Source organism: Streptomyces sp. NBC_01237 (assembly GCF_035917275.1).
In the GTDB taxonomy this organism is placed as follows: domain Bacteria; phylum Actinomycetota; class Actinomycetes; order Streptomycetales; family Streptomycetaceae; genus Streptomyces.
Genome location: NZ_CP108509.1, coordinates 341523 through 396190 on the forward strand (window position 1 = coordinate 341523; position 54668 = coordinate 396190).

Annotated in this window: 58 protein-coding genes, 1 tRNA gene and 1 pseudogene (2 of these 60 cut by a window edge); 33 read left to right on the top strand and 27 right to left on the bottom strand. The window is 70.0% G+C overall.

Annotation, left to right across the window (positions count from 1 at the left end; genetic code table 11):
• The 3 genes from OG251_RS37905 to OG251_RS37915 all read left to right on the top strand — a co-directional run.
• Positions 1-575: the 3' portion of a helix-turn-helix domain-containing protein gene (locus tag OG251_RS37905; protein WP_326681810.1), read on the top strand. It extends 499 nt beyond the left edge of the window; the window shows 575 of its 1074 coding nt (coding positions 500-1074); its start codon lies off the left edge, out of view; the stop codon is at positions 573-575.
• Positions 576-591: 16 nt separating this feature from the next.
• A complete protein-coding gene (locus OG251_RS37910; protein WP_326681811.1) occupies positions 592-1083 on the top strand; it encodes a hypothetical protein in 492 nt (163 codons plus the stop codon).
• Between the two features lie 155 nt (positions 1084-1238).
• Positions 1239-2060, top strand: a complete 822-nt coding sequence (locus tag OG251_RS37915; protein ID WP_326681812.1) for an SAM-dependent methyltransferase — start codon at positions 1239-1241, stop codon at positions 2058-2060.
• A 15-nt stretch (positions 2061-2075) separates the two neighbouring features.
• Here OG251_RS37915 and OG251_RS37920 read toward each other — a convergent pair whose 3' ends face one another.
• Together OG251_RS37920 and OG251_RS37925 are read right to left on the bottom strand one after the other, a co-directional pair.
• Positions 2076-3008, bottom strand: coding sequence for a helix-turn-helix domain-containing protein (locus OG251_RS37920; protein ID WP_326681813.1), 933 nt, complete (start codon positions 3006-3008; stop codon positions 2076-2078).
• A 92-nt stretch (positions 3009-3100) separates the two neighbouring features.
• Positions 3101-3331: a DUF397 domain-containing protein gene (locus tag OG251_RS37925; RefSeq protein ID WP_326682759.1), complete on the bottom strand. Its 231-nt coding sequence runs from the start codon at positions 3329-3331 to the stop codon at positions 3101-3103.
• 181 nt (positions 3332-3512) lie between these two features.
• Between OG251_RS37925 and OG251_RS37930 the strand changes: the two genes are divergently transcribed.
• The 4 genes from OG251_RS37930 to OG251_RS37945 all read left to right on the top strand — a co-directional run bounded on the left by OG251_RS37930 (position 3513) and on the right by OG251_RS37945 (position 6324).
• A complete protein-coding gene (locus OG251_RS37930) occupies positions 3513-4019 on the top strand; it encodes an ATP-binding protein (protein ID WP_326681814.1) in 507 nt (168 codons plus the stop codon).
• Between the two features lie 239 nt (positions 4020-4258).
• Positions 4259-4588 (top strand): hypothetical protein, encoded by a 330-nt coding sequence (locus OG251_RS37935; RefSeq protein WP_326681815.1) that lies wholly within the window; start codon positions 4259-4261, stop codon positions 4586-4588.
• A 291-nt stretch (positions 4589-4879) separates the two neighbouring features.
• Positions 4880-5782 (top strand): NADP-dependent oxidoreductase, encoded by a 903-nt coding sequence (locus OG251_RS37940; protein WP_326682760.1) that lies wholly within the window; start codon positions 4880-4882, stop codon positions 5780-5782.
• Between the two features lie 410 nt (positions 5783-6192).
• Positions 6193-6324, top strand: coding sequence for a hypothetical protein (locus OG251_RS37945; protein ID WP_326681816.1), 132 nt, complete (start codon positions 6193-6195; stop codon positions 6322-6324).
• On the opposite strand, the gene OG251_RS37950 is transcribed toward OG251_RS37945, so the two are convergent.
• The gene (locus OG251_RS37950; protein WP_326681817.1) at positions 6315-7148 is read right to left on the bottom strand and encodes a M55 family metallopeptidase; all 834 of its coding nucleotides are present in this window, start codon (positions 7146-7148) and stop codon (positions 6315-6317) included. The two genes, OG251_RS37945 and OG251_RS37950, sit on opposite strands and share 10 nt — an antisense overlap.
• 232 nt (positions 7149-7380) lie before the next feature.
• On the opposite strand from OG251_RS37950, the gene OG251_RS37955 reads away from it, so the two are divergent.
• Together OG251_RS37955 and OG251_RS37960 are read left to right on the top strand one after the other, a co-directional pair.
• Complete coding sequence (locus OG251_RS37955; RefSeq protein ID WP_326681818.1) at positions 7381-7707, top strand: hypothetical protein; 327 nt, start codon at positions 7381-7383, stop codon at positions 7705-7707.
• Positions 7708-8010: 303 nt separating this feature from the next.
• Positions 8011-9441 (top strand): hypothetical protein, encoded by a 1431-nt coding sequence (locus OG251_RS37960; protein ID WP_326681819.1) that lies wholly within the window; start codon positions 8011-8013, stop codon positions 9439-9441.
• A 106-nt stretch (positions 9442-9547) separates the two neighbouring features.
• On the opposite strand, the gene OG251_RS37965 is transcribed toward OG251_RS37960, so the two are convergent.
• A complete protein-coding gene (locus OG251_RS37965; RefSeq protein ID WP_326681820.1) occupies positions 9548-10429 on the bottom strand; it encodes an ABC transporter permease in 882 nt (293 codons plus the stop codon).
• A complete protein-coding gene (locus tag OG251_RS37970) occupies positions 10426-11337 on the bottom strand; it encodes an ABC transporter ATP-binding protein (RefSeq protein WP_365597177.1) in 912 nt (303 codons plus the stop codon). The genes OG251_RS37965 and OG251_RS37970 overlap by 4 nt, the downstream gene beginning before the upstream one ends.
• A 131-nt stretch (positions 11338-11468) precedes the next feature.
• Between OG251_RS37970 and OG251_RS37975 the strand changes: the two genes are divergently transcribed.
• Together OG251_RS37975 and OG251_RS37980 are read left to right on the top strand one after the other, a co-directional pair.
• Positions 11469-12659, top strand: a complete 1191-nt coding sequence (locus OG251_RS37975; RefSeq protein WP_326681821.1) for a sensor histidine kinase — start codon at positions 11469-11471, stop codon at positions 12657-12659.
• Positions 12656-13327, top strand: a complete 672-nt coding sequence (locus OG251_RS37980) for a response regulator transcription factor (protein ID WP_326681822.1) — start codon at positions 12656-12658, stop codon at positions 13325-13327. Before OG251_RS37975 ends, OG251_RS37980 begins: the two co-directional genes overlap by 4 nt.
• A 447-nt stretch (positions 13328-13774) precedes the next feature.
• On the opposite strand, the gene OG251_RS37985 is transcribed toward OG251_RS37980, so the two are convergent.
• A tRNA-OTHER gene (locus OG251_RS37985) sits at positions 13775-13892 on the bottom strand.
• Between the two features lie 505 nt (positions 13893-14397).
• Here OG251_RS37985 and OG251_RS37990 point away from each other — a divergent pair.
• A complete protein-coding gene (locus OG251_RS37990) occupies positions 14398-14859 on the top strand; it encodes a pyridoxamine 5'-phosphate oxidase family protein (protein ID WP_326681823.1) in 462 nt (153 codons plus the stop codon).
• Positions 14860-15092: 233 nt separating this feature from the next.
• Here OG251_RS37990 and OG251_RS37995 read toward each other — a convergent pair whose 3' ends face one another.
• From OG251_RS37995 to OG251_RS38010, 4 genes are all read right to left on the bottom strand, one after another.
• A complete protein-coding gene (locus tag OG251_RS37995; protein WP_326681824.1) occupies positions 15093-16205 on the bottom strand; it encodes a DUF6183 family protein in 1113 nt (370 codons plus the stop codon).
• Positions 16206-16603: 398 nt separating this feature from the next.
• On the bottom strand, positions 16604-17302 hold the full coding sequence (locus OG251_RS38000; protein ID WP_326682762.1) for a DUF1326 domain-containing protein: 699 nt from the start codon (positions 17300-17302) through the stop codon (positions 16604-16606).
• Between the two features lie 355 nt (positions 17303-17657).
• A complete protein-coding gene (locus tag OG251_RS38005) occupies positions 17658-17939 on the bottom strand; it encodes a metal-sensitive transcriptional regulator (protein ID WP_073719957.1) in 282 nt (93 codons plus the stop codon).
• Between the two features lie 264 nt (positions 17940-18203).
• Positions 18204-19151, bottom strand: coding sequence for a hypothetical protein (locus tag OG251_RS38010; RefSeq protein ID WP_326681825.1), 948 nt, complete (start codon positions 19149-19151; stop codon positions 18204-18206).
• Positions 19152-19331: 180 nt separating this feature from the next.
• Here OG251_RS38010 and OG251_RS38015 point away from each other — a divergent pair, with 180 nt between their 5' ends.
• The 7 genes and pseudogenes from OG251_RS38015 to OG251_RS38045 all read left to right on the top strand — a co-directional run bounded on the left by OG251_RS38015 (position 19332) and on the right by OG251_RS38045 (position 23414).
• Positions 19332-19610, top strand: coding sequence for a heavy-metal-associated domain-containing protein (locus tag OG251_RS38015; protein ID WP_326681826.1), 279 nt, complete (start codon positions 19332-19334; stop codon positions 19608-19610).
• 84 nt (positions 19611-19694) lie between these two features.
• Positions 19695-19925, top strand: a pseudogene (locus OG251_RS38020) (heavy-metal-associated domain-containing protein); the annotation flags it as partial.
• Complete coding sequence (locus OG251_RS38025; protein ID WP_326681827.1) at positions 19898-20026, top strand: hypothetical protein; 129 nt, start codon at positions 19898-19900, stop codon at positions 20024-20026. The pseudogene OG251_RS38020 and the gene OG251_RS38025, both read left to right, overlap by 28 nt.
• 110 nt (positions 20027-20136) lie before the next feature.
• Positions 20137-20328 (top strand): hypothetical protein, encoded by a 192-nt coding sequence (locus tag OG251_RS38030; protein WP_326681828.1) that lies wholly within the window; start codon positions 20137-20139, stop codon positions 20326-20328.
• Between the two features lie 243 nt (positions 20329-20571).
• A complete protein-coding gene (locus OG251_RS38035; RefSeq protein ID WP_326682763.1) occupies positions 20572-21414 on the top strand; it encodes a hypothetical protein in 843 nt (280 codons plus the stop codon).
• Positions 21415-21527: 113 nt separating this feature from the next.
• Complete coding sequence (locus OG251_RS38040; protein WP_326681829.1) at positions 21528-22058, top strand: carboxymuconolactone decarboxylase family protein; 531 nt, start codon at positions 21528-21530, stop codon at positions 22056-22058.
• Between the two features lie 81 nt (positions 22059-22139).
• Entirely contained in the window at positions 22140-23414 is a 1275-nt protein-coding gene (locus tag OG251_RS38045) for an MFS transporter (protein ID WP_326681830.1), read from the top strand.
• A 139-nt stretch (positions 23415-23553) separates the two neighbouring features.
• Here OG251_RS38045 and OG251_RS38050 read toward each other — a convergent pair whose 3' ends face one another.
• Complete coding sequence (locus OG251_RS38050; RefSeq protein WP_326681831.1) at positions 23554-24777, bottom strand: MFS transporter; 1224 nt, start codon at positions 24775-24777, stop codon at positions 23554-23556.
• Positions 24778-25284: 507 nt separating this feature from the next.
• Between OG251_RS38050 and OG251_RS38055 the strand changes: the two genes are divergently transcribed.
• The 3 genes from OG251_RS38055 to OG251_RS38065 are packed head-to-tail and all read left to right on the top strand — an operon-like array spanning position 25285 to position 26292.
• Entirely contained in the window at positions 25285-25611 is a 327-nt protein-coding gene (locus OG251_RS38055; protein WP_326681832.1) for a PadR family transcriptional regulator, read from the top strand.
• On the top strand, positions 25608-25964 hold the full coding sequence (locus OG251_RS38060; protein WP_326681833.1) for a DUF1048 domain-containing protein: 357 nt from the start codon (positions 25608-25610) through the stop codon (positions 25962-25964). Before OG251_RS38055 ends, OG251_RS38060 begins: the two co-directional genes overlap by 4 nt.
• A gap of 1 nt (position 25965) precedes the next feature.
• Positions 25966-26292, top strand: coding sequence for a DUF1048 domain-containing protein (locus tag OG251_RS38065; protein WP_326681834.1), 327 nt, complete (start codon positions 25966-25968; stop codon positions 26290-26292).
• Between the two features lie 282 nt (positions 26293-26574).
• Here the strand turns inward: OG251_RS38065 and OG251_RS38070 are convergent, their stop codons facing one another.
• The 3 genes from OG251_RS38070 to OG251_RS38080 form a co-directional block, all read right to left on the bottom strand.
• Positions 26575-27138: a cysteine hydrolase family protein gene (locus OG251_RS38070; RefSeq protein WP_326681835.1), complete on the bottom strand. Its 564-nt coding sequence runs from the start codon at positions 27136-27138 to the stop codon at positions 26575-26577.
• Positions 27139-27468: 330 nt separating this feature from the next.
• Positions 27469-28611, bottom strand: coding sequence for a serine hydrolase domain-containing protein (locus tag OG251_RS38075; protein ID WP_326681836.1), 1143 nt, complete (start codon positions 28609-28611; stop codon positions 27469-27471).
• Between the two features lie 159 nt (positions 28612-28770).
• A complete protein-coding gene (locus tag OG251_RS38080) occupies positions 28771-29994 on the bottom strand; it encodes an alpha/beta hydrolase family protein (RefSeq protein WP_326681837.1) in 1224 nt (407 codons plus the stop codon).
• A 357-nt stretch (positions 29995-30351) separates the two neighbouring features.
• On the opposite strand from OG251_RS38080, the gene OG251_RS38085 reads away from it, so the two are divergent.
• The 4 genes from OG251_RS38085 to OG251_RS38100 all read left to right on the top strand — a co-directional run bounded on the left by OG251_RS38085 (position 30352) and on the right by OG251_RS38100 (position 34215).
• A complete protein-coding gene (locus OG251_RS38085; protein WP_326681838.1) occupies positions 30352-31296 on the top strand; it encodes an ATP-binding cassette domain-containing protein in 945 nt (314 codons plus the stop codon).
• On the top strand, positions 31293-32117 hold the full coding sequence (locus OG251_RS38090; RefSeq protein ID WP_326681839.1) for an ABC transporter permease: 825 nt from the start codon (positions 31293-31295) through the stop codon (positions 32115-32117). Before OG251_RS38085 ends, OG251_RS38090 begins: the two co-directional genes overlap by 4 nt.
• A 131-nt stretch (positions 32118-32248) precedes the next feature.
• Positions 32249-33556 carry a sensor histidine kinase gene (locus OG251_RS38095; RefSeq protein ID WP_326681840.1) on the top strand — a complete coding sequence of 436 codons (1308 nt, stop codon included), beginning with the start codon at positions 32249-32251 and terminating at the stop codon, positions 33554-33556.
• Positions 33553-34215 (top strand): response regulator transcription factor, encoded by a 663-nt coding sequence (locus OG251_RS38100; protein ID WP_326681841.1) that lies wholly within the window; start codon positions 33553-33555, stop codon positions 34213-34215. Before OG251_RS38095 ends, OG251_RS38100 begins: the two co-directional genes overlap by 4 nt.
• 183 nt (positions 34216-34398) lie before the next feature.
• Here OG251_RS38100 and OG251_RS38105 read toward each other — a convergent pair whose 3' ends face one another.
• The gene (locus tag OG251_RS38105) at positions 34399-35394 is read right to left on the bottom strand and encodes a hypothetical protein (RefSeq protein ID WP_326681842.1); all 996 of its coding nucleotides are present in this window, start codon (positions 35392-35394) and stop codon (positions 34399-34401) included.
• A gap of 226 nt (positions 35395-35620) precedes the next feature.
• Positions 35621-36316 (bottom strand): hypothetical protein, encoded by a 696-nt coding sequence (locus OG251_RS38110; RefSeq protein WP_326681843.1) that lies wholly within the window; start codon positions 36314-36316, stop codon positions 35621-35623.
• A gap of 116 nt (positions 36317-36432) precedes the next feature.
• Here OG251_RS38110 and OG251_RS38115 point away from each other — a divergent pair, with 116 nt between their 5' ends.
• The 4 genes from OG251_RS38115 to OG251_RS38130 all read left to right on the top strand — a co-directional run bounded on the left by OG251_RS38115 (position 36433) and on the right by OG251_RS38130 (position 38511).
• Positions 36433-37083 carry a TetR/AcrR family transcriptional regulator gene (locus OG251_RS38115; RefSeq protein WP_326681844.1) on the top strand — a complete coding sequence of 217 codons (651 nt, stop codon included), beginning with the start codon at positions 36433-36435 and terminating at the stop codon, positions 37081-37083.
• Between the two features lie 270 nt (positions 37084-37353).
• Complete coding sequence (locus OG251_RS38120; protein WP_326681845.1) at positions 37354-37854, top strand: MarR family winged helix-turn-helix transcriptional regulator; 501 nt, start codon at positions 37354-37356, stop codon at positions 37852-37854.
• A 20-nt stretch (positions 37855-37874) separates the two neighbouring features.
• On the top strand, positions 37875-38084 hold the full coding sequence (locus OG251_RS38125; protein ID WP_326681846.1) for a hypothetical protein: 210 nt from the start codon (positions 37875-37877) through the stop codon (positions 38082-38084).
• 115 nt (positions 38085-38199) lie between these two features.
• The gene (locus OG251_RS38130) at positions 38200-38511 is read left to right on the top strand and encodes a DUF2316 family protein (protein ID WP_326681847.1); all 312 of its coding nucleotides are present in this window, start codon (positions 38200-38202) and stop codon (positions 38509-38511) included.
• A gap of 135 nt (positions 38512-38646) precedes the next feature.
• Here OG251_RS38130 and OG251_RS38135 read toward each other — a convergent pair whose 3' ends face one another.
• A complete protein-coding gene (locus tag OG251_RS38135) occupies positions 38647-39642 on the bottom strand; it encodes a helix-turn-helix transcriptional regulator (RefSeq protein ID WP_326681848.1) in 996 nt (331 codons plus the stop codon).
• Between the two features lie 91 nt (positions 39643-39733).
• Between OG251_RS38135 and OG251_RS38140 the strand changes: the two genes are divergently transcribed.
• Complete coding sequence (locus OG251_RS38140) at positions 39734-40132, top strand: VOC family protein (RefSeq protein ID WP_326681849.1); 399 nt, start codon at positions 39734-39736, stop codon at positions 40130-40132.
• A 63-nt stretch (positions 40133-40195) separates the two neighbouring features.
• On the opposite strand, the gene OG251_RS38145 is transcribed toward OG251_RS38140, so the two are convergent.
• Positions 40196-40888, bottom strand: coding sequence for an NAD(P)H-binding protein (locus OG251_RS38145; RefSeq protein ID WP_326681850.1), 693 nt, complete (start codon positions 40886-40888; stop codon positions 40196-40198).
• Between the two features lie 174 nt (positions 40889-41062).
• Positions 41063-42574: an alpha/beta hydrolase gene (locus tag OG251_RS38150; RefSeq protein ID WP_326681851.1), complete on the bottom strand. Its 1512-nt coding sequence runs from the start codon at positions 42572-42574 to the stop codon at positions 41063-41065.
• Between the two features lie 71 nt (positions 42575-42645).
• Between OG251_RS38150 and vph the strand changes: the two genes are divergently transcribed.
• Together vph and OG251_RS38160 are read left to right on the top strand one after the other, a co-directional pair.
• Positions 42646-43527, top strand: a complete 882-nt coding sequence (gene vph, locus OG251_RS38155; RefSeq protein WP_326681852.1) for a viomycin phosphotransferase — start codon at positions 42646-42648, stop codon at positions 43525-43527.
• A 148-nt stretch (positions 43528-43675) separates the two neighbouring features.
• On the top strand, positions 43676-44749 hold the full coding sequence (locus OG251_RS38160) for a DUF3533 domain-containing protein (protein ID WP_326681853.1): 1074 nt from the start codon (positions 43676-43678) through the stop codon (positions 44747-44749).
• A gap of 39 nt (positions 44750-44788) precedes the next feature.
• Here OG251_RS38160 and OG251_RS38165 read toward each other — a convergent pair whose 3' ends face one another.
• The 8 genes from OG251_RS38165 to OG251_RS38200 all read right to left on the bottom strand — a co-directional run.
• Complete coding sequence (locus OG251_RS38165; RefSeq protein ID WP_326681854.1) at positions 44789-47527, bottom strand: SpoIIE family protein phosphatase; 2739 nt, start codon at positions 47525-47527, stop codon at positions 44789-44791.
• A 515-nt stretch (positions 47528-48042) separates the two neighbouring features.
• Positions 48043-49422, bottom strand: coding sequence for a DUF6056 family protein (locus tag OG251_RS38170; RefSeq protein ID WP_326681855.1), 1380 nt, complete (start codon positions 49420-49422; stop codon positions 48043-48045).
• Positions 49423-49729: 307 nt separating this feature from the next.
• Complete coding sequence (locus OG251_RS38175) at positions 49730-50668, bottom strand: TauD/TfdA family dioxygenase (protein ID WP_326681856.1); 939 nt, start codon at positions 50666-50668, stop codon at positions 49730-49732.
• Positions 50669-50845: 177 nt separating this feature from the next.
• Positions 50846-51709, bottom strand: coding sequence for an ABC transporter ATP-binding protein (locus tag OG251_RS38180; protein ID WP_326681857.1), 864 nt, complete (start codon positions 51707-51709; stop codon positions 50846-50848).
• Entirely contained in the window at positions 51706-52737 is a 1032-nt protein-coding gene (locus tag OG251_RS38185) for an ABC transporter ATP-binding protein (RefSeq protein WP_326681858.1), read from the bottom strand. The genes OG251_RS38180 and OG251_RS38185 overlap by 4 nt, the downstream gene beginning before the upstream one ends.
• Complete coding sequence (locus tag OG251_RS38190; RefSeq protein WP_326681859.1) at positions 52737-53600, bottom strand: ABC transporter permease; 864 nt, start codon at positions 53598-53600, stop codon at positions 52737-52739. Before OG251_RS38190 ends, OG251_RS38185 begins: the two co-directional genes overlap by 1 nt.
• Complete coding sequence (locus OG251_RS38195) at positions 53597-54565, bottom strand: ABC transporter permease (RefSeq protein ID WP_326681860.1); 969 nt, start codon at positions 54563-54565, stop codon at positions 53597-53599. The genes OG251_RS38190 and OG251_RS38195 overlap by 4 nt, the downstream gene beginning before the upstream one ends.
• Positions 54562-54668, bottom strand: the end of a protein-coding gene (locus tag OG251_RS38200) for an ABC transporter substrate-binding protein (RefSeq protein ID WP_326681861.1). 1513 nt of this gene lie beyond the right edge of the window; only the last 107 of its 1620 coding nucleotides appear in the window; its start codon lies off the right edge, out of view; its stop codon occupies positions 54562-54564. Before OG251_RS38200 ends, OG251_RS38195 begins: the two co-directional genes overlap by 4 nt.

Sequence of the window (54668 nt, forward strand, 5' to 3'; positions counted from 1 at the left end):
TGAACCCCACCGCTGAACCGGGACCGGGAGCCCCGGTGACCGCCCGCCTGCGTCTGGCCGCAGCCCTGTCACAGGCACAGCGGGAGAGCGGGTTCAGCATCCGCAGGATCGCCGACCTCACCATGCTCTCCCCTTCGTTCATCTCCCGGGTCCTGTCGGGGGAACGGCTGCCGTCCTGGGACCTGGTGTGCCACCTGTGCACGATCCTGGGCCAGGAACCGCGGGAGCTGCGTCTGCTGTGCGAGGTCGCCCACGGCATCACGAAGCAGGCCCGACAGACGGTGACCGAGTACATCGCCTCGCTGAAGGCGGCGCTCCGCGGGCTGCATCTGGCCGCGGCCCGGCCTTCTCCCGAACAGATCCACCGGCGCAGCAACGGGCGGGTGCCTGTGTGGCTCGTCGCCCAGGTCCTGGACGGGGAGGCGGTGCCGGAGTGGGAGATCCTCGGCGCCATCGTCACCGCGCTGGGCGGTCAGGCAGCGGACTTCAAACCGTTGTGGGAGGCGATTCACTACAGCGTCCTCATGGCGGACGACCCGCGTGGCACTGACCTGATCACTGATCCGACAACTTGACGGCGGTGCAGCCGACATGACGGCAACACGGTTACCTCATTCTCGACGACTCGGCAGCACGCCGGTCCGGGTCGCGGACGGCAGGACCGCTCTGGTCGCCTTCCACGCGTTCCGTGCCCTGTACCGGGAGGGATATCTCGCGTATGCCACGGCGAGACTCGGGGCGGACGGTGCCGCCGAGCAGGCGGTCGAGGACATGCTCACCGCGCTCGCGGTGCGCTGGTCCATAACCCTGGGCTGCTCGCATCCGGCCGCGGTCGCCTGGCGGTTGCTCTCGGAGAGCGTGGATCACATCGCCGGGGCCACCGGTGCGCCGTGTTCCTGCCGCCGACGCTGGGTCAGTGATGCGTTCGTGCTGCGTGGCCACCTGCGGATGGAGACCACCAGGGCGGCGGAGCTCATGGGGCTGACGCACGGAGAGTTCCTCGTGGCCCTGCACACCGCCGGGGACGACGGCCCCGGACCCTGTTCCTGCGGTGCGCCGCCGCGGCGGTGCACCGGAGCCTGAAACACGCGCCGTTCACTGCTCCTCCGTGCACCCGCACGCTGGGCGAGCACCTTCGTCAGCCCTTCGTGGTCTCGTGCCACCGCTGAAATTTCACTACGCTTTCCCCTTCCGGGCGCGCCGACCGGGGTGCGCCGCGCAGTCATCCAGGGGATGCGATGCAGGCTGAGAACCGACTTCCGTACGGGGCGGATGTGCGGACACCGAGCGTCGCTCGGATGTACGACCACCTACTGGACGGCAAGGACAACTTCGCGGCCGACCGTGACGCGTGCGACGACCTCTTACGTCAGGTACCGAGCATGAAGGTGCTCGCGCTGAACAATCGCGCGTTCCTGCGGCGGGTGGTGCGTGTCATCGCCAAGGACTACGGCATCCGCCAGTTCATCGATCACGGGTCCGGTCTCCCCACGCAGGACAATGTGCACGAGATCGCGCAGCGCGTCACGCCCGCCTCGCGGGTCGTGTACGTCGATACCGATCCGATCGTGCGGACCGTGGGCGGCGCCTTGCTGGGAACCAATGAGCGGACCGCGGTGCTGCAGGCCGATATGCGGGACACAGAGGCGATCTTCGCGAGCGAGCCGGTGACGCGGCTGATCGACTTCAGAGAGCCGGTCGCCGCCCTGTTCGTCTCGGTCCTGCACTGCATCCCCGACCGGGACCAGCCGCTGGAACTCATCCGCAGGGTGAAGAGCCGACTGGCGAGCGGCAGCATCATGGTCATCTGCCAGCTGGTCAGCGAAAGCCCGGAGATCCGTGACGGGGTCTCGGAGTTCATGGACCGCGAGACCCATGGGAACTGGGGCCGAGTGAGGACGCGGGCAGACGTCGACGCGTACTTCCGAGAGAACGAGATCGACGTTCTGCAGCCCGGACTCGTGGAAGTTTCCCGGTGGCGGCCGGCCGCCACCGCGGATGCCCCGCCGCAGAGCAGTTTCGAGTGGGAGGAGTTCGGCGGGGCAGGGGTGGTCCGTTGACCTCCCCGAGGGTGTTCAGGACCGGGTGACGGCCAGCTCGTCGAGCCGGTCCTCGAGCTGGGTGAGGGTCTGCTCGGCGGGGTAGGACATGCAGGAGAGGCTGAAGATCCGCGACTGGTAGCGCTCGGCCTCCCCCTCGCCCTCGACGCACCGGGCGCTCTCGCTCTGCTCGAGGTAGACGAAGTCGGACAACAGCGTGTCGGCGAACCGCAGATGCACGATCGGGTGTCCCACGGCCCCGGTCATCCCCATGGACAACGGGGCGATGTGCAGACCGATGCGGTGCCGCAGGTCGCTCTTGAGCAGAGTGACCAGGTGCTCGATCTGCCGGTACATCACTCCGGGGCTGCCTACCGGGCGCCGCAGCACATCCTCGTCCATGACGGCCACCAGCGCGGGCGGGTCCTGATCACGCAGGAACATCTTCAGCCTGGTGACCCGGGCCGCGGCGCGATCCTCGATCTCCCTCTGCGACGCGTCGGGGAAGCCGGCACGCATCACCAGCTGGGCGTACTCGGGTGTCTGCAACCAGCCCGGAACCAGCTGCGGTTCGTAGGACATGATCCGCTGCGCCGCCGGCTCCAGTGCGAGCAGCGGCTGCACCCAGCGGGCGATGGAGCCGCCGAACGGCTCCCAGACGTCAGGGCGCTCTCCCTGCGCCGCGATGGACAGCGCATGGGAGAACTCCCGCTGATCGGTGATCCCGCACAGCCCGAGCAGTGCGGTGGCATGACGGCCCGCGTGTTCCGTGCGCTCGCCCCTCTCCAGCCTGCTCACCGTCGGGGCCGACGTACCGATCTGCCTGGCCGCGTACTTTCCGGTGAGGTTGGCGCTGATGCGACACCGCCTGAGGTGTTCGCCAAGGGCTCTGCGATGAGCCGCCGCGCCCAGGTGAGGGCGCGGTGCGAATCCGCGTATGGAAAGGGTCTCCGCGTGCTGGCCGGTCATGGCGATACCTCCCCGGGCACCGATCACTGGGGCGCCAGTATGGCAGTGTCGGCCCCGGGGAATCACCCATTGGCCATTACTTGACGCCCCGGCTAAAGGGCGAAGTCGAAATCACCGTCCTTCACGCCGAGCAGAAACGCCTGCATCTCCGCAGGTGTGTAGACCAGGGCGGGCCCCGCAGGGAAACGGGAGTTCCTCATCGCGATTTCTCCCCCCTCCAGACGGGCTACTTCTACACAGTTCCCTCCGGCATTGCTCCGGACGCTCTTGTGCCACACCGCGCCCAGGATCGCTTCCGCACTCACGCCGTTGACCTGCTTCATCGCGCTCACTCCAGTTTCTGTATCCGCCCCGCCACCATCACTCCCCATCTCCGAAAGGGAAAATGCGTGCGACCGGGCGTGCTGAAATTTCAGCCGTACATGCAGAACGAGCATCGCGGCGCCAGGTAGCGGGACAAAATGCGGAGAGCGTGCCGCACACGCTCGCGAAGGGGAGGCATCCATGCCGCAGACGCACAACCAGCAGCGCACCGCACAGATCCGCGACCCCGGCAGGAGGAGCCGCGGCCCACAGGACCTGACCGCCCACCTCAGCCTCGGGGCACCCCCGTTCGCCGCGTACCGGATCGGGGAAACAACGTCCTGCCTCCGGAACGCCAGAGGATTCACCTCCGACGTCCTAGGCCGCTGGGGCCTCGAAGCGGTACGCGAAGACGCCGTGCAGGTCGCCTCCGAACTCGTCGCCAACGCAGTGCGCCACGGCTGCCGTACTCCCCCGCCCGGAGCGAGCGATCCCGTCGTATGGCTCGCCCTCACCCGACGCCCGCACACCCTGCTCTGCGTCGTCTACGACCCCAGCGACCAGCGCCCGCGTCTCATGCCACCCGCTCCCCTGGCCGAACATCACCGCGGGCTACCGATCGTCAACGCCCTCAGCGACGACTGGGGATGGAAGCCCACAGGCGCATCCGGCAAAGCCGTGTGGGCCCGGCTGTCCCTGCCCACCTGAGCAGGGGCGGACGAAACAATCAGGACATCTCCGGCCCACCACCGGTGCCGCCGGGCAGTTGACACCTCCGATCACTCCCCTGACCTCGCGGCAGAGTCGGCCGCACCAAGATCTCGGCGCCGACGGCGCCCACAGCCCCCTGGGCAAAAGCTGTCCCGCAAAACGTCGGCCCGGGTCACGACCGGCGTGAACGGGATACCCGCGAGACTCCGGCACCGCGACTGTGGCAGCCTGCAGACATGCCATGGGAGCTGCGAGAACATGCAGGCCGTTACTACGCCGTCCTGTTCCACTACGCCTTGCCCGACGACGCCTGGTCCGTGGAGCTCAGCGAGGCCAGGGGGGCCGAGAATCCCGACGGCGTGGTGACCCACCTGCCCGGTGCTGCTGTCCTGAGGGCACTCGTCCCGGACGAGGACCCGAATCTGGAACCGACCGTCCGGATCCACAGTCCCGGCGAGCACGTCGTCCCCTACGAGATCATGCGCTGGTTCATGGAGCAGGTGGCCGACCAGGTCGAACGCTGCCGTATCGCCTTCGAGCAGGGAATGCCCGAAGCAGTGGAATGATCACGCGGTGACCGGCGTGATCACGGCCGCCCGACTGATTGCGAACGGCACGCCGGTGCCCGCTCGTCACACCTGAGGCAGCGGGAGGAGCGCCCGCAGGAGGCGCACGCCGCCCCCCGGCCCACACCCCGAGACGACACGCCGCCTCCTGCCCACGGGGTCAGATCCTCATCGACCTGTGCGGACAACCTTCCGAGCCGCGGTGACACCGTAGGGTTTTTCGTAGCGAACAGCGCGCACCGTCGGACGCGCATCGGGCGCGACACCCCGGGGCCGAGAGCGGAGCAAATGATGAGGGCAGCTCGTTTCCACCGGTTCGGGGGCCCGGAGGTCCTTGAGATCGTGGATCTCCCCGATCCGCATCCAGGCCCCGGCCAGGTCCGGATCGCGGTGCGCGCGGCCGGCGTCAACCCGAGCGACTGGAAGAAGCGCAAGGGCCTGATGGACGAGCAGCTCCCGCAGACCATGGGCCACGAGGCGGCGGGCGTTGTCGACGAACTCGGCGAGGGCACCCAGGACGTGGCCATCGGCGATCGTGTGTTCGGCTTCTCCGTCGAGGGTGCGGCACAGGCCGAACTGGCCGTACTGTCCTACTATGCACCGATCCCGCCGTCGCTTGATTTCCCCGGCGCTGCCGCGCTGCCGGCTGCCATCGAGACGGCCACGCGCGCGCTCGACCAGCTCGGCGTCGGGAGCGGCGACACTCTGCTCGTCAACGGCGCCTCCGGAAGCGTCGGCAGCGCCGCCGTTCAGCTCGCCGTGGTGCGCGGCGCGCGTGTGATCGGCACCGCCGGCCCGGCGAACCACGAGTACCTTCACTCGCTGGGGGCCGAGCCCGTCGCCTACGGCGCGGGCCTCGTCGAGCGGGTTCGCGCGCTTGCTCCCGGCGGCGTCGACCTGGCGCTCGATGTCGCCGGAAGCGGCGTACTGCCCGAGCTCATCGAGCTCGCGGACAGCCCGGAGCGCGTCGTCACCGTCGCCGACTTCAACGGCGCGCAGGAGCACGGGGTGACGTTCAGCCGTGGGGACGCAGGCCGTGCGGTCCACGCACTCGCCGAGATCGGCGGGCTGATCGAGGCCGGACGCTTCTCGCTCCCGGTCGCGCGGACCTTCCCGCTCACCGAGATCGCGGAGGCCCACCGTGTCAGCGAGGACGGTCACGTACGCGGAAAGCTCGTGCTGCTGGTCGGCTGATGCGGCTGATGCGGCTGCGACGAGCGTGCGCGACCCGGCTCGCCAGTGGCTGGTCGCCCAGTGGTGGATGAGGTGTTGGAGGCGTCGGGGGTGGCCGCCTGGACGGCAGGCAGACACGACCCGTCGGCGATCCATGTTCGAATCAGTCGGCCTCGCCATGCATGACGGTGCGGAAGCCTTCCTGCAAGAGTTCGGCGGTGCGACTGTGAACGTCGGCCGGCCACCGTGTTCTCGTCCGTCGCGGACACGGCACCCGCCACCGTCGTGGAGCTTCGGCGCAGCGCCGGGTGAGTGCTTGGCGCCGTCTCCGACGGCGGCAAGCCGCTCACTCGGTGTTCGTGTTCCCGGTGTGCTGTGGCGCCTTCCGAATGCGCGCACACCTGCTGTCCGTTCTCGCCACTCTCGTGAGCATGGCCGTGAGCCACGGAGCAGTCCCCTCCGCACTGCGGATCACGTTCCAAGTGATCTCGGCCGGTCGGCTCGCGATCCGGCTCATCATCGTGCTCGGCGCTGCTGAAGCGAGTGCCCTGAATCAGCAGTAGGGCCCTTGATCGGTGAGCGCGGTCGCCACGCGGGTCCACACGCTGAACTGCCGGTAGAGGTCGGGCAGAGTGCCGTCGGCCTGGATCGTGCGGCTGTCGACCGAGGTGACGCCGGGGATCCCCAGCAAGGTGGCGGCGACCGAGGTCGACTGCCAGCGGACGGCAAGCGTGGCCGTACGGTGGGCCGTCGCAGCAGCGCCGGTGGCCCGGCTGGTCAGGCTGTGGGCTGTCGCCCGCTCGATGGCTTGGCGCGCCTCGTCGATCGGGCGCAGTTCGGCGGCGAAGCGATCGCGCGCGTACTTCACGGCGACAGTGGTCACTCCGGAATCCCAATCGGTCATCTCGGCGCAGGCGGCGTCGTCGCCGGACAGCATCACGACCGGAACCCCCAGTGCGGTGGCAGTGGCGTGAGCCAGTCCAATCTCACCGACAGGCCGTCCGTCCAGCCACATGTCCTCGATCTCGTGCCCCATGAAGCTATGGCTCATCACCCCGTGCGCACCGGCACGGGCGTGGAATCCGATACAGATCAACGCGTCGTAGGAATCGTCGAGGCCCTCCAGCATGCCCATGACCTTGGGCCGACCACGGATCAGGCGGACGGCAGGATGCAGGGTCTCCGGGAGCAGGTTGCGCATCGGGCCGTGTGCGTCGTTGACCGTGACCTCGGTGGCTCCAGCTGTCATGACGCCACGGACAGCCGCGTTGACATCTTCCGTCATCATCACGCGGCCGTTTTCGTAGTCCCTGCCGCCGGGCTGAACATCCTCGGCGTCCACGAGTCCCGTGACGCCCTCCATGTCGGCGCTGATGTAGATCCGCATGCTGCCCACTCCCCAAGAGATGATCATCTGAAGGACGCAGGAAGCCTAACCGCCCGTTCCTGCCCATGCTTCGAGCTGCGCCCCGCTCGGGGTCAGGAGCGTCACGGCAGAGGAGCGGCTCGTCCGACATGACCGCGCTCGGCACGGCATCCGCGACCACGCTGCGCCTGCGGTCGCGCAGGCGCAGTCTCCACCTGCCCATCGTGAGAACCGCCAGGCTATGTTCCCCTCCATGGACCCGCTCACGTTCGACTACGAGAACCTTCATCTCCGCGTGGACCGGGGGGTTTTCGAGCTGTTCAATCTTGACAGCGCCGAGAGCACGTTCCGGATTCCCCTGCACTGGCTCGGGATGCTGGTGCACTACAAGAAGCCGGACAGGCCCGGTGAGTTGTTCTTCGGGGTCGTGCGCGATCCGCATGCCGCGCTCTACGGTACGGACCGGCTCGCTTTCAGGTACCGCTACTGCCCTGCGGTCCGGGTACCGCCAGGGGACGAGCCCTTGTTCCGCGCGTACTTCACTCAGGTGGCCATACTCGCCGACCGGCGGGTTGCCTGACGTGGAATCAAAGGACTTCGCGCACGACCGCTTCGGTCTGCCGATCGATCACGGAGTCTTCGAGTCAGCGAACTACCCCACCTGTCCGACCGCCTCATGGACCCCGTCCTGTGGCAGGAAAGCCGGCGCCATGCCCTCCCCACCGGCCTATCGGCCGCTTTCTGAGGCATCCCCGCCCGGGAACCGGTTTCGTTCTTCCGGAGGGGTGGTGCTGGAGCGAGGTCGACGGAACCATGGGGCAGCGGGCGGTATCCCCAGGGCGCGAAACGTGCCGTGGGGTACGGGGCGAACTTGAGGTGGGCCATGCGTAGCTATGCCAGTGTGTTGGTCGGCAAACTGGGTTTCGCCACGCTCTGCTGCTTTCCTGTCCCCCTCGCCCTCCTCGTGGGATATGCCGCCTGGGATGCGGGTGAGGGCTGGGCCTGGATCGCGCTCGCCATCGGACTGGTCGGCTCCGCCTTGATCCCTGTCATGGCCCTCAAGGACGCGCGGCAGCAATTCCCACGGATCACGCGCAGGGACCGGGTCGAGCACGCGAACGTCTCCTACGGGGACGACACTTTCGTGATGTGGGCGCCACGGTCGGAACACGGTCCGGCACAGGCGTGGTTGGCGCGGGCGGACGTCCTGGAGGCGTCACTCGTGCGATACGACCCCGACAACGAGGCGACCTACACGACCTGTTTCGGTGACCTCACCCCCGACGAGTTCACGCCGCTGATCAGGCTGAAACTGCGGGTGCGTGACTCCGAGGAGGCCGATGGTGTCGACGGGGCCGCCGGCTTCGAGATCACGGACACGTGGCGGGTACCGACCATGTGCCTTTCGGCCGTCACGGCGGGCCGCCTGATCGTCCTCGTCGACCCTGCCGCCGCCGGCACCCCGGCGGATCCGAAGGCTCTCGGGAAGGTCACGCCGCTTTGGCCCCGCAGCGCTCTGATGGCGGGCACGAGAACCAGCCGGATGATCGACCTCGAAGGCCGGTGGACCGATGCCACCCGGCGCCCGGGTTGGCTGTTGCGACAGATGCGGATCGCGCGGGAAGCCGGAGGTGTCGAAATGGCCGGCGACACGATCGACCTCCGGCTCCTGGACACGCACACGGCAGCGCGTTACACCGCCTTGATCGCCCGTGACCGTGACTTCCCCGAGGACCGGGCGCCGGTGACCGAGCCGGGCGAGGAGCTCCGGTGGATCGTGGACAGTCTCCCGGGCGAGCCGGCAGCGTTCGGTTCCGTCAGCCGACGGTGGTCGCGCCGCGGTGGCGTTCTGGTGCGTGCCCGGTTCCTGCAGATGAGCGCCACAACCACCTTCCAGGTCCACGGCCCGGTACTCGACACGGTGCTGCGCATCCATCCCGGGGACGGGACACCCCCGTTCGACGCCGCCCGGCGGCTGACGGTGCCGATGGACTACCTCTCGGTCCTGCACCGCACCAGAGAAGTCGTCCTCTACGCCGACCCGAACGGCAGGTCCTACGTCGTCGACTGGGCCCGCACCAACCTCCTCGCCGGCACCACCGCGGCCAAGGCCCTCGCCCCCGACGGCCAGGAACTCCCTGTTGCGGGGCGCCCTGATGTGATCTGGGCCCTGATGAACCTGCTGGCGTCCCACGGCCTCTCGAACCCGACTCCTGTCCTGGACCTCCGCGAGCGCAGGATGAGCGCGGTGGCGGGGAAGATGATGGAGGCGGTGCGGGGTGGTGGGACGCAGGTGAACGCCGCCCGGCTCTAGGCGGGTGCCGGCGAGCCGCGCCCGCCGACACATCCGGCCGGGCTCGGGAAACGACACGTCGTCGATCACCCACACCTCCGGGGGACTCGCCACTGCCCGGTCTCGCTCACACGTCTCTGCGTTGCACGACGTCGATGGCGACGACCGCCGCGAACAGGAGCCAGGCGACGCATACGATCCAGGCCTCGGTGACCGACACCGGGTACATGCCCGCGTTGTAGTCCCGCTCGGGATTCCGGACCAGCGCTTGCCACGCGGTGAGAGGCATCGCGTTACCGATCTCCTTGACCCACCGGTAGGTCTCGCCCTGGAAGAGCGTCGGCAACAGCAGAAGCACACCGACGACCGAGACGACGCTGCCGGCGGCGTGCCGGATGAGGGCGCCGAGCGCCATTCCGACGAGGGCGCACAGAGGGGCGAGGAGCGCGGAGGCGGCGACGGCACGTACTGCCCCGGGGTCGCCGAGAGACATGCCGCGGTGGTCGTGGAGGATCGCCTGGGTCACACCGAAGGAGGCGCCCGCGACGACGGCGCCGAGGACGAACATGACCGCTGCCATGACGGACACCTTGGCCGCCATCAGCGAACGGCGCGCGGGGACGGCGGCGAATGTCGTACGGATCAGCCCGCTGGTGTACTCGCCGAAGACCGCGAGGGCGCCGACGCTGCCGGTGACGACCATGAGGAGCTGCCAGGCCGGTTCGACGAAGGCGGTCGACAGCGGATCGAACAGCATCTGGGGCAGCTCGGGCAGTCCGGGCGGCGGTGCGGGCGGCAGTTCGGGCTGGTGTGCCAGCCGGTCGGCATTGGACCGGGCGGAGTTCGCATTGATCCCGATGACGACCGGAGCGCCGCTTCCGAGAACCCAGAAGGTGGAGCGCAGCGACCACAGTTTGATCCACTCGGCTACGAGCAGGCCACGGAATCCGGCACGGGAATCGACGGTGGCCGCGTACACCGTCGGCTCCGACGTCGTCGGTGTGGTCATCGTGCTTCTCCTGAGCCGTATTCGACGCTGCCGGCGGTGAGTTCCATGAACGCTTCCTCCAATGAGGCGGACCGAGGGGTGAGCTCGTACAACAGGACGCGATGGTGGAGGGCGAGTTCGCCGATGCGTTTCGCTCCCGGACCGGTCACCGTGCACGAGCCGTCGTCCTCGCGGTGGACGCTTGCTCCTTCCGCGGCGAGGGCGGAGGTGAGACCGGCGACATCGGGCGTACGGACGGTCACACTCGGCCGGGCGCCACGCGCGGCGAACTCCTCCAGGCTCTCCGCGGCGATCAGCTCGCCCCGGCCGATGACGATCAACTGCTGGGCGGTGTGCTCCATCTCGCGCATCAGGTGGCTGGAGACCAGCACGGTTCGGCCCTCGGCGGCCAGCCGGCGGAAGAGACCGCGCACCCACAGCACGCCGTCCGGATCCAGTCCGTTGAGCGGCTCGTCGAAGAGCAGTACGGGCGGGTCGCCGAGCAGCGCGACCGCGATGCCCAGCCGCTGCTTCATCCCCAGCGAGAAGCCTCCGATGCGACGCCGCGCGGCATCGGCCAGCCCGACCTCCTCCAGGACCTCGTCCACCCGGCGCCGGGGCAGCCCGTTGCTGTGCGCCAGGGCCGACAGATGCGCCCGCGCGGTGCGTCCGCCGTGCACGTCATGGGCGTCGAGCAACGCCCCGGCGTGCCGCAGCCCGCGCGGGAGTCCCCGGAACGGCTGCCCGTTGACGACGACGGTGCCACTGGTGGGCGAGTTCAGGCCGAGGATCATCCGCAGGGTGGTGGACTTGCCGGCGCCGTTCGGTCCGAGGAACCCGGTGACGCGGCCGGGGCGGACGGTGAACGTCAGGCCGCCGACCGCCTTGGTGTGGCCATATCTCTTGGTCAGTTCGTTGACTTCGATCACCCGGCCACGGTGTCGCAGGCCGTGCCCGCACGGCATCGTTCCGCGGGCCACACTCAGGATTCCCGTACAGCCCTGGGGCGTACGCCTGCGGGCCGATGCTCCGGCACCGGCCCCGCGCCTATGATCGCGGCATGAGCGCCTCACCCCGCGCCCCGCTCCCGCGGCGCACGCGACCGGCCGCGACGCGGGCCCTGGCCTGGTGCGGGGCTCTCTCCTATCCGATCCTGCTGTACGTTGCCGTGCTCAACGAGCATGAACCCACCGGCACGCGGCTGCTCCTGCCGACCGCGCTCGCGGTCCTGGCCGTCCCCCTGCTGCGCAGCCGACCACTGCCGACCCTGGTGCTGATCATGGCCGGCTCTTTCGCCGCGACGGCGACAGCGGCCTCGAAACTGGCAGCCTTCCCCTTCTCGTCGCCGGGACCCGCGTGGCAGATCGGCTTTGTGCAGGCTCTGGTGACCGATCTCGCCGTCGCCCGGATCGCCGCCACCCGGAGGCGTCGGACCGGGCTCGTCGGCGCCGTCGCGGCGCTTGCCGTGCAGATCGCCACCGCCTGCCACTACCGGACCGGGGTGGACGGCTTGGTCTCGGCCGTCGTCGTCCTGGTCCTGATGCTCGCCCTCGCCTGGATGAGCGGCTATCTCGTCCAGGAGCGCCGCGAGCACGCCGACACGATGCGGGCGCAGGCCGCGGTACAGGCGGTCACCGCCGAGCGGCTACGGATCGCCCGCGAACTGCACGACATGGTCGCGCACAGCATCGGCATCATCGCCATCCAGGCCGGCACCGGCCGCAGGGTCATCGCCACCCAGCCGGAGGAGGCGCGCAACTCTCTGGCCATCATCGAAACCACCAGCAGGGACACCCTGGCCGGACTGCGGCGCATGCTCGGGGCACTCCGCAGGGCAGAGCAGGAGGGGGTGCTATCGGTCCCGGCCCCGGACCTGACGGGCATCGACGAGTTGGTCGCGACCACGAAGGACGGCGGTGTCCTGGCCGGCGTCGAGTGGCGGGGGGAGCGGCGCCCGCTGCCGGCGGACGTCGAACTGTCCGCCTTCCGCATCATCCAGGAGGGCGTCACCAACGTCGTGCGCCACGCGGGTACGGACGAGTGCCGGGTGCTCATCGACTATCAGGAGGACGGACTGTTCATCGAGATCACCGACGACGGACGTCATCCCGTGGCCGCGGGCAGTGGGTACGGCATCATCGGGATGCGCGAGCGGACCGCCCTGCTGCACGGTCAGTTCACCGCCGGTCCCCGGCCCGAAGGCGGCTTCCGCGTGGCGGCACGGCTTCCGGCACCGGCGGGGATGCGATGACGTATCCCCCGGTCCGTGTCGTGCTCGTCGACGACCAGCCGCTGGTGCGCGCCGGGTTGCGCGTACTCGTCGCGGACAGCGCCGGTCTTGAGATCGTCGGGGAGGCCGGCACGGGCGCCGGGGCGGTCCAGCTGGCCCAGGACGCCCGGCCCCACGTCGTCCTCATGGACATCCGTATGCCCGGCATGAACGGCATCGAGGCGACCCGGCTGATCACAGCAGGCCCGAGCACGGCACGGGTCCTCGTCCTCACCACCTTCGACGACGACGCATGCGTGTACGGCGCACTGCGCGCGGGCGCGAGCGGATTCCTCGTCAAGGACATGGACATGGACGACATCCTCGCCGCGATCCGTGTGGTCGCCGCCGGTGAGGCACTGATCGCGCCGAGCGTGACTCGCCGGCTGATCGAGGAGTTCGCGGCCCGCCCCGAACCCGTGTCCGCTCCCCCGCACGTGGCGCCCGAGAGCATCACCGGCCGGGAACGTGAGGTGCTCACCCTCGTCGGACGCGGGCTGTCCAACGACGAGATCGCCGCCCGGCTCTTCATCAGCCCGGCCACGGCCAAGGCTCACGTGAGACGGCTGCTCGCCAAGCTGGCCGCCCGTGACCGGGTGCAGCTGGTCATCATGGCGTACGAACTGGGCTTGGTATCGCCGTCGCGCTGAGCCTGCTCGCTCTCGTGCGGGACCGTGTCACTCACCGGCTGCCCGGCTGTACGGGCCAGGCCGGCGGCCGTACGGGCCAGAGCGGTCACGAGCTGATACTGCCGGCGGCTCGCCGCCCGCAACCGCCCGGCATCGAGCGCGCGATGGACCTCCCGCAGGTTCTCCCCCAACGCCAGGCAACTCTCCGCCTCCTGCGGCTGCTGACGGGCCAGAAGGTTCGCGGCCCACGCCGCCAGCACCGGCCGACGCAACGCGGTGATGGCCTTCGGCCCGGCCTCTTCCTCCGCCTTCCGCGCCTCAGCGACGTACGCGTCCCGCCAGCCGCGACCATCCACCCGAGATGCCGCGGGCGAGACGCCCCTCCGATACGGCGGGTGAGAGCATCGAAGAACGACCGGACGCTGCGACGTGGCAGGTCCGTGTACTCAACCACGTCCGGGTCGGCTGCGGTGCCGACGGGATTCGAACCCGCGGACAGAGGGGAGCAGGCCCGCCCCGTCTCCGTCACTCGCCGTGGGGGGACCTCGCCCACGGCGATCGCAATGGGCCGCTCTGCCACGGCACCGCAACCTGCGGGGATACGCGCAGCCCCGCTCGGACCAAGGGTAGAGACATCGTTCCCCGCGGGTGAGGAATATCGGGGAGACCGGCAACCGCTGCCGAGGGACCGCAGAAGTTTGTGCCGGAGCCGCTGGAGGTGAACGCAGCCGACCGTGCCGCGGTCGGGTTCACCGCCCTCTCCCGTAGCAGCTCTCGACCCAACTCGGTACGGGTGCGTGTTGGAGAGGCGAGCCAGAGGTGCGCGGTGTGCGATGCCCGGCTCCCCGGACCACGGTCCCGCTCTCCCGCTCTCCGACGGCACCTGTGCCCTGTCCGATCCGAACGACGACACGGCGGACCGACCTGGACACGCGTGCGGGCCTTTGACCTGTTCCGGCAAGGGGCCAGCAGAAGTGATGGCCGGTGCTCGGGCTGTCCGGCTGAAGTGCGGGCTGAGAGGTTCATCCGCCGCTGGGAGTAGGTCCCGCGCCTGATCCGGGCTTCGCGCGTGCTGGCTAGGGTCTGTACATATGCAGAACACGGAGGTGGTTCGTCGTCGGACGCCCGAACGCAGGAGCGACACGCTGGAACGGCTCGTTACGGAGCGGGATGTCTGGGTGTCGACAGCTCACCCCGATCACGGGCCGCACCAGGTGCCGCTGTGGTTCATGTGGGACGGGCGAGCGGTATGGATGTGTACCAGTGCGACTTCCGTGACTGCGCGGAACGTCGGCGCGGAGCCGCGTGTCCGACTGGCGCTGCCGGACACCTTCGATGTGGTGCTGCTCCAGGGTGAAGCGGAGCGGTTCCCCAGCCAGGAGGTGCCCGCCGACGCGGCGGAGGCGTTCGCCGACAAGTTCGGGTGGGACCCGCGAACGGAGGAGGGCCCCTTTCTGTATGTGCGCGTGGTTCCGAAGACTGTGCGCGCGTGGCGCGGCGAACCGGAGCTGCGCGGCAGAGTCATCATGCGGGACGGGACGTGGCTGGGATAGCGACCATCCGCTTCTCCGACCGGTCACCGGAACGCTGCTGAAGCGCCGTGGTGGGGTGATGTGTCCGGTTGCTCTGATCCCTCCAGGCACGATGAAGCCGGCCCTGTCGCGGGATCGACGGGTTGACTCGCCGGGCGGCGGTGGGCGGCTGTCGGCGCCCGGGCACGCCATCGACAGACGGCCTGAGAGCTGTTGAACTACCACGCTCACGACCAGGCGGTGCGGCGGTATCCCTAGTCGGTGTCCATCGCTGCCAGCACGGCAAGTCGGCGGCACTCGGGCGAGAGGGCGGCTATGCCGTAGTGGGAGCCGATGTCGTTATGGAACCAGTCCGTATCGGCCTCGAAGTGGAACCACGTGCTCTGCTGAGCCTGGCGCTCCACCTCCTCCACGCTCGCGCCCGCTGGGGCGCCGCTGAGGCCTGCGATCGAGCGCCATGCCCACAGCCGGCCGTAGGCCGCCTGCACTCCCGAGTTGCCCATGCCGCCCATCGAGGCGGTGGCGAAGAGCAGCCGCCAGATTTCGCCCACCGGGCGGATGGCGATCTCAAAGCGGTCCGTAGGGCCGAGCCCGTCGACGCACCGCATGCGCAGAGCCGGCAGCAACGCGGGTACCTGCTCGGGTGCGACGGCCCCGTCCAGCATGAAGACCCAGGCGCCGCAGTCTCCCCAGTCGCCCGCCTGCACTGCGGCAACGATGCTCTCGTGGACGTCCGTGGTGGCGACGTCCCGAAGCGCCGACCGCTCGGACGTACGGGGTGTCGGCGGGTCCATCCGGCCCTCGGCGGGCAGGCCGCCCGGCACCCCGGTGGCGGAGCCGTTCATCGAGCGGCTGGGGAAGTCGACGTCGGCCTCAAGGTCGCGGCGATCCACCGGGAGCCAGGCCAGCGGGTGCCGGCCAGGTCGCACGAGCGGCCAGGAGCGCAACGGCGGGAAGGCGTCGATGTCCACGCCACGGAGCACCAACTCGTGGAAGAGGCAAGCGCGCAGGTCGTCCAGCCGGTCCCATTCGCGGCGGTCGAAGACTGTCGCTGCCAGGTCGGCCACCTGGTGATGCTCCGCAAGGAGCGAGGCGACAAAACGCGGCAGGACGCCGTGGCCGGACGGACGTTTCTCGTCGAGGAATTGGAGCAGCTGTTCCAGGCTGTCGCGGCCGGGGGTGAGAGCGAGCACCCGTACGACGTGGGCGAGTTGGCGCTCGTACTCCCGTAGCTGCTCGGCAGCGGACGCGTACCGGTCGGCCAGCTGCGACCCCAGCTCGCGTACGTACCGGACGTCACCCTCCGCAGCACGCTGCTCGGCCTGGGACCATACAAGGCCGCCGAGATCGTCCTTGGCGTCTTCCATGATCCATCACCCTATGGCCCGCGGGGATCCACCTGCGGCACGAGGGTGAGGACAACGACCTGTTCGAGCATCTGCCCGAAGCCGTCCGTGAGCGTGCTGAGGGGAACGCCGCGGTCCGGACTGACCGTGGATGTCACGCGCCGGCCGCCCGAGGGGCGGGCGGCCGGGCCCGTACCGGTCACGAACGACAACCGGTACGGGCCCGGCGGCCACGAGCCGCGCGCAGCCTGTGGGGCTGGTCCGGCGACGCAGCCCGCCCCCGCCTCCTCCGGCGGGGGCGGGCCGACGAGGATGAGTGCCGCGCCGGGGGTTCCGGTCCCGGTCCCAGCGATCAGCCGTCGGAAGCGATCACCCGTCGGACGAGGCCCCCTGACCGCGTTCCCGCTTCTGCCTCGCGGTCAGGGGCGCCAGTCGAAGGGGAAGTGCTTGCTGGATCCACCGCGGTATTCATGGGAGAAGTCGAACCCCTCCGCATGGTCGCTCTCGACGACGCCCCAGGTGGCGATCTGGCCGGGGCCGACCTCGGCGCCAGGAGAATTGATCAGCTGGACGCGGCGGGAGGGGTCGGCAGTCGGGCCGGTGAGCGCCGTCGCGCCGACGGAGACCTTGTCGGCGACACGGGCCCGCCAGTACGAGAGATCCTCGGCGGCCTCGAAGTGGACCGGCGCGTACCGCACCTCGCGCAGTTCGCTGATGAGCGAGCCGAACTGGCCCGGCCAGCCGCCGACATGACCGGCGAAGATCTGTTCCAGCGCGTCACGCTGAGCCTGGTCGCCCTTGGCGTCGATGTAGAGCATCACCTTCATCGTGGCGTCCGGGTCACCGACCCACATGTTCCCGGCGAACTCCCCCAGTGCCACCACTCCCAGGCCGTCCAGACGCACGTCCCCGAAGTGCCCCTCGTGAACCTGCCAGACGAGTGTGAAAAGACAGTCCCCGTGGGTCGGCGTCTGGGCGAACGTGCAGGGGCAGGGCAGTGCGCAGCTGCACACGTCGAACCACTCACCCCGTAAGTGCCAGTCGGGCAGCGTGCCGTCACTCGTGCCCGCTCGGACGACGGCGGGCACGACTGGCGATGCGCCGGAAGTAGTACACATGGTGACCTCCAGATCACTCATACCCCTAGGGGGTATCTCGTGGACGAGGGAAAGGCTAAGGCTCGGCAAGCCCCCACGTCAACTACCCCCTGGGGGTACCCAGATTGCTGGCATTGCCTGGGTATTCACCGTCGGCGGCGCTTCGTCGCCATATACCGGCCGAAGGAAAGCGGCACCTCGGCCCGCCCCAGGCACCACGGCATTCCGCGGCCAGGCAGGCGAGTCACCATGGCAGCCTGCATTCCCGTTCGCAGACACCCGCCCTTGCCGGACTCGGGAGGCTCCCTCCTCTCCGGGCAATTCGGTCGGTCGCGGTCGCAGCAGGCCCGGACCGGCCGTCACCAGCCTTGCGGCGTCAGGAGCGCACGAGCCGGGCGATGGCGTCGCCCGCTTCCTTGAGTTTCATGTTGCCGTCTTCGCCGCCCTCCGCGACGGCGGCACGGACACAGGTATCCATGTGTTCGTCGAGCATCTGCAGGGCGAAGGACTGCAGGGCGCGCGTGGTGGCCGCGACCTGAGTGAGGACATCGACGCAGTAGGTGTCCTCTTCGACCATTCTCTGCAGACCTCTCACCTGCCCCTCTATGCGCCGCAGCCGTTTGAGCTCATTCTGTTTGTGAGTGCTGTAGCCGGCCATCGCTTCCTCCTGTGCCGCTGCGGACTTCCGTGCCGCTGTGGACTCCTGTGCTGCCGTGGACGTACGCAACGCACCTGCCCTCCGTCGACCCGACCGTGGCAGGGCCGGGACGACAGGAGGCCGGGTGCGGTTGCGTGCCGGCGAGTGAACCAGGGCTCGTTGCCCGGATCTCCTGACGTGGCCGCGGTGTTGGGGGCTCGGTGGCCGTACGGGCCGCGGTGACTGCCGGACACCCGGGTCGGCCGCCACCACGGGCACTGGCGGTCAGTGCTGGTGCCCGCTGGGCTCATCGACGTGCGCCGCCGTCTCCGGTGTGGCGGACTTCCCGGCCTGGACGGTGAACGCAGCCGTGCGGACAGTGCCGTTGTGCTTGAAGTCCAGGAAGAGGCGGTAGCTGCCCGAACTGGGCACCGCGGTGCTGAAGGAGATGCCGGGGCCGGGCTTCGTGGTGCCGTCACCGGGTTCACCGTTCGGGTGGACATGGAGGTAGGCGAGGTCGCCGGAGCGCAGGGCGACCAGATGGCCGTAGGCGCCGAGGTAGGGCTGCAGGTCGGTGACCGGGCGGCCGTTGCGGCTGACACCGAGGGTGACGCCGGACGTCTTGCCCGGGGTCAGGTCGCCGTTGAGAGTGACCGTGTAGCCGTCGACGGTGGAGCTGGCGGCCGGCGCGGGCAGGACGGCGGCCTCATAGGGGCCGGAGGCCGCGAGGTCGGCGCCCAGAGTGAGGTTGGCCGCTTTGCCGGTGGCCGGGGTGAAGTCGGCGAAGACGCGGTAGGAGCCGGCGGCGGGCAGGGTGACGGGGGCGCTCCAGGTTCCGTCGGAGGCTCGGGTGGGGTGCAGGTGCCGGTAGGTGACCAGGTCACGTGAGGCGAGGATGAGATGCAGCTCCTTGTCGTGCTCGCGCTGGAACGAGGTGACCTGTCGCCCCTGCTGATCACGGATGGCGAAGCGGAGTTCGCTCTTCTCTCCTGCGGCGACGCGAGGGGTCTTCAGGTCGAGGGTGTACCCGGCCTGGGAGATCTGCAGGCCTGCGGGCGTCACGTCCGCCCGGCCGCTGTCGCGATCCGGGGTTGTCGGCTTGTCGTGGGCCGCGTGGGCCGCCGGCGGCGGATCCTGCTTGATGGGGTCAGCTGTTGTACCGACGCCATAAGCGGCACCGAAGGTCGCCGCGACCGCGGCGGCAAAAGCAGTGATCTTAACGCCCGTGTTCATGAGGGGCCCTTTCTCTGCGGTGTCGCACCTTCCGCGACGAGCACTCTCGACTATATACCCCTGGGGGGTATCTGCAAGAACGTCGGAGCACTTGGAGAATATACCGGCAGGGGGTATACATGAAGGCGTCGACGGTACCCCCCATGGGTACCTGTAGGCGCGCATCCTTCAGGAGGAACCATGTCCTGCTGCACCCCCGACGGCAGCTGCTCCACCGGCACCGTCACGGTCGACGTCATCGAGGGAACCACTACCGTCTACAACGTCTCCGGAATGACGTGCGGGCACTGCAAGGCCACGCTCACCAAGGAGATCGGCGCCGTGGACGGCGTCCTGATGGTGGACATCGACGTCGAGGCCGGCCGGGTCTCCGTGACCACCTCCGGCGCGCCCGACGACGCGCTGCTGGCGAAGGTCGTCGACGACGCCGGCTACGAACTCACCGGCCGCGCGGTCTGACGGCTCCGCCCACCGGCCGGGCCCGCCCTCGGGCCCGGCTCTCCACCTTCTCCCCCTTGAACACGCCCAGCCCGAGGAGCGGTGATGGCTGCCACGGTCTCTGGCACAGCCGAGGCCGGACTCGCCGTCGGCGGCGTGACCTGCGCCTCCTGCGCGGCCCGGATCGAGAAGAATCTGAACCGGATGGAGGGGGTCACCTCCACTGCCAATTACGCCGCCGAGAAGACGAAGGTCGCATTCGACGCGGACATCACCGTGACGGACCTGATCGCCACGGTGGAGGCCACGTGGCCGCACTTCCGCCGGCCGCGGCCGGACTGCTCAACCCGATGATCGCCGGAGCCGCCATGGCGTTCTCCTCGGTCTTCGCCATCAGCGACAGCCCGCGCCTGCGCGGCTTCGAGGCAGCCGCCTGAAAACCGCCCGCGCCACACGCGGGAACGAGGGGCGGGCCCGCCGGGCCCGCCCCTCGTTCGCACAACGGCTCCCCGGAGGGCAGCCGGTCGGACACCCGAGGAGGATCCCCATGACCGCATCATCATGGACCAGCACGGTAGGCCGGACGGTCGGCCATCCCGTCGTGAGGATGGCAGCAGCCGCGGCGCTACAGGCCCTGGCGTCCCACCTCACCCAGCAGGACCGGCCCGGCCCCTCCTGCACGGACGCGTGCGCCCGCGTGCCGGCCGGTCGCTTCGAGGTGCCCGCTGCCCGTCGGTAGACGCACTCACACGCTCACGCCGTGCACCGCGGCACCGTCGCCGGTCCCGCCGTGCGGCCGCGATCCGTCTGCCACCGGGTGCGGCGCCGCACCCGGTGCGGGACCGCACGACGACACACCATCCGTCGAGACATCCCTGATGGGAATACCCCCTAGGGGTATGCTGTTGTGACGGATGTACCGCATACGGACACCGCCCGAAGGCGCATCGCACAGCGCAAACCTCACACAGATGGAGACATGATGACGAACCATTCCGGCCACGACATGACCAGCCACAGCCGCCACGGTGGAGCCCGTCCCGGCGGGCTGTCGGTCTCCGAGAACGGGTACACCCTCGACCTCGACTCGACGGTCCTTTCCACCGGGACACAGACGGTCACCTTCCGCGTGATCGGTCCCGACGGACAGCCGGTGACCGAGTTCACGCCCGAGCACGAGAAGGAACTGCACTTCATCGCCGTCCGGCGCGACACGACGGGGTTCCAGCATGTGCACCCGGTGATGGACGAGGAGGGCACCTGGAGCATCGAAGTGGCCCTGAAACCCGGAGACTGGAGGTTCTTCGCCGATGTCCACCCGGTCGGCCATGACGCGACCATGACGCTGGGGATCGACGCCTCGGTCGCCGGGCGGTACGACCCGCAACCGCTGTCGGAGGACACCCGCACCGCCCACGTGGGCGAGTACAGCGTCACCCTGGACGGCGAACTCGCGCCCGGTGAGGCGAGTGACCTGACGCTCACCGTCAGCCGGAACGGGCAGCCCGTCACCGATCTGCAGCCCTACCTGGGCGCGTACGGGCATCTGGTGGCGCTGCGGGTCGGCGACCTCGGCTACCTCCACGTCCACCCTGACGGCGAGCCCGGTGACGGCACCACCGCGCCGGGACCCGAGATCACCTTCATGGCCGCCGCGCCGTCGGGCGGCACCTACCGCCTCTACCTGGACTTCCAGCACAACGACGTCGTCCGGACGGCCGAGTTCACGGTGCGGACCACCGCCACCACCGCCCACTCGGACGCGGCATCCCAGGCCGGACCGGAGCACACGGGCCACCACCCCGGCAACCACGCACACCACTGACCGCAGGAACGTCACTGACCAACTGCCGCGACATACGGCGCAGTCAAGGGGCGCTCGACTCGTCGAGCGCCCCGCCGCCCCCGCTCCATCCTCCACGCCGGAAGGACCGTCTCATGCCCCGCCTGACCCGACTCACGCCCGATACCGCGGTCGGCGCCTCGCGCGACCTCCTCGCCGAGCTGGTCTCACGCCACGGCCAGATCGGTGACATGGTCTCCACGATGGCGCACTCGCCCGCCGTTCTGGGCGGATACCTACAGCTCAGCCGGGCCATGGGACGAGCCAAACTCGACCGCAGGATCAGCGAACGGATCTCGATCGCCGTCCAGGTCCCGCAGGGCTGCGGGCTGTGTCTCGACGCGCATGTCAGCGCTGCCCGCGCGATGGGCGTGGACGAGGAGGAGATCGAGCGTGCGCGAGCGGGCACCTCGGCCGATCCCGCGATCGCGGCGATCATCACCCTCGCCCTCCAGGTCTACCGCGAGCCGACGTCGATCACCGACGAGCAGATCATCGCGTTGCGCGCGCACGGCTACAGCGACCGCGCGATAGCCGATGTCGTCGGCGTCGTCGCACTCAACATCCTCACCGGCGCCTTCAACCTGCTCGTCGGCCTCACGCCGGAGAGCGGCACCGATGTGTAGGGACATCCCGGCCTCCCTCTGTGGGGCACGGCCTCCGGCCCGAGACCGTGCCCCGCCGCATGGACATGGAAGGAACACGCCATGCGCCTGTTCGCCATCCGCGACTACCGCCGCCTGTTCGGCGCCCAGATCATCGCCCTGCTCGGTACCGGGCTGACAACAGTGGCCCTCGGGCTGCTCGCCTACGACCTCGCCGGCCCGCGCGCCGGCATGGTCCTCGGCACCGCGCTGACCATCAAGATGGTCATGTACGTGGTCATCGCTCCGCTCGCCGCCGCGTACGTCGACCGCTTCCCCAGAAGAACCCTCCTGGCCCTCCTCGACGTGATGCGCGCCGCAGTGGTCCTGGCGCTGCCGCTCGTCACCGAGGTCTGGCACATCTACGTACTGATCGGCCTGCTCCAAGCCGCGTCCGCGGCGTTCACCCCGACGTTCCAGGCCGTCATCCCCGACATCGTCACCGATGAGTCCGACTACACGCGTGCCCTGTCCGCCTCCCAGGTCGCCTCCACCATGGAGAGCCTGCTCAGCCCCGTACTGACGGCGGTCGCGCTGGCGTTCATCAGCTTCAACTGGCTGTTCCTGGGCACCTCCGTCGGATTCCTCCTCTCCGGCCTGCTCGTCCTGTCGACGCACATCCCCGACGCCCGTCCCAGTGCCCACACCGAGGCATGGGACAAGGCGGCGGCGGGGATCAGGACATTCCTCAGGACTCCACGGCTGCGTGGCGTCCTGGCGCTCAATCTCGTGGTCGCGGCGGCAGGATCGATCGTCGTCGTCAACACCGTCAACTACGTCCGTGACGAACTCGGCGGCTCGCAGTCGGACGTCTCATGGATGCTCGCCGCCTCCGGCGGCGGGACCCTCCTGGCCGCCCTCGCGCTGCCCCGCGTACTCGACCGGATCACCGCCCGCACCGTGATGGTGACCGGCGCCGGAGTCCTCGTCGGCGGCACGATCGCCGCGGTGGCTCTCATCGCGGCCGGCCTGAGCACATGGGCCGGTACGGCGATCGTCTGGACCGTCATCGGTATCGGCATGGCGCTGATCATCACACCGACCGGCAACGTCCTGCGCGCCTCCGTCGCACCGAACGCGATCCCCGAGGCCTTCGCAGCCCAGTTCTCCCTGTCGCACCTTGCCTGGCTGATCACCTACCCCATCGCGGGATGGCTCGGTACGAACGCGGGCTTCGCACTCGCCTGGTCCGTCCTCGCGTTCCTCGCCGGGGCGGGCGCCATCGGCGCCCTCCTCCTGTGGCCGCGCCACGACAGCCGACAAGTCGTGACCGGACCCGCGACGTCCGTCCGGCCCGCGCGCCGGACGGACAGGTCCACCCTGTCCAAGGCGGCGTAGAACGCTCCGACCGTCCACGTCGCGCACGCACACGCTCCTGGTCAGGCGCATGAGAAGGCCGTGACCGCCGTCCCGCTCCGCGCGGGCGGCGGCCACGGTCTTCTCGTACGGGACCGGACGGAGCGTCAGGGACGTCGTCTCAGGGCTGCCGTGCGGCCGCCGGTTCCCTGGCCGGCTCATCGGAGCGCAGGCGGAGCCGCGCGATCGTGGCCACGACGCCGAGGACCGCGATGGCGACGCCGAGAACTGCCATGGTGCCCTGCACCGTCAGGACGGGAACGAGAAGTCCGGCGACGATGGTGGGCACTCCGAGCGCGAGGTAGGAGATGCTGTAGATCACCCCCATGATGGCCGCCCGCTCGGCAGGAACGGTGTACGGCATGAGGGTGCGCAGAGCCCCCATGAACGAGGTGCCGAAGCCCGAACCGACGATGACCACGGTCGCGAGATACGCGGGGAACGAGTGGGCCGCGAGGGCGGCCAGGCTCAGCACCGTACCGATGGCCAGCGCGGACGTCCCGTAGACGGTGATGACACGCGAGGAGCGGCGGGAGAGCAGCCTGGAGGCGAGGATGCCGGAGACGGCCAACGTGAGCATGACGGAGCCCGCCTGCGCGTGCGTGGCGGCGCCGAACTCGCTCTTGACGAGCCCTGCACCCAGCGCGAGAAACAGTCCGTTGGTCGCCGAGCCCGCGACGATGGCAGGCGCGGCCACGAGCAGCACGCCGCGAAGACGAGGCGAGGCACGGAACCGCGGACGCACCGGTCCGGCGGAGGCGGGCGTCTTCCCCGCGCTCTCCGGAACGAGCCACACGAGCACGGCGGTCAGGGCGGACAGGCCGGTCAGCGTTCCGAACACCGCCCCCGCAGGGTCCGCCGTGACATCGAGGAGGAGCGCCGCCGTCATGGCACCGGTACCGAGGCCCATCATGGGGGCGACGGTGTTCCACAACGCGGCACGCCCCGGCCGGTGCGGGGGTTCGAAGTCGACCGTGACCGCCGAGAGAGCGGGTATGAGCAGGCCTGCGGCAACACCTTGGAGTGAGCGGGCGACCAGCAGCAGGCCGAGGTTTTCCGAACGCCAGAAGAGGACCAGGCTCGCCGCGAGCAGCAGAGCGCCCACGGTGACGACCGGGCGCCGCCCCTTGGTGTCCGACAGCGGCCCCAGGAACAGCAGTGTCGCGAGCATGGTGAAGGCGTAGACCGCGAACACCGCGGTCGTCGCGACCGGGGGCAAGGCCAGTTGTTCAGCCAGCTGGGGGTAGAAGAGGGACGGTGCGCTGGCGGAGGCCATCGTCAGGATGGTCCCGCCGATGGCGAGGCCGAACCCCCGACGGGCCGCGGTGCGGGCATGTGTGCACATGGAAGGCGTTTCTCCCCAGGGATTGGACGGGCGCGGGGCCCGCCCTCTGGATGGGCGCGGGCCGGTTCCGGCCTGTACCGAACGAGCAGTGGCGACGGTGCACACCGCGGCTTCCGTCGGCTGCGGGGCATGGCCGGCCACCGGCCGACGCCGCCGAAGGACCGGAGGGATCATCGACCGCCACCGCACCGGTTCCGGCATGGCACCGCCTGGGCCGAACTCACCGATGGCGTGTCCGGTCAGGCGTTGCGGCGTCGCCTCTTCTCCAGGTCGGCCATTCGACCACCGGTTTCCGGCAGCACCCTCAGCATACCCCCCTAGGGTATCTCCAGCACCGCCATCGCAGCCCCCGAGGAGCGCCGGACGCGCGAACCGACCACCGCCCACCCGGGTCGCGCACCGCCCGAATCGCTTCCATGACCCCACCTCGCCGGACTACTACGTGATACCGTATAGCGGTACTCGGTACTACGCAGTACTGGGAGCGGATCGAAGAGGGGAGCCGCGATGGACGACCTGACGGAGATGCTGAAGGGCACGCTTGAGGGCTGCGTGCTCGAAATCATCAGCAGCGAGGAGACCTACGGGTACGCCATCACGCGCCGGCTGAATGAACTCGGCTTCGCCGACGTCATCGAGGGGACGGTCTACACCATCCTGCTGCGATTGGAGAAGAACGGGCTCGTTCAGGTGACGAAGCGACCGTCCGGGATGGGCCCGCCGCGCAAGTTCTATGCGCTCAACGACGCGGGGCGCGAAGAGCTCGGGAAGTTCTGGGCGAAGTGGGAGTACCTCTCATCACGCATCGACAAGCTCAAGGAGGGCGGGCGATGAATTTCTGGGAGACGGTTACCGGCAGCGACCTCACCAGGGAATGGAAGGCGTTCGAAGCCCGGTCCGAGGCATTGCCGGCCGACTACCGGTCGGCCTGGGAACAGATCAAGTTTCACCTCTCCCCCTATTCGGGCTTCACGGGCCGCAACCTGATGCCGATCCTCGACGGCGCCCTGGGACTGCTCGAAGAAACGGCGGCAGATGGGCAGAGCATTCACGAAGTGCTGGGCGACGACATCAAGGGTTTCTGCGCGGCGCTGGCCGGCGGAGAAGGGGCTCGGAACTACCGCGACCGGTGGCGCGCGCAGTTGAACCGGAACATCGCCAGGAAACTGGGCCGGCTAGGAGGCTGACATGGGCATCCAGGACATCATCGAGGGCAAGAAGCAGTGGCGAGCGCACATGGCGCGCATCAAGGCGCTCCCGCCGGATTATCGAATCGTCTACAAGGAGATTCAGAAGTACTACTTCAAGGTCGGCCCGATCGACCTGCCTGACGGGGCCCTGCTCCCGGAGATTGTCGATTTCTTCGAGGAGGGCGTCGCGTCCGGCAAGGGAGTACTGGAACTCATCGGCGATGACGTCGCTGCCTTCTGCGACGACCTGGTCAAGGACTCGCGCACCTACGCGGACCTCTATCAGGAGTCCCTCAGCGGGAACCCCGGCACGGCCGGGACGTAGAACCGACGGGCGGGATGCATCACTTGAGGCGGCGTGTGGCGGGAGGGCCGTCCCAGCGACAGCGGCAGGCAGCTCGGCGGGTCAGCGTGTGGAGCGTGACGGGTACTGCGGCGAGGTTGAGGTGGAAGACGACGATCTCGCCGCTCCTCTCAGCGCGGCGCAGCGCACGGGACTTGGCGCTGTCGCAGCCGCGGTCGAGGTTCGAGGTAGAGGTTGACAGTTTCCGGCATCGCGCCGATCTGCCCCTTCGCCACGTCCAGGGTGGTGGGCCGCTACGGTGCCTCACTCACTGCGCAGTTCGTCAGCCGGAGCGAAGGCCACTTCGGATGCCGGCAGCACCCGGATGCTCCGCCCTGGGAAGCCGATGTTCCGGAAGATCTCGTTGAGATGCGCGATCGACTGCCGCGGCGAGGCGAACTCGCCGCTGTCGGGCCGGACGGACGTGGTGTGCCCGTCGGTGACCAGCACAAGGTCGTACCGGTGACTCAGCGCCTGCCGCGCCGTGGTGTCCACACAGATCTCGGTCGCGAACCCGGTGACGACCACCTCGGTGACTCCCAGCGCCTTCAGGACCTTGTCGAGGTCGGTGTCCAGAAAGCTGTCCGGGCTGTTCTTGTGGACGACCGTCTCGTGGGCGTCGGGCGCGAGTTCGGGCACGACCCGCCAGCCCTCGGTCCCGGCTTCCAGCCCGGAGCCCCGGTCCTGAATCGTTATCACCGGTATGCCGGCGGCCTTGGCGCGTTCGCGCAATCCGGCGATCACGGCGACGGTCTCGGCGGCCCGGTAGGCGATGGCCACCGGGGCGTTCTGCATGTCGATGACGAGGAGCGCGGAGGCGTGTGACATGGGCTCACGGTAGCGGCCCTTCTCGGGGCAGCGATGTGATCACGAGGAATGCTCCCCGCGACGACATCCGCGCTTCGCCGCGATCTCCTGTGTCAACGCCACATTGCTGACCGTGCCGCCGTACTGCTGACGCGCTCGCCCGGATGTGGTGAAATCCAGGCTGCCGGTGGCCGGGGACAACAACAGGTTCGTCGCCGCACCGCTCGATGCCCTCCGGGCGGAGCGACCTGATCAACCGGTTCGGCGTCCCTGGTGATGACCCCGACCACACGCTCCCGACACGGGCCCGCCGCCCCACGGAGAGGCGGATCCCGGATCAAGCAGGGGCGGTCACTTCCCGCAGTACTCCCCCTCGATCACCTTGTCCATGTCGCCGGTCCAGTCGCCGTTGAAGTTCACGGAGAGGGAGTGACGGCCGTCGGCCGTTGTCGTGACCGAGGACGAGGAGCCATGGATTCCGCCGTCGTGTCCCCAGACATGGACACCGCAGGAGAGGGTGCGGTCCATCAGTCCGAGTCCGTAGGACACGTTCGGAACGCCGTCCACCTTCACCGTCGTCTTCATCTCCTTGAGCTGCTTCGGCGGCAGCAGCTCGCCCTTCAGGAGAGCCGAGGTGAAGCGGTTGAGGTCGGCGGAACTGGAGATCATCTCCCCGGCGGACGAGGCGATCGACGGATTCAGGTACGTTACGTCGTACGTCCGGCCCTCCGTCGTCTCCGCCAGCTTCGAGTACGCCCTGCTGCTCGGGGACGGGACGGTCGGGCTCGTGCCCGGCACCGATGTCGCCTTCAGGCGCAGGGGCTTGATGATGCGACGGCTGATCTCCTCCCCGAAGGTGTGCCCCGTCGCCTTCTCGATCACCATCCCGGCGATCACGTAGTTGGTGTTGGAGTAGCTCCACGACGTTCCCGGCTCGAACTCCGGCCCGTAGGCCATCGCGGTCGCCACCAGCTGGCGGGGCGTACGGGTGTCGTAGCGGTGCTGGAAGAAACCGTCGGCCAGGAAGTACGCGCGGTAGAAAGCCGGGTCCCCCAGGTATTCGTAGATGCCACTGGTGTGGTTGAGGAGCTGGCGGAGGGTGATGCGTCGGCCGTCGTGGCCGTGGCCCCGGACCAGGTCCGGCAGCCACGTGTCCACCGTGTCGTCGAGCGACAGGCGTCCCTCCGCCTCCAGTTGGAGCATGACGGTGGCGACGAACGTCTTGGTTATGCTGCCGACCCGGTAGCGGTCGTCGGCCGAACGTGGGCTGCCGGTGCGCAGATTGCCCACGCCGGCCGTCGTCGACCAGGTGTCGTGTCCGTCCCGTGCGGTCGCCGTGACGCCGGGGATACCCGCCGTCACCGCCGCCCGGACAGCGGTTCTCGTCGCGGAGTGGTCGTCCGCGTGGCTGTCCGCCGCGGCGAGCGACGGTGCCGCCAGGGTCACTGTGAGAGCGGCGGCCGTGGCGGCCACCAGTGTCGTGCGTACAAGCATGTCTTCCCCCAACTGGGCCGGTGATCAGCTCGGTCGGGAAACAGGACGCAGGTCGATGCGCGGCAGTTGCTTCCCCTGGGGCGGTTGAGCAGTTTTCGGTCTCCTTTCGGCGACGGGCTCGACGGGCTCGACGGGACACAGCTGGCCGCCGAAACCCACTTACGGGTTGTTGAAGGTGACTTCCGGTTCGGTCGGCGTCGGGCCGTCCAGCAGCGGCTGGGGGGTGTGCTTCAGCTGCATGCCGAAGAAGGCCCCGACGTACGCACGGGTGATGTCCAGCGAGCGGCTGCCGGAGAGGACCAGCGGTGACTGCGTGCCGGACAGGCCGAGTTCGTCCAGGAAGAGGGGGACGTCGGAGAAGCTGTAGTGCGTCGCCCCGGCGACGGTCAGCCAGCGCTTCCAACCATCCAGCCGGTCCCACGCCTGGTCCCAGCTCGTGTCCGTACCGCCGGGACGGTGCGTGCCGTCGTCCGTGCCGAGCATCATGAACGGTCTGCCGCCGAGTCCGTCGGCGGGTACGGCGGCGTGGAAGGCGCCGTCGATGTTGATGCCCGCCCGGATGCGGCGGTCGCGCGCCATGGCTGCCGCCGCACTCGCGCCGCCGACCGAGTGACCGGCCATGCCGATCCGGTTCCGGTCGATCAGTCCGGCGTACCGCCAGGCCGGGCGCGGCCCGGTGAGCCGGTCCAGGAGGAAGGAGACATCCGCACCCCGGCCGGCGGTGAGAGCCTCCTTGTCCTGTTCACTCCGGACCTCCGCGCACGCGACGCAGGTCAGCATCCGGTCACCGGGGAAGGCTGTGCCGACGGACTCGTAGGCGTGGTCCACTGCGGCGACCACATATCCTCGGCCGGCGAGTTCCTCGGCAAGGCCGGTGAGGGTGAAGCCCGAGACACCGAAGCCCGGAGAGAGCACCACCAGGGGATACCGGCCGTGGGCGGGCCGAGCGCCGACGCGGCCGCTGGTGGTCGTGGCGCTCAGGGTCTCGGCGGGGAAGACGCCTTCCAGCCCGTAGCTCTTCAGGAACAGCCGGGCCTCCGGCACTGTGGCGTACGGCGTCGGCGTACCGGTGCCGGGAAGGGCGGGATAGAACATACCGACCCTCAGCTCACGAGCCCTGTCCGGCACCCATGGATCGCGGCGGGCACGGTCGACGAGGTGGAGGGTGTCGCGGCCGACCGCGTACGGGCCGGTGGGACGAGGGAGTGATGTCCGGGGGGCCGTGTCGCTGCGGACGGAAGAGCCGACGGAAGAGGAAGCGGAAGGAGCGGCGGACACGTGCGTAGGGGTCGGAGCCGCGGCGGCGGGCCCCGCCACGGCGGTCGGCAGCGCGAGGGCCAGCGTGAGCAGGGCAACGGTCGGGGTTGCGGAGAATCTGGTCATGTCCCGGACGCTAGAGGCCGCGGCCGGTCCAGCGCGTCAACCGCCGGTCGCTTTCCGGCGCCCCGCCCGTACGCCCCCGTCCCGCCCTCGTGAGCCGCGTTTCCCCGGCCCGTTTCCCCAGGTCGAACCGCTGCGCCCGCCCTCCCGCCGCCCCCGGTGGCCACCGGTGCCCATCTGCGACGGGTGCGACGGAGCCGCCCGGTGCGCCGACGTCTACCCCTGCGGGTGGAGAGGTGTCCACCCCGGGATGCGCATCTTCGACGGCGGGGTTCAACCCGTGGGCTCATGTGCCGCGCCGGGCCGGAAATCTAGCGTGGTGGTCAGTTGACGCCACTGCGACCCCGACGAGGACATCCGATGATCGAAGCCCATGGGCTCACCAAACGCTATGGGGACAAGACCGCTGTCATGGATCTCACCTTTGTCGTCCGGCCCGGTGTTGTCACCGGATTCCTCGGGCCGAACGGCTCCGGGAAGTCCACCACGATGCGGATGATCCTGGGACTGGACGCACCGACGGCCGGCCGGGTCGTGGTCAACGGAAAGCACTACGCCGCGCACCGCGCACCGCTGCATGAGGTCGGGGCGATGCTGGAGGCCCGTTCGATCCATACCGGCCGCTCCGCCTTCAACCATCTGCTGGCGCTGGCCGTCACCACAGGCATCCCCCGCAGCCGGGTGGACGAGGTGATCGACATCGTCGGGCTGCGGAAGGTGGCCGGGAAGCGGGCCGGCGGCTTCTCGCTGGGCATGGGACAGCGGCTCGGTATCGCGAGCGCTCTGCTCGGTGACCCGGCCACCGTCGTCCTGGACGAGCCGGTGAACGGGCTCGATCCCGAAGGCGTGCTGTGGATCCGCGGTCTGCTCAAGGACCTGGCCGCCGAAGGACGCACGGTGCTGGTCTCCTCGCATCTGATGAGCGAGATGGCGTTGACCGCCGAGCACCTCATCGTGATCGGGCGCGGCCGGCTGATCGCCGACACCTCGGTCGGGGAGTTCACTCGGCGTGCCGCCCGCAATTCGGTGCTCGTACGCTGCGACGAGGCGGAGCGGCTGCGTGCGGCGCTGACCGGGCCGGATGTCGCCGTGACGGCGGCCGGCCGGGGCGCACTGGAAGTCACCGGCCTGAGCAGCGATCGTATCGGCCGGATCGCCGCAGACCACGAGATCGCGCTCACCGAGCTGACACCTCGCCAGGCGTCGTTGGAGGAGGCGTTCATGGAGCTGACCCGGGACGCTGTCGAGTACCAGACCCCCGACCGGCTTCCGGCCGGTTCCGGCACCGAAGGACGTGCGGCGTGAGCACCGATACGATGCACCGGTTCACCGCCCCCGCCGGGCACGGCCGGCTCACCCGGACGCGGGTGCTGCACTCGGAGTGGGTCAAACTCCGCACCCTGCGCTCGACGTTCTTCACCCTGCTCGCCGCCGCCGTGGCGATGACCGGGATGGGCCCGCTGTTCTCGGCGCTCACCGCCTCCCACTGGTCGGAGATGAGCGTGGCCGAGCGGGCGAGCGTCAACCCGACGGCACTGAGCCTGATCGGTTTCTTCCTGGCGCAGTTGGCGGTCGGCGTCATGGGTGTGCTCGTGGTCAGCGGCGAGTACTCGACCGGCATGATCCGTGCGACCTTCTCGGCGGTGCCTCGACGGCTCCCGGTCCTGTGGGCCAAGGCCACCGTGTACGCGGCGGTGACCTGGGGGCTGATGACTGCCATGTCCCTGACGGCGTTCCTGGCCGGTCAGGCCCTGATGTCCTCCACGGGAGCCGGCGCCTCGCTGAGCGACCCGGGTGTCACCCGCGCCGTCCTCGGCACCGGTCTGTACCTGACCGTTGTGGGACTGCTCAGCGTCGCTGTCGGCACACTGACCCGTAACACCGCGGGTGGCATCACTGCCGTCTTCGGTCTGCTGCTGGTCCTGCCGGAGCTCGTCAAGGCACTCCCCTCCTCCTGGTCCGACCGGATAGGTCCGTACCTGCCGAGCAACGCCGGACACGCGCTCGCCGTCCTCCAGTCGGATCCGCACACCTTGGCGCCATGGACCGGATTCACCGTGTTCTGTCTGTACGCGGCCGTGGCGCTCGGCGGAGCCGCGGTGGCACTGAAACGACGGGACGCGTAGTGGTCGGTGAGGGCGCGGCCGGATTCGGCAACCGGCCGGGCGGGACGGGCGGGGGCGTCGCCTGCCGACGGGCCGGACACCGCGGCGGGCCGGCCCGGGTACCTGCCGGGGCACCGCCCGGAAGCCGGACCATGGCGAGCGGTGCGATGACGGTGACCGAGCCCGCCACCGCACCGGTCGGGCAGCCGTGGCGCACCCTGACCTGGTGCGCCCGGCTGCTGCGAGCACGGGCCCGGCTACCACCGATGGCGGTGGACGCGATTCTGGTGACCACGCTCTTCGCCCTCACCTCCCTCGTCGTCCGCATCGACCTGCACGACCGCCCATGGCTCCTCGCATTCCAGGCGGCCTTGCTCCTGCCCCTGATCTGGCGGCGTCGGGCACCCGTGACGGTGTTCGCCGCAGTGGCCTCGGCGGCCTTCGCCCAGTGGCTCGCCGACGTCCAGCTACCGGCCGACATCGCGCTGTTGATCGCCCTCTACACCGTGGCCGCATACACCGGCGGCCGGCAGTTGCTGGTGGCCGGTGCCGTCTCCGAAGCGGGGATCCTGATGGCATCCGTGCGCTGGTCGACCGAGGGCAGATCCCTCGGCGCGGCCGTGAGCCTGACCGCCATGGCCACCGCCGCCGCGGTCATCGGCGCGAACATGCGCACCAGGCGTGCCTACTTCGCGTCCGTGGAGGACCGTGCGGTACGCCTGGAACGTGAGCGCGACCAACGGGCTCGGCTCGCGGTGGCCGAGGAACGGGCCCGTATCGCCCGCGACATGCACGACATCGTCAGCCACAACCTGTCCGTGATGATCGCTCTCGCCGACGCCGCGGTCTACGCCCAGTACCGCACGCCCGACAGGACGACCGCCGCCATGCGGCAGGTCGCCGACAGCGGGCGCCAGTCCCTCACCGAGATGCGACGAGTCCTCGGGGTCCTGCGTGCCGATGAACCGGACGCGCTTCGTCACCCGATACCCGGCATCACCCAACTGCGGTGCCTCCTCGACCAGGTGGGCACCGCCGGGCTGCCGGCCCGCCTCCGTGTGGCAGGCGATCCCTCCCACGTCCCCACCGCCGCACAGCTCACCGTCTACCGACTGGTACAGGAAGCCTTGACCAACACCCTCAAGCACGCCCCTCGCGGCACCCGCGCCGAGGTGCGGGTGTGCTGCTCCGCCGAGAGCGTCGCCCTCGATGTCACCGACGACGGCCACGGCCGCACCGCGCAGGATCCCGACGCGCCGCGCGGGCACGGAATCCCCGGTATGCGCGAGCGCACGGCCGCGTACGGGGGAACTCTGCGGGCGGGACCGCTCCCGGGCGGCGGCTGGCGGGTCTCGGCCCGCCTCGACCTGAGCACAGCAGGAACAGCAGGGACAGCAGGAACAGCGGGAACAGCGGGGGCAGCGGGGGCAGCGGGAGCAGCAGGGACCGGTGCCGCGTGACGATCCGTATCCTGCTCGCCGACGACGAACCACTGCTGCGTATGGCGTTCACCATGGTCCTGGAGGCCCAGCCGGACATGGAGCCGGTCGGCGAGGCCGGGGACGGCGCCGATGCCGTACGCCTCGCCCGGCTGCTCCGCCCCGATGTCGTGCTGATGGATGTCCGGATGCCCGGTACCGACGGCATCGAGGCGACCGGCCGGATCATCCGGGACTGCCCACAGACCCGGGTCCTCATTCTGACCACCTTCGACCTCGATGAATACGCCTTCGCCGGACTCAGGGCCGGGGCGTCGGGCTTCCTCCTGAAGAACGCCCTGCCCGAGGAGCTCCTCGCGGCCATCCGGAACGTCGCCGCGGGGGACGCGGCGGTCTCGCCGCGCATCACCCGTCGCCTGCTGGAGAACTTCGCCCACCAGCTCCCCGCGGAGCGCGAGCAGGTGGAGGACGAGCGTCTGGAACGGCTCACGGCACGCGAACGCGAAGTACTCGTCGAGGTGGCCCGCGGCCTGTCGAACACCGAGATCGCCGCCACCCTGCACCTCGCGGAAGCCACCGTGAAAACACATCTGAACCGGATCCTGACGAAACTGGAGCTGCGCGACCGGGTGCAGGCCGTCGTCTTCGGCTACGAGACCCGCCTCATCCGGCCGGCATGAGGACGTTCAGGGACGTCGCGCCGCCGGCGGCCGGCTCTTCGGAACCCCGCTCGCCAAGGCCGCCGGTCCGGCGGGACCCACGGTCCCGACCGCGTAGGCCATGGAGCGGCGTCGCTGTGGCGGGTGATGACGCGGAGCAGGGGCCGCACCTGTCGCTGGTCAGGTCGCGGCACGTGTCTGCCGTCAGGCGGTGGCGGTCCCCGGGCGGGCGGGAGCCGAGCGCTTGCCACGCCGGTCGGCGAAGAAGGCGAGGGCGACACCGATGACGACCCAGGCGGTGAGCACCAGGGCCGGGAGGCCGGCGCCTGTGCCGTCGAAGAAGGCGTTGGTACGCAGGAGGCTTCCGGAGGCGCCCGGGGGGAGGAGCTGACCGATGGCGGCCCAGCTCGTGGGGAGCCAGTGAGGGCCTGTGGCGAGGCCGGAGAGGGGGTTGCCCAGGAGCATCATGAGTGCGCCGCCGAAGGCGAAGCCGGCCATGCCGAGGAGGGCTTGGAGCCCCAGGAGAGTGGTGGACATGGCGGCCGTGCCGAGGGTGACTCCGAGGGCGGTGAGCCAGTAGTTGCCGTCGGTCGAGTGGGTGGCGAACTGAAGGACGGCGGTGACAGCGGCGCCCGCCACGACGGAGAAGAGCAGGGCTCCCGTGAGGCGGGTCCGCAGCCCTCGGTGACCGGGGAAGACGCTGCCGAGTATCAGGGCGGGGAAGATTCCGCCGAAGATCATGGGCAGGAGTGCGGAGGTCAGCCCGGTGCCTCGGGGGTCGTCCTCGGTGAAGGGCACGAGGTCGTGGACGGCTGCTTGTGTCTCGTACCGTGCGGCGAGCCCGTCCCCCAGTTCGGTGAGGGCGCCGGTGGCGGAGGGGCCGCCCGCGGTGGCGGTGTAGACATCGACGCCGTGGTCGGTCACCGCGAGCCCACCTGCGATGTCGCGGTCCTTGACGGCGGACTTGACGGCGTCGGTGGTTTCGTAGACGTGGACGTCCCACGCGTCCGCGTCGGTGTTCGCCCGGATACCTTCGGTGGTCTGCTGGGGCCCGGTGACGCCGATGGGGATGTGGTGGGGGCCGCTGTGGAGCGAGGGCAGCGCGAACGCGCACAGCATCGTGGTGATCAGGGCTGCCAGGCCGAGGACGACCAGGGTCAGCTTGCGTCCCGTACCGGGCGGCGTGGAGTGCTTGGTCATAGTGCGTCTTTCTGTGCTTCATGCCGTGCGCGGAGAGGACGGAGCCCCCGTCCGGGCCGGGGTGGTGCAGAAGGCAGGACCGCGCGGGGCGCCCCGGCCACGTACGCCGAAGCGGGTGGTCCGTACGGCCCTGACGCGGTCGCCGGCCGCGCTGCCCGTGGGCCGGGCGGCGGGCCGATCCGGCCCCGGTGGGCTGCGGCTGAGGCCCGACGCCCGGCCGTGATCCTCAGGCGCGGGCCGCCGCTGCGGCGACGATCCAGTTCCTGAACTCGACGGCGTAGTGCCGGAGGTGATGCTCCAGGACGTCGTCCGGGCATGTGGTGGGCAGGTAGACCGTCAGGTTTGCGGTGAAGCCGTCGGCGGTGTCACCGAACTGGATCAGCGCCCGCCCGACGACGGTGCCGTCGGCCAGGAACAGATTCGAGGACATCTTGCGCGGATACTCCGACTCCGGGAGAACCTCGTCCGCGTCCGCTGCCCAGGCCAGTGCGTCCGTTCCCCAGCCGCCCATGTAGAAGTCGCTGACGTGGGTGCCGATGTTCTCCACCACGCGCGCTCCGATGGCATCGGTGCCCATCACGTAGTGCTCGGGGTGCGCCGCGAGGAGTGCGCTCCCGTCGCCCGCGAATGCGCTGTCCATCCAGGCCAGGAACGCGCCGGAGGTGAGGCCCTGCGTCGCGAGCACGGTCGTGCCTGCCTTGAAGCTGCCGTCGGAGGTGCGAGCACACTCGCGCAGGAAGGCGTTGCCCTCCTCGATGTCCGCCGCCAGGAGATCGAGGAGCCCCTGGCGTCCCAGCAGAGTCCGGAAGCGGTCCACGGCGCGGCGGGCGTAGAACAGCTCGAAGTCGTCGATGCTCCCGGCGCCGGTGGGCCCTGATTCAAGCGTGACGGTCACGGGCGGGGAAGTCTGGTTGTCGGTCATGGTCGAACCTCCATTAGAATGCGAATGTGAATTCACATTCGCATCACGAGGTTACCCATGGGAGTGCACCCCTTGTCAACGGACCTGCCGAGACCGTCGCGGATACGATGCGGGACATGATCGAGGAGCCGGAGCGTCCAGCGCCCTACCGGGAACCCAGGCAGGCGCGCAGCGCCGCGACGCTGGCTCGCGTACTGCGGGCCGCCGAGGAGATCGCCTCCTCGTCCGGTCTGGAAGAGATGACGATCACCGGCGTCGCCCAACGCGCCGGCGTCTCGGTCGGCACGATCTACCGTCGCTTCGAAGACAAGGAACAGCTGATCACCGCCCTGACGGAGCGGATGCTGGAACGGCGCGAGGAGTACGTGGCCGAGCGACTGCGCGCGGCCGAACCCTCACTCTCCGGCGTCATGGACGCCTACGCGAACGCACTGTTGCAGTCCTTCGCCGACAGCAGCAAGCTCTTCCCCGAACTGATGCGGGCGCGGGGCACGCGCGCCCTTGACCGCGGGGCCCGCACCATCACCGAGATCCACCGCCTCCTGCTCGAAGCGGCAGCCCCGTACGTCGGCCAGATCCGGCGCTCCGACGCACAGACGGCGCTGGACACCGTGGCCCGTGCCGTCCTCGGCGCCTGCTTCCACAACTCCGTACGCCCCGACCCCGCTACCGGCGCGGCCGCCCAACGCCGGTACGCGGGCGAACTCGGCGACATGGCGATCGCCTACCTCATGACCCCCGACCGCGGCCGCACCGCCCACAGCTGAGGACGCCGAAGCGACCGGACACCACGACCCCGAGGGCGCACCGCCGCCCCGGGACGGGCCGCCGGGGTCGGACCGGCACCGGGGCGCACAGCGTACGGACCGGCCGGTTCGTCACCACGAGGTCGCACCCGTCACCCCGGGTCCCGACAGCCGGGTCACCGACTACGGCGAAGGCTCATCGGAGGAGCCGGCCGCAGGAGGCCAATCTCGCATCACCATTTAATGAGGGCCCTCAATATGAGGGTATGGTGGCAAGTGGAGGTGGTCCTCGTGGACGAGTTCGAGCTGTCTGAGCAGCTGCTGTCCTGCGTGACGAAGATCCGGCGGGTGCTGGACGAGCGTCTGAAGACTCACGGTGCGTCGGTGGCCCGGAAGCGGGTCCTCGGGGCGCTGGTCCCGGGCCCGATGCGTCAGGGGGCGCTGGCGACGGCGTTCGAGGTCGCTCCTCGGACCATCACCGAGCTGGTGGACGGTCTGGAGCGCGACGGACTCGTGGAGCGGCAGGCGGATCCCGACGACCGACGGGCGCGGCTGGTGTTCCTCACCGGGTCGGGCCGGCGGGTGAACGAGCTGGCCATCGCCGCTCGCGCCGAAGTGATCAAGGAGATCTTCGCGGACCTCTCGGCAGAGCAGCGTGGCGAGCTGTCGCGGACGCTCGGCGCCGTCAGTACGCGCGTCACGGCGATGACGACCACGCCCGCACCGGATCCGGCCGCGCCCGGCAACGGCGTTCCCCTGGACGTCCTGACCCTCTCCGACGACTCGCGCTGACCGCCGCCGCCACCGCGGACATGACCGGCCCGGCGCAGGACGCGGACGGCATCGCCACCATCCACGCCGCGATCGCCTGGCTCCTGGCTCCTGGCCCAGGGCGGCAGAACGGCAGCATCGTCACCCTGATCGGAGCCGGGCGCCCCCGCCGCATCGCCCAAGCGCTGTCCGCAGCCGTGGGCGATCGCCACGCCGCCCCGCGGCCCGCCCAACCCGACAGCGAACACTGAGCCCCCACACGGCGAAAGCCCCACTCGCCGGTCATGTCATCGCTCTCCCCGCGCCTCCCACGTCAGCCCGGCGGACAGCAGACGTCTCCCCCGCCGCACTCTCCGAAGGAACACCATGTCTCTCAACGACGAACAACGGGCCCGTACAAAGGATGAGTTGCTGGCCAACTTCCGTCTGGCGGGCACCACCCCCGAAGAGGTCCAGGCCCACCTGGACTTCACCTCGCAGCAGTTCGACGACACGATCAACCTGCGCGAACAGTGCACACCGCAGGATGTGTGGCTGCTGCGCGACCACCTGGAGAAGCTGGTACAGGCCCGCGGCGGGACCCCCGCCCCCTACAGCGTCCTCACCCGGAGAGCACGCCTCGCCGCCGCCCTCTGGTTCCCCCTGCGCCGCGCGCCGGGCGGGGAGCACCGTCCTTGATGGAGCAGAAGTACATGTGATGCGCTCTCCCGCCACGGCCACCCGGCGAGGGCGTACCGTTTCGGCGGCGCCGAACAGCCCACGTGCCGGGGCGGAAGGGATTCGGTGCTGACCGGTGCGGGGGCTTCCGGTCCGTCATGCGTGGGGCGGGCTTCGCCGGGCGGATTTCGTGAGCCGTTCGGCGAGAGCTTCGACGAGGCCGCGGAGCTCATCCGGGCGTTCGATGACGAAGGGCAGGTCCAGCGAGGCGAGTACAGCAGGAAGCCAGTCGAGCCGCTCCACGCGCAGCTCGACACGGGACCAGCACCCGGTCTCCGGATCCGCGCCGCTCGGGGAGGTCGGTTCCTCCACGAGCGCGACACTTGCGGGAAGCCGGGAGTGGATCTGCTCGGCCGTCCCCTGGATCCGCAGGGTCACCTCATGCCGGTACGGAGCCGAGGCGAGCCCTGTCAGAACGCGCTTCGCCGGGTCGAGACCGGCGGGTGGCTCGAACGAGCCGGGCAGCGTTCTCACCCCGGTGATGCGGTCCAGGCGGAACGTGCGGTCCTCGCCGGTCGTGAGATCCGCAGCCGTTACGTACCACCTGCCCGAGTGGGCGACGACCCCGTGCGGGTGCAGTGTGCGTTCGCTGCGCCGGCCGTCGGCGGCGGTGTACCGGATCGAGACGGGCCGGTGATGGTTCACCGCGTCGGCGATGGGGAGCAGGACCGCGGATTCCGGGGCGGCCGCTTCGCCCGGCGGAGCCGTGAAGGCCAGGGAGCCGAGCACGGCGTGCAGTCCGAGGCTCAGCCGCTCGGGCAGCGCTCGCCTGATCTTGGCCGCCGCCGTCTCACTCGCCGTGTCCGTGGCCAGGCCGGCGCGACGGCCCGCGAGCAGGCCGAGCAGGACGGCGAGCGCTTCGTCATCGCTCAGCATGAGCGGAGGCATGCGGTATCCGGGGGCGAGCCGGTAGCCGCCGTAGCGGCCGCGCACCGATTCGACGGGTACGTCGAGGTCGAGGAGGTGGCCGACGTAGCGCCGCACGGTGCGTTCGTCGACATCGAGCCGCCCGGCGAGTTCGGTCACGGTCCGGAGTCCTCCCGACTGGAGGAGTTCCAGCAGGGTGAGCACGCGGGCAAGGGGGCGGGGCATGCTCAGAAGTCTGCCGCACATACCGGGCGGGTTCCGCCCGGTATTCGTCGTAGCGTGCGATCAGAACCACCGACCGACCAGGAGAATCCCCATGAACTTCGTCTCCGTCCGCATCATCACGGACGACATCGCCCGCCTCGTCGACTTCTACGAGCGCGCCACCGGAGTACCTGCCGTCTGGTCCAACGAGGACTTCGCCGAGCTCAGGACCCCCTCGGCCACCCTCGCGATCGGCAGCACCCGTACCGTCCCTCTGTTCGCGCCCGGCTCCGCCCGCCCGGCCGACAATCACAGCGTCATCCTCGAATTCCTGGTCTCCGACGTGGACAGCGTGCACAAGAACCTGACCGCCTTCGTGGAGGACTTCGTCAACGAGCCCACCACGATGCCCTGGGGCAACCGCGCACTCCTGTTCCGCGACCCCGACGGCAACCTCGTCAACTTCTTCACCCCCGTCACACCGGCCGCCGACGAGAAGTTCGCCCGCTGAGGGCAACACGACCCCGCAGGTGTACGGATTCGCCTCCGGCGCCGCCGGACGCGCAGGGTCCTGTCATTCGAAGGGGGCGGGGCTGGGCGCCCGGAAGGAGCCTCGGCAGACAGCGGCGACGGCTGCGTGGACGGGGGTGGTGCCGGAGATGAGTTCCAGGGTCCGGCCCGCTGTCGCGGGGGTCGCGAGCAACGCGGCGAGCACGGCCGCGACGTCGGCGCGGTTCACCTCGCCCGGGCCGGTGGTCTCCGCGAGGTGGACCCTGCCGGTGCCCGCGCCGTCCCGGAACCAGCTGGGGCGCAGAATCGTGCAGTCCAGAGCGGGGCGGGACAGAAGGTTCCGGTCGACTTCGCCCTTGCCCCGCATGAACGCTTGGACCACGGGGTCCACCGGGTACTGCATGGTGGGATCGGCGCCCAGGGCGGACAGCATGATGTAGCGGCGAACGCCGACAAGCTCTGCGGCGTCCGCCATCGTCAGGGGGGCATCGCGGTCGACGGGGTGCGCCCGGCACGCGTCTCCCCGCCCGACACCGGCGGCGAAGACGACCGCGTCCGCACCGGTGAGAAGGACAGCGAGCTGCGCCGCCGTGGCGGTGGCCAGGTCCAGGAGCAGCGGTTGGGCACCTGCCGCCCGGAGGGTGTCGGACTGCTCCGGGCGGCGGATGATCCCGGAGACCCTGTGCCCCTGGGCTGCGAGCAGCCGGGTGAGAGTGAGCGCGACGCGGCCGTGGCCGCCGGCGATAACGATATGCACGTCATGCCCCGTGCCCACTCCGGCGTCGCCCGTACACGTCCGTCACTCCAAGAACCTTTTGTATGACGCACCTCCGCGAACGGGCCGCCGGGCCGTGCGGCCGCCCGTCCCGCTGCCACACGGGGACCGGGAGCCACTGGCCCATCACGTCAGCGGGATCGCTCCTGGGGCGCGCTATGCGTCGCAGACGGTGTCCCGGGCGGGCAGGGTGCCGTTCAGCAGATAGGTGTTGACGGTCCGGTTGACGCAGCTGTTCGGGTAGTACGCGTAGACCGTGTGGGCCCTGACGGGTACGGTCACGAGTTTCGACGCACGCATCGCCCGGTGCATACGGAGCCCGGACTCGTAGGTGGTCCGGGTGTCGCCCGTCGCCTGCACCTGAAGCGCGGGCACCGTGTTGTCGATCGTCGTCAGGGGCTCTCGCGGCTTCTCCTTCCAGAACGCGCAGGGAAGCGGCGCATGGGTCACCGGCCCGAAGACCGGCTGTGATTCCCGGCTTCGCTCCACAACCCGCCAGTAGTACTCGCGGTTGTGGGGCATGTCCGCGTCGGCGCAGTACACACCCAACTGGGCCGCGTAGTCCGCCGCCCGGTCCGTCCCCGCGGAGTCGAAGATCAGGTTCAGGGATCCCCGCAGCCCCGGCGGTACGGTGACCGGCTTCCCGTCGGCCGCGTCCCTCAGCACCCGCAGCATGCCCGCGAACTCCGCGTTCACGGTGTCGTCGCCGACGGAGACGAGGAGCAGCAGTGGCAGTTCGTGGTCGGTGATCCGGTGTCCGCCGACCCGGATCGGCTTCTGTGCCGCTCCCTCGATCATCGCCTCGACGCCGGTGCGCACCGCGGCGGGCGTGGTGCCGAGTCCGTACGCGCGGTGCCGCTGTGCGGCCCAGGCCGCGAAGTCGTCGAGCGCCTTCTCGTTGGCGGGCCCCGCGCGTTGCACCATGCGGAGCGGGTACTCGGCGGGATCGGGTGCGCTGTCCAGGACCAGCCGGTCGACCCTGTGGGGGAACATCTGGGCGTAGGTGGAGCCCAGAACCGTTCCGTACGATTGCCCGAACAGCGACGTCCTCCGCTCGCCCAGCACGCTGCGGACGATGTCCGCGTCCCTGGCGATATTGCGGGTCGAGAGGTGGGGCAGCACATCAGGGTGCTTGTCCCAGCATCTGCGGGCGTCCGTGCGGGACAGCCGCACGCTCCGGTCGAATCCCGCCCGGCCCGCCCCCGGGGCGTGGAGCCAGGTGCCGCGGGTCAGCCCACAGTCCACCGGGGTACTCCTTCCGAGCCCCCGTGTGTCCATGCCGATGATGTCGTACGCCGCTGCCACCCCGGGGCTCATCACCTTCCGCAGGTCCCGGGGCATGCCGAGCCCCCGGACCCCGGGGCCGCCGGGGTTGGTCTGGAGAATGCCGCGCCGCTTCGCCGGATCAGACGATTTCAGACGCGAGAGGGCGACCTCGATGGTGCGCCCCTCCGGCGTGCCGTAGTCGAGCGGAACCCTGATCCGCGCGCACTGTGTCCCGCTGGCGGCGAGCGAGGGGTCATCACACGCGGCCCAGTCGACGGACTGGTTGCGGAACCGGCCCAGACCGTCCCCTCCGCCGGACGAGGAGGCGAAAACGGGCGGCCCGGCCGCAGCGCCAGGCCCCGATGCGGACGGGCGCCTTCCGCGACCGCGACGGGAAACCACCAAAATATCCGTGCTGCCGATGGTTCAGCATGTCACCGCACACCGTTGGAAAGCTTGCGGAAGCCTGAGAAGTGGAGAGTTCACCCACCATGGGAATCATCGAGACGCACCACGATGTACTGAGCCGACTGCTGCCCGGTGACAGGGTGGACGAACTCACCGTGCACCAAGGGCAGTTCCACCATGTGGTGATCGGCTCGGACCGGGTGGTGTGCTTCGCCCGCACCGAAGCGGCCGCAGCCCGGCTGCCCGCACGTGCGGCCGCGCTGCGCGCCCTCGCAGGGCTCGGCCTCGGCTTCCGTACTCCGCGTCCGCTTGCCGAGTCCGGCTGCCGGGCCTCCGACGAACCTCCGTACCTGGTGATGAGCCGCATCCCCGGGGCGCCGTTGGAGGACGACGCATGCGACAGCCCCGCGGTGGCCGAGGCAGTGGCGACGCAGTACGCCACCCTCCTGTCCGCCCTCGCCGCCGCGGGCAGCGACGAGAGCGTGCGCGCGGCGCTGCCGTCGGCTCCCGAGAGGGAGTGGCAGGAATTCGGGGCGGGGGTGCGCGCCGAGTTGTTCCCGCTGATGTCCGGCAGCGGGCGGGAGCGCGCCGGGCGCGAGCTCAACGCGCTCGACGCGCTCCCCCACCTCACCGCCGCTGTGGTCCATGGCGACCTCGGAGGCGAGAACGTGCTGTGGGAAACCTCTGGCGGTCTGCCTCGCCTGAGCGGTGTCGTCGACTGGGACGAGGTCACCGTCGGCGACCCGGCCGAGGACCTGGCCGCGGTCGGGGCCGGCCACGGCGAGGAGCTGCTGGGCCGGGTGCTCACGCTCGGCGGCTGGGCCGACCACGAGATGGCCGGGCGGATCGCCGCGATCCGCGGCGCCTTCGCCCTCCAGCAAGCCCTCTACGCGCAGCGGGACGGCGACGAGGAGGAGCTGACGGACGGTCTCATCGGCTACCGGTAGGCCCGGGAGCCGGGAGCGCCGGCCGGATCCGCCGCGCTCCCAGTGAGCCAGGGACACCCGCTCGTACGCGGACGCCGCTGCCGTACGTGATCAGCCGTTCGGCCCCGCCCCGGCTGCGCCGGCACCGGCTTGCGCCGAAGTTGGGCGTATGGCAGCGCAGAGCTCGGACGGCGGACTCGGCGGTCACTCGGCGATCGGGCTCCGCAGCGTCAGAGGTGCTGGGAGCGGGCGAGCGGCGCTCCTGCTCCTCGGGGTACTGGTGCTGCAGACCGCCTTTGTCCTGTCGTGCATCGGCGCGTTCCGCCAACAGACCCCGCACCGCATTCCGCTGGCCGTCACGGCCCCCACGACGCGGAGCGCCGACGACGCGTTCTACCGGCTCGCGCTGCTCCCCGGTGAACCGGTGGATCCGCGCCAGGCTGCCGACGAGGCCGCCGCCCGGGAACAGATCCGGGATCGGGAAGTGGCCGGTGCGCTCGTCCTCGCCCCGCACGGCACCGCCGACCTTTTGCTGGTCGCCGGTGGAGCGGGCCCCTTGCTCGCCCAGGAACTCGCCGCGCACGTCACCGCGGCCGAGAAACCCCACGGGCGCACGGTCCGTATCCGGGACGTGGTCCCCACCGCACCGGGCGACCCCCGTTCCCTCTCCTGCTTCTCGCTCGTCGTGGGCTGGTGTGCGGGCAGCATCCTGTGTGCCTTGGTACTGGCGTTCGGGGCGGGCGGCCGCCGGGCAGGGGCACACCTCGCTCCAGCCGCCCTGGGGGTGCTGCTGTTGTACTCGGTCCTTGCGGGACTGCTCGGTGCGCTGATCGCCGGGCCTCTTCTGAACGCGGCTCCGGGGAACTTCTGGGCGTTGTGGGGGCTCGGATCCCTGCTGGTTCTGGCGGTCGGAGCACTCACGCTCGCGCTCTGCGAACTGGCCGGCATGCTCGGAACCGGTCTGGCTCTCCTGCTCGTGGTCGTCCTCGGTGTGCCGAGCGCGGGCGGGGTGTGTCCCACCGAGCTGCTGCCCCCGTTCTGGCGCACGATCGGCCCCTCGCTGCCTCCCGGCGCGGGCCTGGACGCCGCACGCTCGATCGTCTACTTCAGCGGCAACGGCGCCGGCGGTCCGTTGCGGACGCTCTCCGTCTGGGCTGCCGGCGGCGCGGCCGCGGCACTGCTGGGCGGAGTTCTCACGTCACGGGCCGGCGCTCCTGCGGGGCGCGGCCGTCGCCGCCCCTGATGTCGAGTCACCGCAACGGCGCTCCCGGTCCGCGGGCGCTCACCACTCCTCGTCCGCCCACTGGTCCAGGAGGGCTTCGCCGTCCACGCTGCTGTCGGGAACCCCGGTGACGAGGGACTGCTCGGCCCAGATGACCTTGCCGCGTGCGGTGTAACGCGTGCCCCAGCGGTGCGCGAGCCGGGCGATGATGAACAGGCCGCGCCCGCCCTCGTCCGTGGTGGCGGCACGGCGTACGTGCGGGGCGGTACTGCTGTCGTCGGCGACTTCGCAGATCAGGGTGTCGTCGTCGTGCAGCAGTCGGAGCCGGATCGGCGGACTTCCGTAGCGGATCGCATTGGTGACCAGTTCGCTGACGATGAGTTCCATCGTGTACGCGACATCCTCCAGGCCCCACCCCTTCACCACGCGAGCCGCCTCGGCACGGATCCCGGAGACAGCGGTCGGGTCGTCGGGTACGTCCCAGTCGGCGACATGGCCGGGGTCCAGGAGACGGGTGCGGGCGACGAGCAGGGCCACGTCGTCCGTGGGCCGGGCGGACAGCAGGGCGTCGAGGACCACTTGGCAGGTGGCCTCGGGACCGAGGTGACCGGAGCGATCCAGTGTGGTGCGCAGCAACTCCAGTCCGGTGTCGATGTCGCGGCCGCGCCGCTCGACCAGTCCGTCGGTGAACAGGACCAGCCTGCTCCCTTCGGGCAGCACGAGAGCGGTGGTCTCCACCGGCAGGCCCTCGCTGATTCCGAGGGGTGGGGACCCGGGAATCTCCGGATAGGTGACCGTACCGTCGGGAAGTACCAGGGCGGGGCCCGGGTGACCGGCCCTGGCCAGGGCGCAGCTCCCGGTGACCGGGTCGTAGATGGCGTAGAGACAGGTGGCGCCGGACACTTCGACGTCGCTGTCCCCCTCCGTGTCGAGACGGCTGACCAGGTCGTCGAGTCGGGCGAGGAGTTCGTCCGGGGACAGGTCGAGGGTGGAGAAGTTGTGCACGGCAGTGCGCAGCCGGCCCATGGTGGCGGCTGCGTGCAGTCCGTGGCCGACGACATCGCCGACCACCAGCGCGACCCGGGCTCCGGGCAGCGGGATGACGTCGTACCAGTCCCCACCCACTCCGGGCTGGGCCGGAAGGTAGCGATGGGCCACCTCCAGGGCTGAGGGCGTGGGCAGGACGCGAGGGAGCAGGCTCCGCTGAAGGGTGACCGCCATGGTGTGCTCGCGGGTGAAACGGCGCGCGTTGTCGATGGCCACACCCGCTCGGGCTGCCAGCTCCTCGGCGACGGACAGATCCTCGGGCTCGAAGGGGGCCTTGTCCTTGCGCCAGAAACCGACGCTGCCCAGCACCGCACCACGTGCCTGCAACGGTGCGGAGACCAGGGAGTGGATGCCGTAGTCCAGGACCGCACGGGCCTGTGCCGGGTCCTGGGCGATCCAGCCGTCGGCGGCCGGGAGCTCGGCCGTGAGGACGGCCCGGCCGTCGGCCGCACCGAGCGCCGCGGGACTGCCGGGAGGGAAGTGCAGCATCTCCCCCACCGGGCGGAGGGGGTGGTCGTCGTGGATACCGGCGATCGCCGTGCGGCGCATGTCGGTGGCGGCTCCGGTCGGTTCCTCACCGTGCAGTACCGGGTCCAGCAGCTCCACGGTGGCGAAGTCGGCGAACCGAGGCACCACCACGGCCGCCAGTTCCTCGGCGGTGTGCACCACGTCCAGGGAGGTGCCGATGTGTGTCCCGGCGTCGAAGAGCAGTTGCAGCCGTGACCGGGCCACTTCGGCCCGGCCCGCCAGCTCGCGCAGCTCGGTCGTGTCCCGCAGCGTGACCACGCTGCCCGTCGGGCCCCCTCCGCCCTCGACGGTACGGAGGTTGACGGCGAGCAACCGGTCTGCGGTGGAGTGGACCTCGTCACTGGCCGTTCTGCCCGAGACCAGGAGCTGTGTGGTGTCCGGGTCCAGACCGAGGCCGGCCACCTCGCGCTGCTCGGCGTCGCGCGGCAGGCCGAGCAGGCGTCGCGCCTCGTCGTTGGCCAGCGTGAGCACACCGCGGTCGTCGATGATGAGCACACCTTCCCGGACCGAGTGCAGGACCGCGTCATGATGCTCGTACATCCGGGTCATCTCGGCGGGCCCCAGTCCACGGGTCTGACGGCGCAGCCGTCTGCTCACGACCGCCGAGCCGGCCGCGGCCAGCAGGAGCGCCCCGCCGGCGACCGCGAGGAGGGCCGGCAACTGGCGCCCGACCATCTCGTTCACGCTCCTGACGTAGATCCCCACCGAGATCAGTCCGACGACCCGGCCCTTGTCGTCGAAGACGGCGACCGTCGTGTCGACGGCTCGGCCCAGAGCGCTGTCGAACGTCTCCTGGAACGGCTTGCCCGTGAGCGCGGGTCCGAAGCTGCCGGTGACATGGCCGCCGATGCGGTTCGGGTCGGGGTGGGACCAGCGGATGCCGTTCGGGTCGAACGCGACGACGTAGCCCACGTGGGCGTCCTTGCGCATCCTCTCCGAACTGGGCTGCAGCACCCGCGTGGGGTGGGCCGACCGCATCGCGGCGGCGGTGCCGGGGGCGTCCCGGAACGCGACGGCCACGGCGAGCGACTTGTCCCGCGCCTCGTCCGTGGCGCGCTGCCGGGATTGGACCACGAGCACCAGCAGAATCGCGGCGACGAGCACGACCGCCACGACCACCTGGAGCAGGAAGACCTGTCCTGCGACACTCCGTGGAACCAGCAGGCCGGGGAACCGGCGAGGATGCCAGGTGGGATACCGCCGCGGATACTCGTGCTCGCCCATCCGCCCAGCATCACCGAGGGCGGGTCCGCAGCGCGGCTGACCGCGCCGGTGCGCGTCAACCGCCTCACACGAGGGGGTCACGGCCCACCGACGGTTCCGGGGTGGGACGGACACGACACGCGTGCCCGGCCGATACGCCGGACGGGTGGCCGGCACCCCCGCGCGTACCGGAGCGGGGAGGGTCCCGTCGCGGGTGCCGGGTTCACGACGGAGCTTGAGGAGTGGTCACGGGGTGAGCGCGAGCGCACCGTCCGGGCGGTCGTCGCCTGGTCACGGATGACGGTCCACGCGGTGGCGTCGGGCGCCGTGGCACAGTCGGCGGAGCCGGTGTCCGCCCCGACCCGGAGCGTGACCGGCGTACCACTGATGTCGCCGAGCCGGCTGCTCATGACGGGGGTGACGGTGCCGGCTGCCCCGGCGGTGACCTTGCCGTTCCATGGTCATGGACGATGAGATCGCGCCGGAACGGGCCTGAAGGTCATCCCGGTACCTCACGACAGCGCGGCCCGATGTGCTCATTCCCAGGAGCGCCCGGCAGCTTGGGTGACGCGGGTGAGGCCGTAGTAGTCGGCGACGCAGGAGGCGGGCCAGGCCATGCGACGGCTGAACGGTTCGGTCATTTTGCTGATGGGAAGCCGCTGGTACGGAAGAACCTGGGCACCGGCCGCGGACCGGCCGCGCAGCCAGTTGTCCTGGGCATCCCATTGCTGTGCCCGTGCCTCCATGTCGGTGTCGAGGCTGCCGAGCGACATGGCGAGCGAAAGACAGACGAGGCCGCACATCGCTGCCCCGGTGGCCAGGGGAAGTGCGATCCGCCGCCCGTGGCGCAGCCACCCTCGACCGAGAAGAACCCCCACGAGGACGAGAAGCAGGAGATACAGCAGGAGGTAGTCGTTCCACAGGCGTGTGGACGTCGCGACGCTCTGTCCGAACGCGGGGTACGTGATGACCGTACAGACGTAGCCGGAGACCAGCAGGGCGCAGATGCCTGCCCCGGCCCATGGCGCCAGCGCCTTCGCGGGGGCGGTCCGGCCTCGGGGGCGCCGGTCCAGCAGTGCCAGGAGGATGCCGACGGCGACGGCGCCCAGGTACTGCCACGTCGTCACACAGGCGACGGCGATATCGGTGAAGCCTCGCAGGGACGCGAGGAGCGATTCGGGGTCGAGCATGGAGGCGGCGCCGTGCTTCTCACGGCGATGCCGTGCACCCGGCGATGTGAAGAGGATCAGCCCGGAGATCAGGACGGCCGCGATCCCGGCCGCGCACCAGCACCGGACGAAGCGGCGTCGCGCCGGTGGCAGGACCCGGCCGCTGATCAGCAGCAGAGCGCTCAGGACGGCCACGGCGACGACGGAGGTCTCCTCCGACAGCATGCCCAGGAGCAGCCCCACGAGAAAGACCGTCAGCAGGGCGAAGGTCCTCCCCCGCCGCGACGCGGCACGCAGCAGGGGGATGGCCGCGGCACAGGCGAGCACGGGGGGCACGGTGTGCGAAACGGATGCCGCGGGCCAGTAGAACGTCTTGTAGGTGTTGGGGGAACCGAGCAGGAACAGCACTGTCACCATGGACGCCACCAGGAACGGGACTCCGCGCGGGGCGCTCAGTTGCGCTCTCGGCAGGACCGTGGCGATGAACGCCCAGAGGAGGCAGAGGACCAGCACACCGCTGACCGGACCGAACCACTGGTGGCCTGCCACGCCGAACCGCGCGTAGGACCAGACCAGCACCGCGTTCACGACCCGCCCGTTGTCCAGGGAGTAGAACGTGTCCACGATCGCGGACAGCCCGCCCTCCCGGACCACGGGCAGGAAGCACCAGTCGTCACCGCTGGGACGGACCCGGCGTCCGGCCCAGGCCGCTGCCGCGAGCAGGAGGATCGGCAGGAGCGAGAGCACTCCGACCGGAAGCGGTAGCGACCACCGCCTCGGACCAGGGTCCTGAGCACCTTCCGTACGTCGCTCCTGATCGGACCTCTCCTGCACGCACTCCACGGCTGATGCCCTTTCCGCATCGGGATCACAGGAAGTGCCGGCCGCCAGGACGAGCGGTCGAACCGGGCCGGCCACAGGAACACGGCTTCCCGACGCAGGAATATTGCTAGCAGCCCACCCGCTCCCGCGGCGGCATCCCTGGGGCCGGTTCGGGGAAGTGCCCGACTGCTTCGCCCGTTCGGTGCCACCACGGGTGCTGTTGGAGAGCGGTTCAGTCCGCCCAGGCGCGGGCCAGGCAACGGTGCCGGAGCGGATCGGAATGGTCGGTGAAGGAGGTCCGGCCGTGCAGAACGGTGTAGTTGTCCAGCACGAGAAGGTCTCCCCTGCGCAGAGGCAGGCGCAGGAACAGGCTTTCGTCGCCGAGCACTTCGTCGAAGGCGTCGAGGGCTTCCACCTGCGCTGCGGTCAGTGGCTCGCCGGCCGCGTGATGGCCGCGTTCGATCTGGTACCTGTTGTACCGCACGGTGAGCCGGCCGTCGGTTCGGGTGAAGACGGGCCCGGAGCGTGCCAGGTTCCGTTCCGCGCCGAAATGGAAATCCCGGTGGAGCGTCGGCAGCACCGCGGGACGGTCGGCCGAGAGCCGGTCGTGCACGGTGTGACCGCTGACCAGCAGAGATTCGCCTCCCGTCGAGGCCGGCCTGACACAGAGAAGTGCGAGCAGGCGTGGGGGTCCGGATGGCCCCGCACGGTCGGTGTGCGGAGCCAGTGCCGCTTCTTCCACCGGATCCTGAGGCAGGCCGTCGCGGTCGGCACCCGCGGACACCGTGGACGTACGGACAGTGGTGAGGAGATGGTCCATCGGCGCGGCGGACTCCGGTGAGCGGGGTGTGCCCGCCAGGGAGAGGGCCGATCGGCACAGCTCCGCGCAGGCCCGATCGCTGAGTCCGTCCAGCGGAAGGCCACGCAGAACCGCCAGTCCCGGCCCGTCGTACAGGGCCGACAGAAGTCGGCCCTTCAGGTCTCCGGACGGGTGGGAGCCCGGTGAGGAATTCGTGTCTTCCGGTGCCCGCACGGCTCTGTCTGTCATCTCCGTGACGGTGAGGCTGCTCGGGTGCCAGGACGGTGGCAGGTGGATCAGCCAGGCGTCCTCCTCCAGTGTGTCCCGGTCCCACAGGTGAATTCGTTCGGCAGCGACGGACTCTTCTTCCATGAACACCCCCTGCGTCCTGCGCACAGGCGTTCCCCCTGACGCAGGCCGGAACAAACTGACGGCTTCGTGTGATCAGTAACAGCCTCCCCCCGTCCGGCGAGCATCAAGCGGAATGGGACGGGCCCGCCGCCGACTTGTGGGGGCACCTTCCGCGCTGTCGTGTTCTCACCGCCCCCCTCACTCCGGACCGTGCGACTTCAGGGGATCGAGCTCCCGGCGTCGGCGGCTGATCGAATCGGGGTCCCAGCCCGGCCGGGGAACGGATGCCAGCAACAGCCGGGTATAGGGATGTCCGGGTGTCGCGAGCAGGTCCGCGACGGGCCGGTGTTCCATGGTCCTCCCCCGGTACAGGACGAGCGCCTCGTCGCATACGTACCGGACGACGGCCAGGTCATGGCTGACGAAGACCAGACCGATGCCGGTGTCACGGCGGATGTCCGACAGCAGGTTGAGCACCTGTGCCTGTACCGACACGTCCAGGGCCGACACCGCTTCGTCGAGCACGAGCACCGTGGGTTCGACGGCCAACGCCCTGGCGATCGCGGCACGTTGGCGCTGCCCGCCGGAGAGCCTGCGGGGCAGCGCGGCAGCCTCGCGGTCGCCGAGGCCGACCCGGGCCAGCAGTTCCCCGGTCCGGGCCGCGCGGGCCGCGCGGTCCTGGAGCCCGTGCAGGCGCAGCACTCCGTCGATGGTCGCGCCGATGCTGATCCGTGCGTCCAGCGAGAGATAGGGGTCCTGGAAGACGATCTGGACCGCCTTGGCCCGTGCCAGCCGGGCGTCCTTCCCGCGTACGGTGGCGGCCAGCGGCTCGCCCTGGACCAGGATCCGTCCCGCGTCCGGGCGTTCGAGACCGATCAGCATCCGGGCCGTGGTGGTCTTGCCGGAACCCGACTCCCCGACGATGCCGAGTGCGCCGCCGGCCCGTACGGAGAACGACAGGTCCTCGACCGCGACGACCTCCTTCGCTCCCGTCCGGTAGGTCTTGCGCAGACCGCTCACCTCCAGCAGCGTCCGCGCCGCGGGTGTGGGATCGGTGGTCAACGGTCCTCCTTGTTCGGCGAGAGGGGTCCGGCCGCCGCCGCGTCGGCCGCCCCGTGCGTATCGGTGAGTTCGTCGGTGCGGTGGCAGGCGACCAGAGCCGGGCCGTGTCGTTCCAGGGGCGGCGGTGACTGGTCGCACAGCCCGGGCCGGACGGCGTGACAGCGCGCCGCGAAGGAGCAGCCGGGCGCGGAGTCCAGGAGGCCCATCGGTGCTCCGGGGATCGGGGTGAGGCGGGCGACCGGGCCGTCCGGCGGCGACAGGGGTGGGGACGAGCTGAGGAGAGCGGCGGTGTACGGGTGACGGGGGGCGGCGAAGAGCGCGGCCGTGGGCGCCGTCTCGACGATCCGCCCGGCGTACATCACGTAGATGCGGTCGCAGGCGGCGGCCGCGAGTTCGATGTCATGGGTGATGAGGAGCAGACCCAGGTCGCGTTCACGTTGCAGTCTTCCCAGGATGGCCATGATCTCGGCCTGGGTGGAGACGTCGAGGGCGGTGGTCGGCTCGTCGCACAGCAGCAGTCGGGGTTCGGTGCTGAGCGCGCCGGCGATCATGACGCGCTGAAGCATTCCGCCGGAGAGTTCGTGCGGGTACTGGTTCAGGTGCCGGACGGGGTCCGGCAGACCGACGGCCGTGAGCAGTTCGACGGCCCGGACGTTCGCCCGGTCCTTGGACCAGCGGTGACACATGCGCAACGACTCGGTGAGGAAGTCCCCGATGCGGCGCACCGGATTGATGGCCGCCCGGGGATCCTGGAAGATCATGGATGTGGCGGCCGTACGTACGGTGCGCAGACTCGCGGCATCCGCGCCGACCAGGCCGGTGCCGTCGACACGGACCTGTCCCTCGATGCTGGCGCCCGCCGGGAACAGGCCGAGTGCGGCGCGGGCCGTGACCGACTTCCCGGAGCCGGATTCGCCGACCAGGGCGACCACCTCGCCCGCCGAGACCGTCAGACCGACGTGGTCGAGGACCGGGCGGGCCATCCCGGGCAGTTCGATGCTCAGGTCCTCGTACTCCAGCAGTGCCATCAGGATTCCCTCCCCGCGAGCCGGTCGCCGAGGTTCTCCCCGACGATGTTGAAGGCGACGACGACCAGCACGACCGCGGTGGCGGGCACGATCGCGGACAGTGGAAGGCCCTGCAGGACGGCGGCCTGGCTCTGGTTGATCATTGCGCCCCAGTCGGGTGCGGGTGGCTGCACGCCCAGGCCCAGGAAGGACAGGGCCGCGAGGTCGAGCAGCGCGTAGCCGAAGTTGACGGTCGACTGCGCGAGCACGGTCGGGCCGATGTTCGGCAGCAGTCTGCGGACCGCGATGAACACCCCGGAGTGCCCCTGTACGTGGTAGGCCGCGATGTAGGGCCTGGCCTTCTCCTGCATGGCCAGGCCGCGCACCAGGCGCGCGGTGTACGGCATGTACGCGATGGCCATGGCGATCACCGGTGCGGTCATCCCCTTGCCGAAGACCGCCACCGCGAGGATCGCGACGAGCAGCGCGGGGAAGGCGAACACGATGTCCAGCATCCGGCCGATGAGTGTGTCGGCCCAGCCGCCCCGCCAGGCGGTGAACAGACCGACGGCTGTGCCCGTCACCGTGGAGAACAGCACCACCGCGAGGGGTCCGGCGAGACTGGTACGGGTCCCCTCGATGAGGGCCGAGAGGGTGTCGTGCCCTCCCTGGTCGGTGCCGAGCCAGTGTTCGGCGCTCGGGCCCTGCAGGCTCGCGCCGAGGTCGCCGAAGGTCGGGTCCTGAGGCGCCAGCCAGGGTGCGAACACGGACACCAGGACGAAGAGGATCAGGAGCAGCAGGCACAGGTGTTGCAGCCGGCTGCCGCCCAGCGACCTGATCCGGGCGACCGGGCCGCGCACCACGTCGGCGATCTGTGCGCTCATCGTGCGCTCCCCACTGCGGTCACACGGGGATCGATCAGCGGATGCACCAGATCCACCAGGGCGTTGACCACGACGAACGCGGTCACCACGAGCAGCACGATCGCCTGCACGATCTGGAAGTCCATCTGGTTGACCGACTGGACGAGGAGAGAGCCCACGCCCGACATGCCGAACGCGGTCTCCACGATCGAGGTGCTGACCAGCATTCCCGAGACGAGCAGCCCGGAGACGGTGACGATCGGGCCGAGCGCGTTGCGCAGGACATGACGCCGGATCACCGTCCGGCGGGGTGTGCCGCGGCTCAGCGCGACCTCCACATGCTCACGGCCCAGTTCGTCCAGCATCGCCGACCTGGTGACGCGGGTGACCAGGGCCATGAAGGTCACGGACAGGGCCACCGAGGGAAGAACCACGTGGTACAGGCTGTCGAGGACTCCGGTGCCGTTCCCGATGGTGGGGAACCAGCCGAGCCGTACCCCGAACACCGACCTCAGCAGCAGTGCGGCCACGAAGGCGGGGGCGGCGGCCCCCACCGTCACGAGCAGCATCAGGGCCGCGTCGGTACGCGTGCCGCGCCGCAGTGCCCCGATGATCCCGGCCGCGACGCCCACCACCGCGATCAGCAGGGCCGACACCGCGACCAGCAGCAGGGAGGACGGGAGGCGTGACCAGATGACCTGGCCGACGTCCTGGTGGAGAAGGTAGGACCGGCCGAAGTCGCCGTGGAACACGCCTTCCAGCCAGTGCCGGTACCGCTCCAGGAACGGCTCGTCGAAGCCGTACTGGAGCCGGATCCGGGCGAGTTCCTCCGGGCTCGCGCTACGGCCGCGCACCAGGAAGCTCGCCGGGTCGCCGGGCACGAGGTACAGCGAGGAGAACACCAGGAACGAGGTGACCAGGAGGGTTCCGGCCATACCGGCCAGCCTGCGCAGGACCCGTAGCGCCCGCGTCACTGCGGTCGTCATCCGTTCGCCCCGATCTCGGCCGCCCACGGGTAGTACAGGTAGGCGATCGACGGCTGGACTCCGGTGATCCGTTTGCCGAGGAAGACGCTCACGGGCTGTGTGT

What these genes read in the sequence shown, in the direction of transcription:
- OG251_RS37910 (WP_326681811.1), top strand. Translation starts at nt 592, where the DNA reads ATGACGGCAACACGGTTACCTCATTCTCGACGACTCGGCAGCACGCCG.
- OG251_RS37915 (WP_326681812.1), top strand. Translation starts at nt 1,239, where the DNA reads ATGCAGGCTGAGAACCGACTTCCGTACGGGGCGGATGTGCGGACACCG.
- OG251_RS37920 (WP_326681813.1), bottom strand. Translation starts at nt 3,008, where the DNA reads ATGACCGGCCAGCACGCGGAGACCCTTTCCATACGCGGATTCGCACCG.
- OG251_RS37925 (WP_326682759.1), bottom strand. Translation starts at nt 3,331, where the DNA reads ATGAAGCAGGTCAACGGCGTGAGTGCGGAAGCGATCCTGGGCGCGGTG.
- OG251_RS37930 (WP_326681814.1), top strand. Translation starts at nt 3,513, where the DNA reads ATGCCGCAGACGCACAACCAGCAGCGCACCGCACAGATCCGCGACCCC.
- OG251_RS37935 (WP_326681815.1), top strand. Translation starts at nt 4,259, where the DNA reads ATGCCATGGGAGCTGCGAGAACATGCAGGCCGTTACTACGCCGTCCTG.
- OG251_RS37940 (WP_326682760.1), top strand. Translation starts at nt 4,880, where the DNA reads ATGAGGGCAGCTCGTTTCCACCGGTTCGGGGGCCCGGAGGTCCTTGAG.
- OG251_RS37945 (WP_326681816.1), top strand. Translation starts at nt 6,193, where the DNA reads ATGGCCGTGAGCCACGGAGCAGTCCCCTCCGCACTGCGGATCACGTTC.
- OG251_RS37950 (WP_326681817.1), bottom strand. Translation starts at nt 7,148, where the DNA reads ATGCGGATCTACATCAGCGCCGACATGGAGGGCGTCACGGGACTCGTG.
- OG251_RS37955 (WP_326681818.1), top strand. Translation starts at nt 7,381, where the DNA reads ATGGACCCGCTCACGTTCGACTACGAGAACCTTCATCTCCGCGTGGAC.
- OG251_RS37960 (WP_326681819.1), top strand. Translation starts at nt 8,011, where the DNA reads ATGCGTAGCTATGCCAGTGTGTTGGTCGGCAAACTGGGTTTCGCCACG.
- OG251_RS37965 (WP_326681820.1), bottom strand. Translation starts at nt 10,429, where the DNA reads ATGACCACACCGACGACGTCGGAGCCGACGGTGTACGCGGCCACCGTC.
- OG251_RS37975 (WP_326681821.1), top strand. Translation starts at nt 11,469, where the DNA reads ATGAGCGCCTCACCCCGCGCCCCGCTCCCGCGGCGCACGCGACCGGCC.
- OG251_RS37980 (WP_326681822.1), top strand. Translation starts at nt 12,656, where the DNA reads ATGACGTATCCCCCGGTCCGTGTCGTGCTCGTCGACGACCAGCCGCTG.
- OG251_RS37990 (WP_326681823.1), top strand. Translation starts at nt 14,398, where the DNA reads ATGCAGAACACGGAGGTGGTTCGTCGTCGGACGCCCGAACGCAGGAGC.
- OG251_RS37995 (WP_326681824.1), bottom strand. Translation starts at nt 16,205, where the DNA reads ATGGAAGACGCCAAGGACGATCTCGGCGGCCTTGTATGGTCCCAGGCC.
- OG251_RS38000 (WP_326682762.1), bottom strand. Translation starts at nt 17,302, where the DNA reads ATGTGTACTACTTCCGGCGCATCGCCAGTCGTGCCCGCCGTCGTCCGA.
- OG251_RS38005 (WP_073719957.1), bottom strand. Translation starts at nt 17,939, where the DNA reads ATGGCCGGCTACAGCACTCACAAACAGAATGAGCTCAAACGGCTGCGG.
- OG251_RS38010 (WP_326681825.1), bottom strand. Translation starts at nt 19,151, where the DNA reads ATGAACACGGGCGTTAAGATCACTGCTTTTGCCGCCGCGGTCGCGGCG.
- OG251_RS38015 (WP_326681826.1), top strand. Translation starts at nt 19,332, where the DNA reads ATGTCCTGCTGCACCCCCGACGGCAGCTGCTCCACCGGCACCGTCACG.
- OG251_RS38030 (WP_326681828.1), top strand. Translation starts at nt 20,137, where the DNA reads ATGACCGCATCATCATGGACCAGCACGGTAGGCCGGACGGTCGGCCAT.
- OG251_RS38035 (WP_326682763.1), top strand. Translation starts at nt 20,572, where the DNA reads ATGACGAACCATTCCGGCCACGACATGACCAGCCACAGCCGCCACGGT.
- OG251_RS38040 (WP_326681829.1), top strand. Translation starts at nt 21,528, where the DNA reads ATGCCCCGCCTGACCCGACTCACGCCCGATACCGCGGTCGGCGCCTCG.
- OG251_RS38045 (WP_326681830.1), top strand. Translation starts at nt 22,140, where the DNA reads ATGCGCCTGTTCGCCATCCGCGACTACCGCCGCCTGTTCGGCGCCCAG.
- OG251_RS38050 (WP_326681831.1), bottom strand. Translation starts at nt 24,777, where the DNA reads ATGTGCACACATGCCCGCACCGCGGCCCGTCGGGGGTTCGGCCTCGCC.
- OG251_RS38055 (WP_326681832.1), top strand. Translation starts at nt 25,285, where the DNA reads ATGGACGACCTGACGGAGATGCTGAAGGGCACGCTTGAGGGCTGCGTG.
- OG251_RS38060 (WP_326681833.1), top strand. Translation starts at nt 25,608, where the DNA reads ATGAATTTCTGGGAGACGGTTACCGGCAGCGACCTCACCAGGGAATGG.
- OG251_RS38065 (WP_326681834.1), top strand. Translation starts at nt 25,966, where the DNA reads ATGGGCATCCAGGACATCATCGAGGGCAAGAAGCAGTGGCGAGCGCAC.
- OG251_RS38070 (WP_326681835.1), bottom strand. Translation starts at nt 27,138, where the DNA reads ATGTCACACGCCTCCGCGCTCCTCGTCATCGACATGCAGAACGCCCCG.
- OG251_RS38075 (WP_326681836.1), bottom strand. Translation starts at nt 28,611, where the DNA reads ATGCTTGTACGCACGACACTGGTGGCCGCCACGGCCGCCGCTCTCACA.
- OG251_RS38080 (WP_326681837.1), bottom strand. Translation starts at nt 29,994, where the DNA reads ATGACCAGATTCTCCGCAACCCCGACCGTTGCCCTGCTCACGCTGGCC.
- OG251_RS38085 (WP_326681838.1), top strand. Translation starts at nt 30,352, where the DNA reads ATGATCGAAGCCCATGGGCTCACCAAACGCTATGGGGACAAGACCGCT.
- OG251_RS38095 (WP_326681840.1), top strand. Translation starts at nt 32,249, where the DNA reads ATGGCGAGCGGTGCGATGACGGTGACCGAGCCCGCCACCGCACCGGTC.
- OG251_RS38105 (WP_326681842.1), bottom strand. Translation starts at nt 35,394, where the DNA reads ATGACCAAGCACTCCACGCCGCCCGGTACGGGACGCAAGCTGACCCTG.
- OG251_RS38110 (WP_326681843.1), bottom strand. Translation starts at nt 36,316, where the DNA reads ATGACCGACAACCAGACTTCCCCGCCCGTGACCGTCACGCTTGAATCA.
- OG251_RS38115 (WP_326681844.1), top strand. Translation starts at nt 36,433, where the DNA reads ATGATCGAGGAGCCGGAGCGTCCAGCGCCCTACCGGGAACCCAGGCAG.
- OG251_RS38125 (WP_326681846.1), top strand. Translation starts at nt 37,875, where the DNA reads ATGACCGGCCCGGCGCAGGACGCGGACGGCATCGCCACCATCCACGCC.
- OG251_RS38130 (WP_326681847.1), top strand. Translation starts at nt 38,200, where the DNA reads ATGTCTCTCAACGACGAACAACGGGCCCGTACAAAGGATGAGTTGCTG.
- OG251_RS38135 (WP_326681848.1), bottom strand. Translation starts at nt 39,642, where the DNA reads ATGCCCCGCCCCCTTGCCCGCGTGCTCACCCTGCTGGAACTCCTCCAG.
- OG251_RS38140 (WP_326681849.1), top strand. Translation starts at nt 39,734, where the DNA reads ATGAACTTCGTCTCCGTCCGCATCATCACGGACGACATCGCCCGCCTC.
- OG251_RS38160 (WP_326681853.1), top strand. Translation starts at nt 43,676, where the DNA reads ATGGCAGCGCAGAGCTCGGACGGCGGACTCGGCGGTCACTCGGCGATC.
- OG251_RS38165 (WP_326681854.1), bottom strand. Translation starts at nt 47,527, where the DNA reads ATGGGCGAGCACGAGTATCCGCGGCGGTATCCCACCTGGCATCCTCGC.
- OG251_RS38175 (WP_326681856.1), bottom strand. Translation starts at nt 50,668, where the DNA reads ATGGAAGAAGAGTCCGTCGCTGCCGAACGAATTCACCTGTGGGACCGG.
- OG251_RS38185 (WP_326681858.1), bottom strand. Translation starts at nt 52,737, where the DNA reads ATGGCACTGCTGGAGTACGAGGACCTGAGCATCGAACTGCCCGGGATG.
- OG251_RS38190 (WP_326681859.1), bottom strand. Translation starts at nt 53,600, where the DNA reads ATGAGCGCACAGATCGCCGACGTGGTGCGCGGCCCGGTCGCCCGGATC.
- OG251_RS38195 (WP_326681860.1), bottom strand. Translation starts at nt 54,565, where the DNA reads ATGACGACCGCAGTGACGCGGGCGCTACGGGTCCTGCGCAGGCTGGCC.